The organism is Nostoc paludosum FACHB-159, assembly GCF_014698835.1.
GTDB lineage: Bacteria > Cyanobacteriota > Cyanobacteriia > Cyanobacteriales > Nostocaceae > Nostoc > Nostoc paludosum.
Map to the genome: position 1 here is coordinate 57,672 of NZ_JACJTU010000023.1, position 57,671 is coordinate 115,342.

57 protein-coding genes (1 of these 57 only partly in view) are annotated in these 57,671 nt (G+C 40.8%); 23 read left to right on the top strand and 34 right to left on the bottom strand.

Going from position 1 to position 57,671, the window contains the following annotated elements; translation table 11 throughout:
- Positions 1–26 precede the first annotated feature (26 nt).
- Positions 27–575 (bottom strand): hypothetical protein, encoded by a 549-nt coding sequence (locus H6H03_RS22450; protein WP_190957286.1) that lies wholly within the window; start codon positions 573–575, stop codon positions 27–29.
- Between the two features lie 311 nt (positions 576–886).
- Here H6H03_RS22450 and H6H03_RS22455 point away from each other — a divergent pair, with 311 nt between their 5' ends.
- The 4 genes from H6H03_RS22455 (at position 887) to H6H03_RS22470 (ending at position 2,207) form a co-directional block, all read left to right on the top strand.
- Positions 887–1,249: a papain fold toxin domain-containing protein gene (locus H6H03_RS22455; RefSeq protein ID WP_190957287.1), complete on the top strand. Its 363-nt coding sequence runs from the start codon at positions 887–889 to the stop codon at positions 1,247–1,249.
- 32 nt (positions 1,250–1,281) lie between these two features.
- Positions 1,282–1,644 (top strand): hypothetical protein, encoded by a 363-nt coding sequence (locus H6H03_RS22460; protein WP_190957288.1) that lies wholly within the window; start codon positions 1,282–1,284, stop codon positions 1,642–1,644.
- Positions 1,645–1,763: 119 nt separating this feature from the next.
- Complete coding sequence (locus H6H03_RS22465; RefSeq protein WP_190957289.1) at positions 1,764–2,006, top strand: DUF1902 domain-containing protein; 243 nt, start codon at positions 1,764–1,766, stop codon at positions 2,004–2,006.
- 3 nt (positions 2,007–2,009) lie between these two features.
- Entirely contained in the window at positions 2,010–2,207 is a 198-nt protein-coding gene (locus H6H03_RS22470; RefSeq protein ID WP_096541078.1) for a type II toxin-antitoxin system HicA family toxin, read from the top strand.
- Positions 2,208–2,351: 144 nt separating this feature from the next.
- Here the strand turns inward: H6H03_RS22470 and aspS are convergent, their stop codons facing one another.
- From aspS to H6H03_RS42065, 4 genes are all read right to left on the bottom strand, one after another.
- Positions 2,352–4,139: an aspartate--tRNA ligase gene (gene aspS / locus H6H03_RS22475; RefSeq protein ID WP_190957290.1), complete on the bottom strand. Its 1,788-nt coding sequence runs from the start codon at positions 4,137–4,139 to the stop codon at positions 2,352–2,354.
- Between the two features lie 5 nt (positions 4,140–4,144).
- Positions 4,145–4,291, bottom strand: a complete 147-nt coding sequence (locus H6H03_RS22480) for a hypothetical protein (protein WP_190957291.1) — start codon at positions 4,289–4,291, stop codon at positions 4,145–4,147.
- Positions 4,292–4,446: 155 nt separating this feature from the next.
- Positions 4,447–5,745, bottom strand: a complete 1,299-nt coding sequence (locus H6H03_RS22485) for a dihydrolipoamide acetyltransferase family protein (protein WP_190957292.1) — start codon at positions 5,743–5,745, stop codon at positions 4,447–4,449.
- A gap of 45 nt (positions 5,746–5,790) precedes the next feature.
- Complete coding sequence (locus H6H03_RS42065) at positions 5,791–5,871, bottom strand: hypothetical protein (RefSeq protein WP_390842887.1); 81 nt, start codon at positions 5,869–5,871, stop codon at positions 5,791–5,793.
- On the opposite strand from H6H03_RS42065, the gene H6H03_RS22490 reads away from it, so the two are divergent.
- Positions 5,836–6,048, top strand: a complete 213-nt coding sequence (locus H6H03_RS22490) for a hypothetical protein (protein WP_190957293.1) — start codon at positions 5,836–5,838, stop codon at positions 6,046–6,048. The genes H6H03_RS42065 and H6H03_RS22490 overlap by 36 nt on opposite strands.
- A 292-nt stretch (positions 6,049–6,340) precedes the next feature.
- Positions 6,341–6,814 carry a hypothetical protein gene (locus H6H03_RS22495; protein WP_190957294.1) on the top strand — a complete coding sequence of 158 codons (474 nt, stop codon included), beginning with the start codon at positions 6,341–6,343 and terminating at the stop codon, positions 6,812–6,814.
- 140 nt (positions 6,815–6,954) lie between these two features.
- Here H6H03_RS22495 and H6H03_RS22500 read toward each other — a convergent pair whose 3' ends face one another.
- The 4 genes from H6H03_RS22500 to H6H03_RS22515 all read right to left on the bottom strand — a co-directional run bounded on the left by H6H03_RS22500 (position 6,955) and on the right by H6H03_RS22515 (position 11,163).
- Complete coding sequence (locus H6H03_RS22500; protein WP_096541063.1) at positions 6,955–7,404, bottom strand: YlqD family protein; 450 nt, start codon at positions 7,402–7,404, stop codon at positions 6,955–6,957.
- A 42-nt stretch (positions 7,405–7,446) separates the two neighbouring features.
- A complete protein-coding gene (locus H6H03_RS22505) occupies positions 7,447–9,423 on the bottom strand; it encodes an AMP-dependent synthetase/ligase (RefSeq protein WP_190957295.1) in 1,977 nt (658 codons plus the stop codon).
- Positions 9,424–10,029: 606 nt separating this feature from the next.
- Positions 10,030–10,644 (bottom strand): hypothetical protein, encoded by a 615-nt coding sequence (locus tag H6H03_RS22510; protein WP_190957296.1) that lies wholly within the window; start codon positions 10,642–10,644, stop codon positions 10,030–10,032.
- 150 nt (positions 10,645–10,794) lie between these two features.
- Complete coding sequence (locus tag H6H03_RS22515) at positions 10,795–11,163, bottom strand: hypothetical protein (protein WP_190957297.1); 369 nt, start codon at positions 11,161–11,163, stop codon at positions 10,795–10,797.
- Between the two features lie 651 nt (positions 11,164–11,814).
- Between H6H03_RS22515 and H6H03_RS22520 the strand changes: the two genes are divergently transcribed.
- Positions 11,815–11,964, top strand: coding sequence for a hypothetical protein (locus H6H03_RS22520; protein ID WP_190957298.1), 150 nt, complete (start codon positions 11,815–11,817; stop codon positions 11,962–11,964).
- A 132-nt stretch (positions 11,965–12,096) separates the two neighbouring features.
- Here H6H03_RS22520 and H6H03_RS22525 read toward each other — a convergent pair whose 3' ends face one another.
- Together H6H03_RS22525 and H6H03_RS22530 are read right to left on the bottom strand one after the other, a co-directional pair.
- Positions 12,097–13,287: an MFS transporter gene (locus tag H6H03_RS22525; RefSeq protein WP_190957299.1), complete on the bottom strand. Its 1,191-nt coding sequence runs from the start codon at positions 13,285–13,287 to the stop codon at positions 12,097–12,099.
- Positions 13,288–13,299: 12 nt separating this feature from the next.
- Complete coding sequence (locus H6H03_RS22530; RefSeq protein ID WP_190957300.1) at positions 13,300–13,872, bottom strand: Uma2 family endonuclease; 573 nt, start codon at positions 13,870–13,872, stop codon at positions 13,300–13,302.
- Positions 13,873–14,213: 341 nt separating this feature from the next.
- Here H6H03_RS22530 and H6H03_RS22535 point away from each other — a divergent pair, with 341 nt between their 5' ends.
- Positions 14,214–14,864 carry a Uma2 family endonuclease gene (locus H6H03_RS22535; protein WP_190957301.1) on the top strand — a complete coding sequence of 217 codons (651 nt, stop codon included), beginning with the start codon at positions 14,214–14,216 and terminating at the stop codon, positions 14,862–14,864.
- 205 nt (positions 14,865–15,069) lie between these two features.
- Here the strand turns inward: H6H03_RS22535 and recQ are convergent, their stop codons facing one another.
- Complete coding sequence (gene recQ / locus H6H03_RS22540; protein WP_190957302.1) at positions 15,070–17,229, bottom strand: DNA helicase RecQ; 2,160 nt, start codon at positions 17,227–17,229, stop codon at positions 15,070–15,072.
- A gap of 1,799 nt (positions 17,230–19,028) precedes the next feature.
- A complete protein-coding gene (locus tag H6H03_RS22545) occupies positions 19,029–20,684 on the bottom strand; it encodes an iron uptake porin (protein WP_190957353.1) in 1,656 nt (551 codons plus the stop codon).
- A 271-nt stretch (positions 20,685–20,955) separates the two neighbouring features.
- Between H6H03_RS22545 and H6H03_RS22550 the strand changes: the two genes are divergently transcribed.
- Positions 20,956–23,313 carry a hypothetical protein gene (locus tag H6H03_RS22550; protein WP_190957303.1) on the top strand — a complete coding sequence of 786 codons (2,358 nt, stop codon included), beginning with the start codon at positions 20,956–20,958 and terminating at the stop codon, positions 23,311–23,313.
- A 61-nt stretch (positions 23,314–23,374) separates the two neighbouring features.
- Here H6H03_RS22550 and H6H03_RS22555 read toward each other — a convergent pair whose 3' ends face one another.
- Positions 23,375–23,566 (bottom strand): hypothetical protein, encoded by a 192-nt coding sequence (locus tag H6H03_RS22555; RefSeq protein ID WP_190957304.1) that lies wholly within the window; start codon positions 23,564–23,566, stop codon positions 23,375–23,377.
- A 475-nt stretch (positions 23,567–24,041) separates the two neighbouring features.
- On the opposite strand from H6H03_RS22555, the gene thrC reads away from it, so the two are divergent.
- The gene (gene thrC / locus H6H03_RS22560; protein ID WP_190957305.1) at positions 24,042–25,133 is read left to right on the top strand and encodes a threonine synthase; all 1,092 of its coding nucleotides are present in this window, start codon (positions 24,042–24,044) and stop codon (positions 25,131–25,133) included.
- Between the two features lie 444 nt (positions 25,134–25,577).
- On the opposite strand, the gene H6H03_RS22565 is transcribed toward thrC, so the two are convergent.
- Positions 25,578–25,775, bottom strand: a complete 198-nt coding sequence (locus tag H6H03_RS22565; RefSeq protein WP_190957306.1) for a hypothetical protein — start codon at positions 25,773–25,775, stop codon at positions 25,578–25,580.
- Between the two features lie 281 nt (positions 25,776–26,056).
- Here H6H03_RS22565 and H6H03_RS22570 point away from each other — a divergent pair, with 281 nt between their 5' ends.
- Entirely contained in the window at positions 26,057–26,533 is a 477-nt protein-coding gene (locus H6H03_RS22570) for a hypothetical protein (RefSeq protein WP_190957307.1), read from the top strand.
- 109 nt (positions 26,534–26,642) lie between these two features.
- Here H6H03_RS22570 and H6H03_RS22575 read toward each other — a convergent pair whose 3' ends face one another.
- Positions 26,643–27,122 carry a hypothetical protein gene (locus H6H03_RS22575; RefSeq protein WP_190957308.1) on the bottom strand — a complete coding sequence of 160 codons (480 nt, stop codon included), beginning with the start codon at positions 27,120–27,122 and terminating at the stop codon, positions 26,643–26,645.
- Positions 27,123–27,292: 170 nt separating this feature from the next.
- Between H6H03_RS22575 and H6H03_RS22580 the strand changes: the two genes are divergently transcribed.
- From H6H03_RS22580 to H6H03_RS42075, 4 genes are all read left to right on the top strand, one after another.
- On the top strand, positions 27,293–27,913 hold the full coding sequence (locus tag H6H03_RS22580) for a Uma2 family endonuclease (RefSeq protein WP_190957309.1): 621 nt from the start codon (positions 27,293–27,295) through the stop codon (positions 27,911–27,913).
- A gap of 102 nt (positions 27,914–28,015) precedes the next feature.
- Positions 28,016–29,371: a UDP-N-acetylmuramoyl-tripeptide--D-alanyl-D-alanine ligase gene (locus H6H03_RS22585; protein ID WP_190957310.1), complete on the top strand. Its 1,356-nt coding sequence runs from the start codon at positions 28,016–28,018 to the stop codon at positions 29,369–29,371.
- A 90-nt stretch (positions 29,372–29,461) separates the two neighbouring features.
- On the top strand, positions 29,462–29,806 hold the full coding sequence (locus H6H03_RS42070) for a GNAT family N-acetyltransferase (RefSeq protein ID WP_390842873.1): 345 nt from the start codon (positions 29,462–29,464) through the stop codon (positions 29,804–29,806).
- Between the two features lie 8 nt (positions 29,807–29,814).
- Positions 29,815–30,021: a GNAT family N-acetyltransferase gene (locus tag H6H03_RS42075; RefSeq protein ID WP_390842889.1), complete on the top strand. Its 207-nt coding sequence runs from the start codon at positions 29,815–29,817 to the stop codon at positions 30,019–30,021.
- Positions 30,022–30,097: 76 nt separating this feature from the next.
- Here the strand turns inward: H6H03_RS42075 and H6H03_RS22595 are convergent, their stop codons facing one another.
- On the bottom strand, positions 30,098–30,802 hold the full coding sequence (locus tag H6H03_RS22595) for a CAP domain-containing protein (RefSeq protein ID WP_190957311.1): 705 nt from the start codon (positions 30,800–30,802) through the stop codon (positions 30,098–30,100).
- Between the two features lie 463 nt (positions 30,803–31,265).
- On the opposite strand from H6H03_RS22595, the gene H6H03_RS22600 reads away from it, so the two are divergent.
- The 4 genes from H6H03_RS22600 to H6H03_RS22615 all read left to right on the top strand — a co-directional run bounded on the left by H6H03_RS22600 (position 31,266) and on the right by H6H03_RS22615 (position 35,002).
- Complete coding sequence (locus H6H03_RS22600; protein WP_190957312.1) at positions 31,266–32,138, top strand: lipid kinase; 873 nt, start codon at positions 31,266–31,268, stop codon at positions 32,136–32,138.
- Positions 32,139–32,266: 128 nt separating this feature from the next.
- The gene (locus tag H6H03_RS22605) at positions 32,267–32,872 is read left to right on the top strand and encodes an exopolysaccharide biosynthesis protein (protein WP_190957313.1); all 606 of its coding nucleotides are present in this window, start codon (positions 32,267–32,269) and stop codon (positions 32,870–32,872) included.
- A gap of 639 nt (positions 32,873–33,511) precedes the next feature.
- Positions 33,512–34,111 (top strand): hypothetical protein, encoded by a 600-nt coding sequence (locus H6H03_RS22610; protein ID WP_190957314.1) that lies wholly within the window; start codon positions 33,512–33,514, stop codon positions 34,109–34,111.
- Positions 34,112–34,225: 114 nt separating this feature from the next.
- A complete protein-coding gene (locus H6H03_RS22615; RefSeq protein ID WP_190957315.1) occupies positions 34,226–35,002 on the top strand; it encodes an SDR family NAD(P)-dependent oxidoreductase in 777 nt (258 codons plus the stop codon).
- Between the two features lie 204 nt (positions 35,003–35,206).
- Here H6H03_RS22615 and H6H03_RS22620 read toward each other — a convergent pair whose 3' ends face one another.
- The 9 genes from H6H03_RS22620 to H6H03_RS22660 all read right to left on the bottom strand — a co-directional run bounded on the left by H6H03_RS22620 (position 35,207) and on the right by H6H03_RS22660 (position 43,000).
- Complete coding sequence (locus H6H03_RS22620; protein WP_190957316.1) at positions 35,207–35,986, bottom strand: photosystem II S4 domain protein; 780 nt, start codon at positions 35,984–35,986, stop codon at positions 35,207–35,209.
- A 57-nt stretch (positions 35,987–36,043) separates the two neighbouring features.
- A complete protein-coding gene (locus tag H6H03_RS22625) occupies positions 36,044–36,568 on the bottom strand; it encodes a GNAT family N-acetyltransferase (protein ID WP_190957317.1) in 525 nt (174 codons plus the stop codon).
- 3 nt (positions 36,569–36,571) lie between these two features.
- A complete protein-coding gene (locus H6H03_RS22630) occupies positions 36,572–37,078 on the bottom strand; it encodes a hypothetical protein (RefSeq protein WP_190957318.1) in 507 nt (168 codons plus the stop codon).
- A gap of 131 nt (positions 37,079–37,209) precedes the next feature.
- Positions 37,210–37,587, bottom strand: a complete 378-nt coding sequence (locus H6H03_RS22635) for a hypothetical protein (protein WP_190957319.1) — start codon at positions 37,585–37,587, stop codon at positions 37,210–37,212.
- Between the two features lie 61 nt (positions 37,588–37,648).
- A complete protein-coding gene (locus H6H03_RS22640) occupies positions 37,649–37,852 on the bottom strand; it encodes a hypothetical protein (protein WP_190957320.1) in 204 nt (67 codons plus the stop codon).
- A gap of 160 nt (positions 37,853–38,012) precedes the next feature.
- Positions 38,013–40,253, bottom strand: coding sequence for a TolC family protein (locus H6H03_RS22645; RefSeq protein ID WP_190957321.1), 2,241 nt, complete (start codon positions 40,251–40,253; stop codon positions 38,013–38,015).
- A 104-nt stretch (positions 40,254–40,357) separates the two neighbouring features.
- Entirely contained in the window at positions 40,358–41,920 is a 1,563-nt protein-coding gene (gene kaiC, locus H6H03_RS22650; protein ID WP_190957322.1) for a circadian clock protein KaiC, read from the bottom strand.
- Between the two features lie 78 nt (positions 41,921–41,998).
- Positions 41,999–42,313: a circadian clock protein KaiB gene (kaiB, locus tag H6H03_RS22655; protein ID WP_073642657.1), complete on the bottom strand. Its 315-nt coding sequence runs from the start codon at positions 42,311–42,313 to the stop codon at positions 41,999–42,001.
- A 105-nt stretch (positions 42,314–42,418) separates the two neighbouring features.
- A complete protein-coding gene (locus tag H6H03_RS22660; RefSeq protein ID WP_190957323.1) occupies positions 42,419–43,000 on the bottom strand; it encodes a KaiA family protein in 582 nt (193 codons plus the stop codon).
- A 655-nt stretch (positions 43,001–43,655) separates the two neighbouring features.
- Here H6H03_RS22660 and H6H03_RS22665 point away from each other — a divergent pair.
- Positions 43,656–46,961 (top strand): ATP-binding protein, encoded by a 3,306-nt coding sequence (locus H6H03_RS22665; protein ID WP_190957354.1) that lies wholly within the window; start codon positions 43,656–43,658, stop codon positions 46,959–46,961.
- 94 nt (positions 46,962–47,055) lie between these two features.
- Here the strand turns inward: H6H03_RS22665 and H6H03_RS22670 are convergent, their stop codons facing one another.
- The 3 genes from H6H03_RS22670 to H6H03_RS22680 all read right to left on the bottom strand — a co-directional run bounded on the left by H6H03_RS22670 (position 47,056) and on the right by H6H03_RS22680 (position 50,005).
- Positions 47,056–49,044: an ArnT family glycosyltransferase gene (locus tag H6H03_RS22670; RefSeq protein ID WP_190957324.1), complete on the bottom strand. Its 1,989-nt coding sequence runs from the start codon at positions 49,042–49,044 to the stop codon at positions 47,056–47,058.
- A 96-nt stretch (positions 49,045–49,140) separates the two neighbouring features.
- On the bottom strand, positions 49,141–49,356 hold the full coding sequence (locus H6H03_RS22675; RefSeq protein WP_190957325.1) for a hypothetical protein: 216 nt from the start codon (positions 49,354–49,356) through the stop codon (positions 49,141–49,143).
- A gap of 10 nt (positions 49,357–49,366) precedes the next feature.
- A complete protein-coding gene (locus tag H6H03_RS22680; protein ID WP_190957326.1) occupies positions 49,367–50,005 on the bottom strand; it encodes a hypothetical protein in 639 nt (212 codons plus the stop codon).
- A gap of 567 nt (positions 50,006–50,572) precedes the next feature.
- On the opposite strand from H6H03_RS22680, the gene H6H03_RS22685 reads away from it, so the two are divergent.
- The 3 genes from H6H03_RS22685 (at position 50,573) to H6H03_RS22695 (ending at position 53,272) form a co-directional block, all read left to right on the top strand.
- The gene (locus tag H6H03_RS22685) at positions 50,573–50,905 is read left to right on the top strand and encodes a DUF565 domain-containing protein (RefSeq protein WP_096540962.1); all 333 of its coding nucleotides are present in this window, start codon (positions 50,573–50,575) and stop codon (positions 50,903–50,905) included.
- A 44-nt stretch (positions 50,906–50,949) separates the two neighbouring features.
- Positions 50,950–51,990: a glycerate kinase gene (locus H6H03_RS22690; RefSeq protein WP_190957327.1), complete on the top strand. Its 1,041-nt coding sequence runs from the start codon at positions 50,950–50,952 to the stop codon at positions 51,988–51,990.
- 91 nt (positions 51,991–52,081) lie between these two features.
- Positions 52,082–53,272, top strand: coding sequence for a GUN4 domain-containing protein (locus H6H03_RS22695; protein ID WP_190957328.1), 1,191 nt, complete (start codon positions 52,082–52,084; stop codon positions 53,270–53,272).
- A 105-nt stretch (positions 53,273–53,377) separates the two neighbouring features.
- Here H6H03_RS22695 and H6H03_RS22700 read toward each other — a convergent pair whose 3' ends face one another.
- From H6H03_RS22700 to H6H03_RS22720, 5 genes are all read right to left on the bottom strand, one after another.
- The gene (locus H6H03_RS22700) at positions 53,378–53,521 is read right to left on the bottom strand and encodes a hypothetical protein (protein ID WP_190957329.1); all 144 of its coding nucleotides are present in this window, start codon (positions 53,519–53,521) and stop codon (positions 53,378–53,380) included.
- A gap of 59 nt (positions 53,522–53,580) precedes the next feature.
- Positions 53,581–54,204, bottom strand: a complete 624-nt coding sequence (locus tag H6H03_RS22705) for a Uma2 family endonuclease (RefSeq protein ID WP_190957330.1) — start codon at positions 54,202–54,204, stop codon at positions 53,581–53,583.
- Positions 54,205–54,421: 217 nt separating this feature from the next.
- Positions 54,422–55,057 carry a restriction endonuclease subunit R gene (locus tag H6H03_RS22710; protein ID WP_190957331.1) on the bottom strand — a complete coding sequence of 212 codons (636 nt, stop codon included), beginning with the start codon at positions 55,055–55,057 and terminating at the stop codon, positions 54,422–54,424.
- Between the two features lie 229 nt (positions 55,058–55,286).
- The gene (locus H6H03_RS22715) at positions 55,287–56,810 is read right to left on the bottom strand and encodes a SulP family inorganic anion transporter (RefSeq protein WP_190957332.1); all 1,524 of its coding nucleotides are present in this window, start codon (positions 56,808–56,810) and stop codon (positions 55,287–55,289) included.
- 489 nt (positions 56,811–57,299) lie between these two features.
- A protein-coding gene (locus H6H03_RS22720) for an ABC transporter permease subunit (protein WP_190957333.1) crosses the window boundary here: on the bottom strand, positions 57,300–57,671 show its end. Its footprint extends 1,140 nt past the window's final position; the window shows 372 of its 1,512 coding nt (coding positions 1,141–1,512); the start codon falls outside the window, past its right edge; it ends in the stop codon at positions 57,300–57,302.

Consider the following 57,671-nt stretch of genomic DNA (forward strand, 5'->3'; position numbering starts at 1 on the left):
AAGTTCCCAAAACTTCTCATTATATGTTAATGGAGCGAAATAAATAAGGCATTCAGCTTAACTTCCAAATAAATTTCTGATATTGTTTCCTTAACAGTAGAGGAGATTTGATCAATTCTTTTTTCTAAGGAAATATCAACTTCTCCTAAAACTTCCTTAATATCTGATTTAAACTTCGCACGAGCTTCATCTATTTGATCAAAGGTTAGTTGAAGGTTTTGTTTATATTTTTTATCAATTTTATCTATTAAAGTACTCTTTTTCACACCATCTGCAACATGATTTGTGACTATTAATCCTGTACCTACAGTAGCAGTAGCTATCCTTACTTGACTTACAACAGTACCTGTGAAACCCGAAAGAGCTGGCAACAATCCACCTTTTTCTTTTAGGTCCGGGAATAAGTAAGTAACTATTTCTTTGAAAGTTTCAGCAAAATACTTATGGGCTTCTGAAAGCTTGTCTAAAGCCTTTATACCGTCTTTTGCTCTTTCTCCAATTTCTTTGACTCCAAAAGGATCAAAGATTGGCGAAGTATCAAAGATTGGCGGATTCCAGAAATTAAAGAAACTCATAAATTATTTAATCTAATTTTAAGATTTGACTAAAACTTAATCCTGCTAAAAAAAGGATACTAATAGCTTGATAGAGCAAGCTTTTTAGTAAAAAACCTTACTAATTTCAGATTGTCTCAAATTGTAGCATTCTTATGCTGATATATGAAGTGCTTTTTGCCACTTCTGAATCAATCTTAGCGATCGCTGCCGTAAATGCCCAGTTCAGCAAATGCATACATAGCAAGATTTTTGTGGTTTCCTATCCGTCGAACTCCTAAGAAAACGCAGGTACTATTATTTGTGCATTTATTATATGTCGGGGTAAGTAGGTGAGTCAGTTATCTGATGACGATATTTATCAGGAAGTCGGTAAAATAGTCGCAAAATTTAACCTGTATAAATGTGACGAATGCGCTATAGCTGTCATGCAATGGTTAAAAGAAAATGGTATTGAGGGAAAAATTATTTTTCTGAGGACGAAAAAGCGTAAAGAATATTATATTCTGAGTAAGCGCTTGGAGCGTCGTGGGATAAATGAGTCAATTACACTTAATGGGAAACACTACGGCGTAGAAGTTCGCGGTCGAGTATTCGATAATCTCTCAACAGATGGATTGACGAAAGAAGATTGGGTTAATGATTTTAGCTGTCCAAGTGAACAATTTATAGTTCAAGAATTACCACAGTTATAAAATAGTTTTGTAGCCTGAAATGGGGGTTTGATATGGGCGGACTATATGAAGTTTTACAAAAAATTAAAACTAAGCCGGGGATGTATATTGGTAAGGCTTCGGTAAGTGATTTATTTCATTTTCTTGTTGGATATGAATTTGCTAGAGGAGAGTTGGATATTGAACCCACAGTATGGGAAGATGATTTCCATGAAAATTTTCAGCCTTGGGTACAGAAAAAATATCATGTGTCAACTTCTAACTCTTGGGCAAAAATTATCATGCTCCACTGTGGGAATGAACAAGAAGGTTTTAATACTTTTTATCGGTTGTTAGATGAGTTTCAAAATCGAGACAAAAGTTTAGAACATCAACAGAAGGTAACTGCTAGTTATGAAGTCAGTACTAAAAGTTGATGTCTTCGTAACGCACCTTAATTTGCTGGTGGTGGATTAGCCTAAGGCATAACATACGTTACTTCTAAAAGCTGCTGTAAAATATAACTACCGTTGCAAATTCGACAAAACGCTTGATAATGACACAAATGACGTTTAAAGTCGAAGCATTTTGGGATAAAGATGCTGAGGTTTGGGTTGCAACTAGCTCAGATGTGCCAGGATTAGCAACAGAAGCTTCTAGTATAGAAATTCTCACGGAAAAGCTTCGAGTAATGATTCCAGAACTTATTGTTCTGAATGGAATAATACGCTCTGACTATGTAGGCTCAATTACTTTTGAGTTAATCAGCCATCGACAAGAGTTAATTCAGGTGGCTTGATAAATGGGTGCGTCTTTTACTGCTGAATTGAAAAAGATTCTTACTGAAGCTGGTTGTTACTTTGAAAGACAAGGCAAGGGAGACCATGAAATTTGGTATAGTCCAATTTCAGACCATCGGTTTGTAGTAGATGGTTCTATCAAGTCGCGTCATACTGCTAATGCTGTTTTGAAACAAGCAGGATTACCAAAAGCATTTTGATAAAAAATAAGTATGAGTCGCGTACTGTATCAAGTACTGTAGACTGCGTTATTGCCGTCTTCATAACGCACCTTAATTTACTAGTGGTGCGTTAGCCTGCGGCATAACACACCCTACTGATTTTTTTGCTTTCCTTGTGTTTTGTTAGGATTTAGGCTTATATGTTGAAGCAACGTGCAATTCTTTGAGTTGCTTGACATCGACACCAGAAGGTGCATCTGTTAACAAACAACGGGCTTGTTGCGTTTTCGGAAAAGCAATCACATCCCGAATCGATTCTTCCCCAGTTAGCAACATTACTAAACGGTCTAAACCGTAGGCGATGCCACCATGAGGCGGTGTACCATATTCAAATGCTTCCAACAAAAAGCCAAATTTATTTTGTGCTTCTTCAGGAGACAAACCGATCGCATCAAATACCTGTTGTTGAATTTCTCGCTGATAAATCCGCAGACTTCCACCGCCAACTTCCACGCCGTTGAGTACCAAGTCGTAAGCTTGGGCGCGTGCAGTTTTTAAATCGCTCAAATCATCAGGGTGGGGTGCTGTAAACGGGTGGTGCAGTGCTTCGAGACGTTTTTCGTCGGCGTTCCACTCAAACATGGGGAAATCTGTAATCCACAGCAAGTTAATTTTTTCTGGATCGATTAATCCAAATTCCCTAGCAATAACTTGCCGCAATCTATCCAAAGTTTTATTAACGGTGGCAGCATCGCCAGCCCCGAATAATAACAAATGTCCAGCTTTAGCACCTGTGCGTCGGAGAATTTCCTGTTTTTGTTCTTCGCTGAGGTTGTCTTTAATTGCGCCAATGGTGTCAATTTCGCCATCGTCTCTCACCCGGATATAAGCTAAACCTTTAGCACCGGCTTCGCTGGCTTCTTTAAATAAATCACCACCTGGTTTAATGCGGACATTAGAAATTACATCGTTGCCGTTGGGAATAGGTAGGATTTTGACGATACCCCCATTGATTACAGTGTCTCGAAAGACTTTGAAGCCAGAGTCTTTGACGATATCCGAGACGTTAACTAATTCCAAACCATAACGGGTATCTGGTTTGTCGCTACCGTAGCGTTCCATTCCTTCGGCGTAGGTGAGACGGGGAAAAGGCCGTTGTAATTCAATGCCTTTAACCGTTTTGAAGATATGGCAAACTAACTTTTCGTTGAGTTCGATAATTTCTTCTTGGGACATGAAACTCATTTCCATGTCCAACTGGGTGAATTCTGGTTGTCTGTCGGCGCGTAAATCTTCATCCCGGAAGCAACGGGCAATTTGATAATATCTATCCAAGCCGGATACCATCAGCAATTGTTTAAATAGCTGTGGTGATTGTGGTAGAGCAAACCATTCACCAGGGTTGACGCGGCTGGGTAGGATATAATCCCTAGCGCCTTCGGGAGTAGAACGGGTGAGTATTGGGGTTTCGACTTCGATGAAACCTTCCAAATCTTCCAGGTAACGGCGCATAGCTTTGACAATTTGATGACGCAGTTGCAAATTTTTTGCCATGCGTTCGCGTCGCAAATCTAAATAACGATATTTCAGCCGCAAGTCTTCCCGTACTGTTTCGCTGTCAGCTACCGAAACTTGGAAAGGTAACTGTTTGCGGACAGCGTTGAGTAGTTGAATTTTATCTGCGTAAATCTCTACTTCACCTGTGGGTAGACGGGGATTTAGAGATTCTTGGGGGCGTTGCGTCACCCTACCAGTGATTTGAACAACATATTCATTTCGCAGGGCATTTGCCTGTTCATAGGAATCAGGGGTGCGTTGCGGATCGCTGACAATTTGAACAATACCAGAGCGATCGCGTAAATCTAAAAATATCACGCCCCCATGATCGCGGCGACGGTCTATCCATCCGTAAAAGGTAACAGTTTCTCCAATATGTTCTTTTCGGACTTCGCCGCAATAGTGAGTTCGCATAATTGTTAGTTCTTGTTTCCAGGGCTAGATTGGCAAATAAATGTCAAAGCTTCCCCATTATCTAGCATCAATAGTAATTGTAGTAGTTCCAGTTCCAGAAAAAACGGAATAATCTCAATGTTGCCTACTGCTTGTTGCCTGTTGCCTGCCATATCGCCATAAATTAATGTAGAGACATGGCAACACCACATCTCTACATACTTTGTCCATAACAAATTTCAGCGTAAATCTAGTTTTTTGTTAGCGCTAGTCTCGGCAAAGTACTTTACTGATAGCCCTAACGTTTAAATTTGGCGTTTTTTCAAAACTACAGTGTCAAAGAGTGAGTATTTGTCTCAATCAATTTCGCCAAATCTTGCAAGAATGCCGCAGCATGGGCACCGTAAATAATCCGGTGGTCTGAAGTAATATTTACTTGCATTTGTTGGCGCACGGCAAATAAACCGTCGGGTGTTGCTACCACTTGCGGGCGGGATGCACCGATCGCTAAAATTGAACCTTGTCCTGGTGGTAAAATCGCATCAAATTTATCTACGCCAAACATCCCTAAGTTGGACAAGGTAAAAGTACCGCTGTTATATTCTTGGGGTTGTAGTTGTTTTGTTCTGGCACGCTCTACTAAAGACTTCCAATTACGGGATAGAGAATAAATATCCACCGCGTCTGCATTTTGTAGCACAGGTGTAATTAATCCGCCATCATCCATTGCCACAGCTACAGAAATGTTGATATCAGAATGATAAACAATACCTTGGTCTGAGTAGCTAGCGTTCAAAAGTGGATGTTTTTGTAATGTTACCGCTACAGCTTTCGCCAGTAGCGCTGTCATTGTTACGCCTTTGGATTTAATTTGTTTATAAAGTTTGTCTAACTCATCAGTGGTAATGGTGTAACCAACACGGAACACAGGCACAGATAGACTAGCTACCATGTTCCGTACTACCGCATTTTGGAAGGTAGTTAGAGGCACGATTGAACCAGGAACAGCTGCCACGACTGGTGTGGGTGCGGGTGCTGGTGTCTGTGGTGTAGGAGGCGCTACTGGGGTAATTGGTGTTGGTGGGGCAGCAAGTGGAGCCGGGGCGGGTTGCTTACCTTTATTAACAACTGCTTCCACATCTTCAGCAACAATGCGACCATAGGGGCCACTGCCTTGAAGTGAAGTCAAATCGACTTTGAGTTCTTTGGCTAACTTACGGGCACGAGGTGAAGCTACAAGTCTTCCTTCGCGATGGTTAGAGCCGTTTTGAGACGCCAAAGCAGGAATTCCAACGGAAGCAGCCACGGGAACTGGTTCGGGAGAAGGACTAGGAGCAGGCGCACCGCCAGAATTGGCAAGAGATTTCGCAGTTTCGATTTCAGCTTCGGTTTCGGCAATGAAGGCGATCGCAGATCCTACCGGGGCAGTTTCACCAGCTTGCACTATGATATGGGCAAGAAACCCTTCATAAAAGGTTTCTACATCCATATCTGCCTTATCTGACTCTACAACCACCACTGTTTCGCCTTTTTCCACTTTGTCCCCTGGCGATTTCACCCAGGAGACTATTTTGCCTTCGGTCATGGTGGAACTCAACGCCGGCATAAATACTTCGTGAATGCTCATAGGGTGGTTTGGGAATCAATGGTTTATGGACTTTAACAGCTTTTGTCAGATCGAATTGTATCTTGATAAAAGAATTTTGGATTGGAGATTTTGGATTTTGGGCATGGGGCATGGGGCATTGGGCATGGGGCACTTGTACTGAGCCTACCCCTACGGGGAAGCAAGCTACGCGTAGCGTCTCGTAGAGAAGCCGAAGTATTGGGCATTGGGCATTGGGCATGGGAAAAGAGGAGGCAGAAGGCAGCACTTCGACTACGCTCAGTGACCAGGCAGAAGTTCTTTAATGCAAGAATTTTGAATTGATTTGTCTTCCTCATCTCCCCATACCCAAATTCAGGAACCTTAATCTGATTTAAAGGTCTATACTACAGAGCTATTGTTAAAGGATAGTTAATATCTTGTTTTGGTTGTTGACTTTCAAAAACCATCAAGAGTGTCTCACAAATGAAATGAGATTGCTACAGATAAATATATTTATATTCCTCATACCACTGCTTGAGATAGAGGAGCTTCTTTAAGGTAGAGGATATGGGATGCAGTTCAATCTAGAATTCAAAATTGGTAATTAACCTGTTTGAAATTCCTGTTTACTTTTATGTCGGCAAAGTTAAAATTGTTTTTGATTGTGGTACTTACCGTCTTTGCCACTGCTGCCGCTGGAGTTTTTATGACTGGACGCCAGGAATCTCCACCGATTGTTGATAATGTCGATCGGCAACCACAGCAGGTAAGAGCGATTCACCAATCTCAGGAGGTTGTGGCAGACTCAGAGCGTTCCAGCTATAAAACTATACCTTTAGAAAGTATTAACTCATCTCTCCAAGGTAGCGATCCTGCGACACTCGCTCTGAATGCCTTTGACGACATACCATCAGTGGGAGGAAGGCGAAAGGTAGAGGTGGCTTATCCACAACGAAATCAAGCGTTGGTGACGATTACACAAATCAAGCAGGGTAAAAATTCTGTTGATACAGTTAAATATCGAGTGGAGATGACGACCTTTGGGCGATCGCTTTTTATTAGTTCACCCCCAGTGTGGCAAATTGTTTGGGCTGGGGTGAGGAATTAGTTAGAAGTTAGGAGTAAAGTAGAGACGCGATTATTCTCTTACGAGAAGCCGCTCTTCGAGCGTCTACGCGTCTGTACAGGAGTTAAAAGTCAGGAATTGAGAATTTCAACTCATAACTCATAACTTATAACTTTAGTTCACTAAATGTCGCCGCGAATTTCTTCGACAACGCCATCGCGTAGAACAATTTCGACTTGCATTTTGCTAATCAAGTTATCTCCGGTTTCTACTTTGAAAAAGCCTTCCATTTGGAATTGGTTGACTTCTTGATCCTGTTGGAGAAACTGCACTTGCTGGAGGTTTTGCAGCAACTGATTTTTCTGCTCTAGGAATTCACTTTTCTTTTGATTGACTTGGAGTTGAATATTGTCAATTTGTTGGAGGGTCTGGGGGCCGGGTGGTTGCAGACTCTGTTTTTGAATTGCACTAATCGCTCTTTGTCCTTCAACGTCTAGCTGTTGCAGTTGCTGGTCAAGTTGATTAATCTGTGCTTGTAGCTGCTGTTGTACTTCCTCTTTCCAGAGGGGAGTAACAATCACTTTAACGTTGACGACGCGTTTCAACAGCAAATGAGATTTGGAGACATCCATAAATATTTCACGTTCACTCTTAATAGTTGGCGGATGGAATCATCAGGCAAACATGCCGTCAATAATATCGCGATAGCGTTCCACAACGATGTGTCGTCGAACTTTCAATGTTTGTGTCATCAAGCCGTTTTCGATGGAAAACGGTTCGAGTATGAATCTGAACGGCCCGATGCGGTCATCTGGTCGATAGCCTGGACGATTCTGCACTTCACGATTTAATTCTTGGCGAAATAAATCCTGGATCATTTTACTCTCCAAGTCTATTTTTTGACCTGATGAGGAAATTTCGCGATCGCTTTGTGTATCCAGTGTCAAATTCTGAGTTGCTGCCCATTTTTCTAAGGCTTCGAGATTGGGGACAATTAAGGCTCCCAAGGTGCGCTGGTCTTGGCCTAGAAGCATAATTTGATCGATATATGGCGATCGCAAACACGCATCTTCGATGGGTTGCGGTTCGATGTTTTCGCCGTTAGTCAAGACAATGGTATCCTTAGCTCTGCCAGTTAGCACTAGGTCGTTTTGTGGTGTTAACCAACCCAAATCGCCGCTATCGAACCAACCTTCAGGGTCAATTGCTTTGGCTGTGGCTTCGGGATTTTGGTAATAGCCTTGCATAATCTGAGGCCCCCTTAACAATACCAAGCCTCGTGTTTCTGGTGGCAAAGGCGCTTTTGTCTCAGGATCTACGATTTTAGCTTCTGTTGCCGGGAGTGGTAGCCCCGATGCACCAATTAAATTCCGCCAAGGACGACGCACATGGGTAACTGGAGAAGTTTCTGTCAAGCCATAACCTTGCAAAATCTGGACACCAATAATTTCAAAGAAGTTATCGATGTGTCTGGGAAGGGCACCGCCGCCGCTAATCATCTGCTTAACTTGTCCCCCTGTGGCTTCCCGCACTTTGGCATAAACTAGTTTTTCTCCCAACTTATGCAGGGGTAACAAAGCCGCCGCGAGTATGCTAGCTGCAAATCGTTCTACGGCTGAGGCATGAAGATTATTTAAATCCAATCCCTGAGCAACTCGCCGCGCTTTAATATATTTCTCGCTGATGCCTAATAAAAATTTAATTAGGCGTTGCTTGTTGGCTGGTTGTTCGCGGAATTGTTTTTGCACTCCTTCATAAATCGATTCCCACAAACGGGGTACACCCACCATATAGTTGGGTTTAAATTCTCTCAAATCTCCTTTGACAGAGCGCAAGTTAGTATAAACTTGCGTACAACCTTGAGATAATAGGTAATATTCAACAGTTCGTTCGTAACTGTGCCACGAAGGCAAAATACTAAGAACCATATCGCCCGGATTTGGTTGCAATACTGTGCCAAATGTTGTCACTTGGTGCATCAAGTTAGTATAAGAGAGCATCACACCTTTGGGTTTGCCGGTGGTGCCAGAGGTGTAAATTAAGGTTGCCAGAGCATCACGATTTTGCTTGACTGGCACAAAATTATGATTTGCTCCAATTTCATTTAATTGGGCAAAATTTAGCACTTTTAAAGGTGTTTCCGTCGGTGGTGCTTCATCTGAAAGTAAGATGACGAATTGAATTGGTAGATCGTTGAGGCGCTCTTGCAGTTTTTTAAGTGTCTTCAAATCTTCAATTACCACTGCTGTACTGCCACTGTTGGCGATGATAAACAGCAGTTCTTCTTTTTCAGCTTGGGAGCTACGCACGGCATCAACTCCCCCAGCAGTCATGATACCTTGGTCGGCAATAAACCACCGGGGACTGTTGTCAGCAATTAAGGAAATGCGATCGCCTAATCTGACTCCCAACGCTTGCAACCCAGCAGCAAATAGTTGTATTTTCTCTGCTAATTGAGTATAAGTAATCACTATTTCTGGTTTAGCGTGGGGGTTGTGCAAGGCAACAACATCACCAAATTCCTGAGCTGCCAAAGGCCAAATTTCTGGTAGCGATTGCACATTTGTGTAATCTACCAACTTCTTTAATGCTTGGCGTTCTCGCTCGCTGATATTAGATAAAAAAGAAGACGCGATTTGAGTTTTTGACATAACACCTTAACTAAAGATTTTCAAACGTTCGCTTTTGGAGCTATTTTGTTATTACGCTACAATAACCGTCCTCATTATCCACATTCTCTTTTGTGTATGATAATTCCAGGAATTCCAACTTTATATTTACAAAAATTTATGTTAAGATTGATTTACATAGACTGCAAGCTATAGATGGCGTTTGCAGTTAGAAACAGCGATGTCTACGATGGTCACTGAGCTTCTTGCCCTGAGCGACGCCGAAGGGTGTCGAAGTGCGGGCTACGCCTACGCCTACTTTTCAAGGGGGATGATTACCTGATGAATTTAATAGACGTAACACTGCTAACGTTGCTCAATATTGCTGCCTGCATGGTCTTACCCAAGCTTATAGCTATGTTGACAGTAAATAGAACCAACCTGACTGAATTCTCACCGAAGAATTCAGAATTACAAACAGCGAAAGTTCAACTTACGAGTTTTCCCTATTGTACAGTTTACCCATTGACGGGTAGCCAATATTGTAAATTTAGTCCTGATTTTTGCGATCGGTGTTCGCCGAGTTGATGAACTATTTGACAGGAAAAATTTTTGGGTATTTGAAGAATAATTCTGATTTTTTATGTTTTAATTACTCAGAATTCCTACAAGTACCCTGAGTAATTCTTCTAAGCCTTCTGGAACGCGATAAAGCTTAGTGTCTTCTATGATATGTTTTTCCTGTCTTTGCAATATTCCAAATTTCCAATCATATCCATTTGTTACAGCCCCATATAGTATAGGATTAGGGGAATCTACCCACTGGTCTAGTGCTAGTAATTCTACTGCTAACTGATTAAATCCTCGTTTTAAATCTGATTGTTTGGCCTCAATAACTAAAAGTGAATTTTGGGAAACTAAATAATAGTCAAATGTACCTTTAAGCTGTTCGTTAACATTAACACTATACTCAATATAAAGAATAGATTGCGTTTGGTCACAAACTTCTACAAGAATAGGAGAAATTAACATTTCTCTAATAGCTATTTCTGCAACTGAATCAAAAATAGATATATTACGTTCAAGATAGCGATTTAAAAAGTCTAAATATGTTATTTCTCCTAGATAATTAGGTAGTTCTAATATCTTTTTTTCATAGCTACAATTAAAATCTGCAAGAATATCTTTGGTTGTATAAGGGAGTTCAAAATATTTGCTAAATGTATAGCTTTGCCCTGGTTGAATAATCCGGTTACTAGTCATGCTATACTCCCTGATTTTAGTTATGATTTAACCTTGTTATATGTTCCCTGCTCTAACATTTTAGACTAATTCGTAATTCGTAATTAATAAAGTCAGGTAGGATATGGGTTTCGGGGTTTGAATCTGTTGCCAGATTTTAGAGAATTGGTATTATAGGTTAAGAAATTGGCGAATACACTGAGCAGCAGTTAGCTTTTCTTCTCTGTCTGGAGTTTCCATCCAATTCAACGAAATGATTTTACTGTGTTCCAAGATTAATTCAATCTTCCAGCTATTGCCTCTGCCATAGAATGCTTTTATTTGAATATCTTTAATCTCCTCAATAGAACACTGAATTATAACACTATCAAAAGTTTTTCTTAGTGCTTCATGCTTCACTGTCATTATTCCTGTGGTTTTATCAAAAGTACAGGTTGTTATCCGTAGCGCGTAAAGCATAGCAAGAAACATAATTGTCAATATAAAAGCTACGATCGCTAACCCAGGAAGACTAAAAATAATCAACCAAAAAACCTGCATAAATGTCAAGTTTGGCTTTCATCTTTATCGATTTTAAATTTTAGATAGCGACAGGAATAAGTAAAGGTAGATATTACCTCAACATCTTCTCTACTTGTCTTAAATTACCCAGCTATAGTGGTTCCCAATCAAATCAGGTACAAAAATTTGTATCGCAAAGCTTTGCGTCCCTAGCTTCTAACTCACTAGAACGGTAAATGCCATACCACATATATTAAAAAGATACAAAAGTCTTTTTTGTATTTGATTAATACCAATTTTTTATGAAGTTGCATAGAATTCGATCCCCCCTAGCCCCCCTTATAAAGGGGGGAACCAGAAAAACATATCAAAGTCCCCCTTTTTAAGGGGGATTTAGGGGGATCTAGATATGTGCAACTTCACATTAAATTGGTATAAGATTGTTATATTATTATTACTAGTATTTAACAAATCAAGTGCGATCGCTCTACATGTCACACAAAATTACAGAAGTTTTTCTGCCTGGAGATATATTAAAAAACTGATAGTTACCATTAACAAAAAGATATATATAGTTAGCTTATAACTAATAAAAGAAATTCAAAATAGCATTTTCAGTAATTGTACTGTTTTTGCTTCAAACTAGTAATTATGTTAAATACAACTTTTGCACACAGGGGAGATAACATAATGAGTTTGATAGATGGTTTATTCATGACGCTGCTTAGTACTGTTGCTTGTGTAGCCCTACCTAAGCTGCTATCTGTAATTTTCTCTGCTAAAAACGAAAAGATTGCACTATCACCAGCTACTGTAACTTCAGAACAGTCTAACTTCTGAAATACCCAGCGATTGATGATCTACAGATATCGCCTTGATGAGGAGAAAATTTAGTAATTGGTGCAAGGCGATGTCTGACAATCAATAAGCCATACACATTTTGTTCTGGAAAAGAATAAATTTGATTATTTATTATTGATTTGTTCTTGGTGTAGTTGTTTTAGGTCTGACGATAATCAAAAATGCAAGCAAAGTCAGAACTAACATTTGCCAAGTTACCAAATTCCAGCCCCCCAAATTCCAGCAGAATAGGCCAAGGGTGGTACCTACAGCACCACCGATAAAATAGGTAGTCATGTAAACTGTGTTGATGCGACTATTGGATTGAGCATCAAGGGTGTATATCCTGGCGAGATTGGTAACCTGCATTGCCTGTACGCCTACATCTATTAACAATACAGCAACAGCGATCGCCAGTGCAGAATTAGCAGCAATTTTAGCAATTACTAAACTTGCAATTACCATCGATACAGCAACAGTTAAGGAACGTTGAGAGTTACCTTTATCGGCTAGTTTACCAAAAACTGGTGCCGTCAATGCAGCGGCGATCGCCACAAAACCATATATCCCAATTGTGTCAGATTGGAAATAAAAAGGCGCTCCGCTTAAATGGAAAGTCAGCGTCGTCCAAAATGAGCAAAATACACCAAACAATAAACCACCAATTAAAGATGCTTCTCTTAATAATGAGAAACGTTTTAATTGGTAGAGTGTTGATTTTAATAATTCCAAATAATAACCATCAAAATCATTTTTGACATTAGGTAAATATATTTTTAGTAAAACAGTAACAATTAAAACCATTACTGCTGAAAATCCATATACATAACGCCAAGTAAACCATTCAGCAATATATCCACTAAAAACTCTTGCACCTAAAACTCCAATCAATACCCCAGTAAAAATGTTGCCTACAGTTTGGCCTGTAGTTACTCTATCTATACTTGCTGCTAGGGGAAGAATAACTTGGGCTGAGACTGTCGTAATTCCAATTGCTATGCTCAATATCGAAGCTTGGACGATGTTTTGTGAAAACGTCATAGCTATCAGCAAACAAAACAAACATAGCAGTAAGCAAAGAATTAATTTTTTCTTGTTAATTTTATCGCCCAAGGGGATTAGAAAGAAAAGCCCAACACCGTAACCAACTTGCGAAAGTACAGATATGCTACCCGCTTCGCCTTCACTAACTCGAAAAGAAGATGCAATATCTTTGAGAATTGGCTGATTATAGTAAACATTAGCAACACAGACACCAGCTGCGATCGCCATAATCAGTACCTGGACTTTAGTTAATCCGTTACTTGAGATTTGTGTTTCCATTTAATCTAAAATTTATACAGGAAAAAACTGGTTTACAGTACAACTAAAACCAGGTAATAAAGGAGAAATTATAATATCGCTACTAAATAGAGTTTCTAACAATTTAAGTTGATTTTGTTCGCGTCGATAGACCTCTAATTTACGCGATCGCCAATCAGCAATCCAATATTTTTTTACTCCTCTGGAAGAATAAAGTTTAAGTTTTGCTTCCTTATCTCGTCTTTCGTCTGACTTACTTTCAGACAAAACTTCTACTACTAAATCTGGTGCGCCAGTTAAATGTCCCGCTTCATCCAATGTTAACGCCAAGGTTTCTTTAGTAGCCCAAACTACATCGGGAATCACATTATCTGATTCTGAAAACAAAACGCCGGGATTGATTACAGCTTCTCCTAAACCAGTAGACTCTGACCAAACATCGAGTTGTCGGAAAATTCTGCCACAAGTTTGCTGATGTTTAAAGTGAGATGCCCTGGTCATAAATAGTTCTCCATCAACTATCTCATAACGCGTCCCTTCATTTTCTGGTAATAGTTCCACATCTTGAGTTGTCCAGCGTACTCCAGTATTAAGCATCTGACTCATTGGCTAACTCCTTCGATCTTGCTCTTGTATTTTAAGGTAATTGTTGACTGTTAGCTGTTGGCCGTCGATCGATTAACTTTTCACTTGCGATTTTTGCGCCGCCATTTACTTGCATAAAGTAATTTTTGACTCACGGACTAACTCTTGGAATCTCACTCTTAATATTTTAATTAGAAAATCTTAACAATTTAGCAGTCACAATACCTTATAGCATCTTGCTACAAGAGCCACAATAGTTAAATAGTTAGAAAAACATTTGATGCATAAATAATTAATCAAAAAAATTACTCAACTTGTAACCCTTCTCTTAACAAGTACTTAACGTTCACTAACTAGATAATATGACTCAAGTCCAAGTCGAACCCAAACTATACAGCTTTGATGAATTTATCAGTTGGTATCCCGAAAATTCAGAGGTGCGATACGAATTGCATGATGGAGTAATTATCGAAATGCCCAAGCCAAGGGGAAAACATTCAAATCTCACAGGTTCCCTGATTGAGCAACTATTGATAATTATCAGGCAGAGTGGCTCTGGCGGTATATGGACTATTCCCAGAGAATCAATTATCAAACCCAAACGAGAAAAATCAGGTTATGAGCCGGACATCATTGTTTTAAACAAAGAAGTTCTTGGGGATGAACCACGCTGGGAAAGCGAATCGATTATCCAAAATCCTGATTCGGTCAAATTAATCGTCGAAGTGGTTTCAACTAATTGGCGTGACGATTACTATGATAAACTTCGAGATTATGTTCGCGTAGCGTCTCGAAGAGAAGAAATGGGCATCGAAGAATATTGGATTATCGATTATGCCGCACTGGGGGCGAGAAAGTTCATTGGTAACCCCAAACAACCCACAATTTTTGTTTGTAACTTGGTTGAGGGAGAATATCAAATGACTTCATTTACAGGAAAGACGGCCATTGTTTCTCCGACATTCCCGCAATTCAACTTAACTGCACAGCAAATTTTCGATTTGGCTTCGTAGGAAAGCATTAAAAAAGTCATACCATTTGTAGAGACGCGATTCATCGCGTCTTCTAGTTTTTCGGGTTTGAATGTCTTGCAAATATTTTTTGAATTGATATCATATCAGGTTCGTCTAATTAGTTACGATAAAAACTTTGCAGACTTCTTTGCGCCTTTGCGTCTTTGCGTGAGATTTAATCATAACTATTTTGCCGAACATGATATCACTTGCGATTTTCGCGCCGCCACTTACCCCGCACTAAGCGAATTTCATCATAAGTGTAGCTTTCGCCTAGTTGTTCTCGAATGGGCGTCAAAGAAATATCACCAAGCACTTCTAAAACTTGCCAAATTTTTTGCTGACGTTCTAAAGGCACTAACTGATTTAAATCTACAGGCTGATTTTTCTCGATTAAATCTGCAAGATGGCGAATAATTGTAGTTGGCCTAATATTACGTTTTTGGGCAATTTCAGCAACACTCAAACCTTGTTTATGCAATTGAAAAGTAAAAATTTCGGTGTCAGAAGGCAAGCTATTAAAGGGTAAAAAATTATCCTGTGGTGGATCTAAAAAACCTCTTTCTTGACGGTAAGCACGAATTTCTGCGAGGAACTTTTCGCCATATTGAGCAAGTTTGTGAGTACCTACACCAGAAAGTTTACCAAATTCAGTCATTGTTTTAGGCTGTACCTGTGCCATCAATTTCAAAGTAGAATCTGGAAAGACAATATAAGGTGGAACAGATTGCTGATCGGCAAGTTGTTTGCGTAGCGATCGCAATCTTTGCATTAAAACTTCTGCTTCGGCAGCTTTTTCACTTGTTTGTGTTAAAGCAACATTTTGGGTTACAGTTACAGCCAGGGAAACTGTGCGTTGTCGCCGCATTACTTCCCAACTTAGGGGGTTAAGTTTTAAAACTGAGTAACCATCGCTAGTCTGTTCTATTAGTCCTTGATGTAGAAGCGATCGCGCCAACATCCGCCACTCATCTACAGTTTTATCTTTGCCAATTCCGTAGGTAGAAAGTTGATCGTGTTGATTTAAAATAATCTTTTGGTTTTTGGCACCGCGCAACACATCAATAATATAAGTCATGCCAAATCTTTCTTTGCAACGCGCCACACAAGATAAAAACTTCATGGCTTCAATTGTCCAATCTTCCATTGGTTTGGGATTGCGGCAATTATCGCAGTTACCACAATTCCCAGGAAATCGTTCCCCAAAATAACCAAGCTGAATTGTCCGTCTACAAACTGTACCCTCAGCATAATCAATTACCTGTCGCAGTTGTTGTTTGGCAATCAATTGTTCTTGGGGGTCAGTTTTTTGGTTAATACTCCATTCAATGGTTTTAATATCAGCAAAGCTGAAAAAAAGTGTACAACGTGAGGGTTCGCTATCCCTTCCCGCCCTACCTGATTCTTGATAGTAACTTTCTAAATTACGCGGTAAATCAAAGTGAATTACTAAACGGACATCTGGCTTATTAATTCCCATCCCAAAAGCAATTGTCGCCACCATGACGCGCACATCATCGCGAATAAATCGAGTTTGATTGCTGCTGCGTTCTTCATCAGTTAATCCAGCATGATAAGGCAAAGCTGAAATCTTATCATTTTGCAGTTTAAATGTGAGTTCATCAACTTTTTTGCGCGTCAGACAATAAATAATGGCTGAACCCTCGCTTTCCCGCACGAGTTCTAATAATTCAGCGTATGCAGATTTGGTTTTAGAACGAACTTCATAATAAAGATTTTGGCGATTGAAGCTGGCTATGTGGATACTCGGTTGCTTCAATCCTAATTGTTGAATGATATCACCACGGACGCGATCTGTGGCTGTGGCTGTGAGTGCAACGGCAGGAACATTGGGGTAGCGTTTTCGCAGAGATATCAACTGGCGATATTCTGGACGAAAATCGTGTCCCCATTCAGAGACGCAGTGTGCTTCGTCAATGGCGAAGGTAGAAATACCGATTTGATGATGGACTAAATCGAGAAACGCCAGAAATCTTTCACTTAACAAACGTTCTGGGGCGACGTAAAGTAATTTAACTTTGCCGTTGCGGATAGCTTCTTCCCGCGATCGCACCTGATACTGATTCAAACTACTATTGAGAAACGTAGCACTAATATTATTATTTCGCAGTGCTTCCACTTGGTCTTGCATCAAAGCAATTAATGGCGATACTACTACAGTTAAACCTTTTTTGATTAATGCAGGTAGCTGAAAGCACAACGATTTTCCCCCACCCGTAGGCATCACCACCAATAAATCCCGATTTTGCAGCGCATCTTCGATAATTTGTCGTTGTCCGGGGCGAAATCTATCATAACCGAAGTGATATTTTAGCGCTTGTTCGAGATTGGGATACTGAAGCATAGCGATCGCTTTTTCAGAGGCTTTTGCCTAAATTAAGTAAGTTTTCTTAAAAAAGTAAGATATATTTTTAATAATCTTAGCTCGTTGATTTTGTGTAAGTTGAGAATTTCTAATTTTCAGCGATCGCAAAAACTCAAGCGAAGATTATAAAATTCGGTAGCAAGTGAGGCTGTCAAAAACTTCTCCATCATAGCTTGTACCAATCCTACAAGCTAAAACAGCACTAGAAATAGCGCTTTGGAAAGTCACAGCACAATCTAATACCGTTAATCTTACTCAACCTGACTTTTCACGGGGTCTGGAAACTCTATTTGAGTTAAAGAGTAAGGGTGTGACAAAGCTGGAAGGAATTTGTGAAATTCCAAATTGAAAGCTGAATAAGTGTGTGTTTTCCCTAAACCCTTACGCCTTTTTCATATGCCGTGAAAAGTTAGACGGTATTAATTCACCCCTACCGAAAGGTACGGTTATTCAAATCTGTTGCTCCAAGAATGGTTCTAACCGACGCTTGGAGCTTTTTAAAGATTTTAAGTAAGTAGGCGTTCAGAAGGCAGAAGTACGTTCGCGTAGCGTCTCCGAAGGAGAGCCTTTCTTTGTAAGAAATTAAACCACATTACAAAAGGTTTTTAGTTTTCCTCTTTAGTAGAAGCAGGAAGGGAAACTAGCTGCTTAATTGACTGTCGAATTGTTCTGTTGTGCGATGCCGATTTTCAACACTACTAAAAATCAACACAATCAAATATATTTTGCCCGCCCGATCTCTAAATAATTAACAACAATGTAAAACTATGCCGATTACTACAGACTTTTTAAGTAGCTAGCAATTTGTATTGATAGTCAATTTTATCACATCTGCAAATCCCCGAATATATATAAATTAAGATTCGTTCATGATTGACAGATATTTGGCAATTTGGCAGTTTGCGATTTTGGTATTTTGATATATTGCAGAAATTACCAAGATGTTTTTACTTATTATACAAAGCACGGTATAAAGCCCGTGCTTTTTATTTCTAATTATTTGGCATTTTGGCATTACGTGAAAATAGATTTGTGATATACTAATTTGAATAGCTATAATTCAAATACAAAGAATTTAGTACGTTACGATTCTTTAAACTGATATTATTTGCTAGCTTTTCAACCTATTGAGTTTTATTTGTGCTATTTTTTCTAGGCTCCAAGGTGTGCTGCCACTTTCAAGCTATTCAGGCGGGATAAATCATCCCGTCTTTTATTTTGGCTCCTAATTCTCACCAGCGCTCTTGAGAAGATATTTGTAAAGTATGAAGTTATATATAGATCCCCGTCTAACCTTCCTTAAAAAGAGAAGAGTATGATTCTGAAAGTGTCCTTCTTAAGGAAGATTTAGAGGGTTATCACAGTGTTTTATATACCATCCAAGGCTTTGAAAAAATTTCATCAGCATCTAAATTGTTCTGCCATAAGCCTTTTGCCATAACATAACAATTTTCTATTTCAAGTATTCAGTGATACTAGAGAAGTGCATTATCAGGTTTGAGGATATTTGAATACTTCCTATAGGAAGATGCCCAATAAATATAATCATGAGTAAATTAATTCGGGATGTTGTTATGCACTGGATTTATATTGAGGTTTGGCTCACCACCAAACCTTTTTTATATCTCTTGAAAATAGGGCATTGGGCATCGGGCACTTGTACTGAGCGTACCCCTACGGGGAAGCAAGCTACGCGTAGCGTCTCGTAGAGAAGCCGAGGTATTGGGCATCGGGCATTGGTAAAGATACAGCATAATTCTGGATTTTTGATTCCTAGACTAAAAAGTAAAAGTACTCCGCAAAATGCCGATGGTAACTGAGTCACTATCTGGTGTATGACCAGGTTGCAAAATATGAATAATGCCTGGTGTAATGCTAATGTTATCGTTTAGCTGAAAACGATAAAATGCTTCAATTTGAGTAGTCGTCCCTGGTTGTCCTCCAGCACGTCCCAAACCGGTATTGATAAAATCGGGGACATTATTCCCTAGAGGTAGATTACTACTAGTAATTTTCGGAGGCTGTCCGACATAAATTCCGCCCAAATTACCCTTAGCAAATAAATCAGGGAAATTCAAAAACACCATATAATTTGTTGTTTCAACATTTCCCGGTTGCCCTGGAATATAAGATTTAGTATAACCACCCCATGCACCTGCACTAATGCTCTTGGAAATTTGCCAAGTTACAGTCGCACCGACAGCATTAGTTTGTAGTGGTGCGGATCTTCCGGTGGTGCTATTAACCGCAGTTAAGCATTCATCGCCAACAAAAGTTAGCAAACAACCATCCGAAGAGTAATTATTAACGTAATACAAACTTAAATCTAAACTATCAGTTGGTGTCACCAACAATTGTACGCCCGTAGTGGTGTTTCCATCAAATAAACCGCTACGTTGACCGGGATTTCCTGGTTGATAACTAGTATAAATTGCCTGCAAACTAGCACGTTTAGCAAATTGCCAATCAATAGCAATACCACCGTGACCGTATCCTGTATTTAAAATTGGGTTCCTTTGGGCAAAATAAGACAGTGGTCCTGTTGCAGCGCTTTCTACTCTATTTGGCCCTCTAAAAGCAGCTGGGATACTTACGCCTTCTGTTCCTACCATGACTGCTAATTTATCTGTTACCAACCAATGAAGATTGAGGTCACTGACAATCAAACTATCTGTAGGAAATTCGTAGCCAAGTAAAACATCATTCCGAGAAACGCTATTAGTAAATCTCGGTGTAGTACCACCTTGACCAGCTAACAAACCTGTGAGCAAATAACTACGAGGAGTGATTTGGCTAGTTAAATACAACTGCGCCAAGGAAATAACATTAATGTTTGTTCCACCATCATCTGTGTCTTTTTGTCCATCTCTAGGATTAACATCGCCACGATTTTTAGTCCGTCCTTGAACTCCAACTATTAGTAATCCGCTGAGTTTAGTTGTTGTTGAGAATTGGTTGGCTGCAATTTCGGCAGTTCTGGCTTCTAAACTATCGACACGACCTCGTAAAGTTGCTAATTCAGCTGCAAATTCTTCCTGCAACTTTTGTAATATTGTTAAATCTTCGCGACTAACTAAATCATTGGTGGCCGTAGCAATTAACTCATTGATTCTATCTAAACAAGCATTCACACCAGCCGCAAATTCGTACCTAGTTAAGGCGCGATTACCGCGATAGTTGCTATCTGGATAACCCGCTATGCAACCATAGCGTTCCACCAAAGATTGCAATGCAGCGAAAGCCCAATCACTCGGTTGTACATCGTTGAGTTGAGAAACCGATGTCACTTGCGCCATCGAATCTGCTGGCGAGGAGGATGCTCCCATAATATCGCTATTAACTTCTGAATACTGAGTAGTTTCTGCCTCCGTGGGAATAGCGATCGCTTTTTCTACAACTGTGTTGACTCCCGCAACGAGTAACCATGCGAGCATCCAGATTTTGTTATAACTGCGGCTAATAAGTCTACCTTTCAATTTTTTATACTCTGCTCGCATACTTAAGTGAAGAGTGTATTCGCGAATGTTTGATGCTCACATGAGTAAATTTACGTATTTTGTAGAAAATTAGACATAATCCTTCTGGGCAACTTTACAAAGGGCGAGTATAACTATTAGGGAATAGGGACTGGGGACTAGGGACTGGGAAAATGTCTTCCCAATACCTAATCCCCAATCCCCAATCCCCATTCCCCAATCCCCACCGATGGCAAAACGCTCGCGCAAGTTGACGCCAAAAACTTCTAAAGAAAATAAACAAAATCAACCTCGTGCTGGTGCGAGGAAACGTGTAGTTAAAAAAACGTTTCAAAAACCAAAACCGGGAAGTTGGTTGTCATCAACGCTAGCGATCGCAATTTTATTGAGTAGCGCTGGTTTAATTATTACTTTTGCCTGGATTAGTTTTCTCTTCATATTGAATCCAGACCAAGTAAGCTGGATGAATAAAATTTTACCTACATGGGCACAAATTCCTCTGGGAAAACACGAACGCCCCCAAACTTTTAAAAACATTGAACTGAATTTAACTAACAAAAACTTAATAGTCGGTGAACTTCTACCTTTGTATCAAGATACGAAAAACTCGTTTTTCATGCCAGTTTTTCAGCAGCGTGCTAATTGTGAATCTGATTGTCAAAAACTTGTTGAAATCAGAGTTTATCAGCGTTCACAAGAGTTAGAGTTTAAGTCTGAACCGGAAAATTACTACTATTTAGAAAGTCAATTATCAATAACTGGGCCGGAAGAATCCTTTGTGATTTCTTCCTTGGCTGATGCCACATTAGAACCCCAAGATATCAGTGTTCCCTTACCTCTAACTAAGGTACAACGCTTTGAAGGTCAAACACCATCACCAGGGGTTTGGTTTAATTTACGGGGTGAACGCCAACAGGGAACTAGTACTTTGGCTTACGGTTACATCGTATACTACAATCCAGAACGCAGTAATTTACAACAAATGTTGTCTTGGACAAGTCCCACTGGTCAATTGCCCAAATGGCAACAAGTAACTGGTGATGCGACAAAAGAGTTAGTTATCGATGGAACTCTAGGTTTAGAACCGCGCTTGGAAGTTTACCAAGTCAAGCCTCTGAAGTTATTCCTCAAACCAATTCAATTGGAGGCAATTAACCTTAAATCACCAGTCCTTAAGGACTCTGGATATCAAAATGCCTTGTCAATTGCCCGTACCGGACTTTGGACACCAGCTTTTGAATGGTTGAAATTTATCAAAAAACAGCGTAAAGGATTACCACAGGAGGCGCAAGCCCAAATGGATTTAATTCGCTTGCACTCCCAACTGACTAAATCCCAAGCCGAGAAAAGTTGGGCAAGTCCTGGCGAACAAGTGCTGGCAGATTTAATTGATGGGCGCTGGGGAAAAGCTTTGCAGGTGTTTGAATCGGCACATAACGTCCAAGAGATTGCGACTCTACTCAGAGGCGATGAAAAACGCTTGTGGAATCGCACAGTAGCAGCGTTGCGAGTCAACCCAAATAGACAAGAAGTGCAAGCTTGGTTTGCCTTGATTTTAGCTGTCCAACGGGGGCAAGAAGCTGCTAATTCTTGGTTAGAGACACAACCACAAATTACCAAAGATCGTCTTGCTTATATTCAACGTTTGTTAGCAAAACTCGATGGTGAGGTTACAAAATCGCAGATATCCCACCCCAGTCAAATTGTTGGTACAGTGCAATCAATCGCTGAAGTTACTAGCAGCGAGTGGCTACAACCAAATTCTACAGCAGACTTGAAACTTACAGATAACCAAGTTTGGTATCAAGTGCAAGTGAGTGCATTTTCCGATGGGAAACGCTGGCTAAATTTTCCTTTTGAGGATTTCAACCCACCCAAAACTTCAAGAGCAAAATTTTTCTGGGAAACCTTGGGAATTAATTCTGACTCCCAAATGCAGATAGTGGTGTGGCTACCAAACGGAGAACAACAAATTACTATAGCTACTATTAAAGCGGTGCAACTACGAAATAAAGTTTTGCGCCTACTAGTTGCTGCGCCAAAAATTCCAGAGAATCAAAACAATGTTCTCCAACCGAAACCCTTGGCCCTGACGAATGCAGCGCTGGAATGGGTGCAACCATTTCCCATTACTTTACGAGAACTGCACGCACAAAATCCGTCAGCAGTCAAGGTAATATTATCGAGTGTGTGGGAATCTTTACAAAAGTCTGGAGAAGTTCCGGCTGGTGCTATCCCTAGCTTTGAACAGATGCAAGACAAGTTAGGTGATTGGCCTGTTCAGACTATTGATTTAACAAATAATGGTCAGCCGGAAATAATACTTACCATTTCAGGAGCAACGATCGCATCTTTGAATCAACCTCAACCTGGAACTGGCGAGGAAAACACAAATCAATCTCCTGACCGTACTATCATTTTGTCTGACAGCGATGAAGTTATTTATACAGATTTTCAACAAAATTCCTTTCAAAAATTATCTGCGATCGCCAAGCTTTCAGGCGTGCAATCTTTAGCTTTACTAGTAGAAAACGCTGACAGATATAGCCTAATGCGCTGGTCAGATAAAAATCAGCGCTTTGAATAGCACGCAGTTACCAAAAATTTAGTCTACAGAGGTGCTGGCAATCGCTATCTAAAAAACTGAGTTATTCTTTTTGGTTACTAGCAGCTAGGCGTTGGTGCTTGAGGTTTTCCAATTGCTGCAACAGAGAATCTACCTCTGCTTGTAAGTGCATAAATTTAGCTTGCTGATCGTCTTGATAATAAGCCTTGGTTAACTTGGTAACCAAGCTAGTTTGGGACTCGCGATGGGAAACACTGGATAAACAAGTAGGCATCTTTAATTAAATCCGCTTTGTTAAACTCACACCATTAGCAATATTATAATAAGCCTATTTTAAGGTTTGTTAAATTATTGTGTATTTATCATCATTTAGTTTAATAGGTTTGGGGTTCGATCATAAGAGACGGCGATCGTAGTTGCTCTGTTCCAGATTGGGCATGGGGCACTTATACTGAGCGTACCCCTACGGGGAAGCAAGCTACGCGTAGCGTCTCGTAGAGAAGCCAAGGTATTGGGCAAGGGGCATGGGGTATGACGGTAGGGTGGCACAGACAAAATGACTAATAACTCACTAGTTATGATAAAGTGACATTCTCAATAAAATAAAAATCTCAAGTCAGACGACTTGCAGCACAAAAAATAATATTCTGAATAATATTCTCTTGCAATTCAGGGACTGGGTATTGATAAAATAACCAATCCCAATCCCCAATCCCCAGTCCCCAATCCCTAATTAAGAAACTAATCCCGTGACTTTGAGCCTGTCTGCTGCTAAATCTTATCGCCAACCTTGGCCTGGACTGATAGAAGCCTATCGCGAATATTTGCCTGTCAGCGAAACAACGCCGGTTGTGACTTTGTTGGAGGGAAACACACCACTAATACCAGTGCCGGCGATCGCAGAACGCATTGGCAGACAAGTACGTGTGTTTGTCAAATATGATGGTCTCAATCCCACCGGCAGCTTCAAAGACCGAGGGATGACTATGGCAATTACCAAAGCGAAGGAAGCAGGGGCAAAAGCAGTCATTTGTGCCAGCACCGGCAATACCTCCGCCGCCGCCGCCGCTTATGCTAGGCGTGGCGGGATGAGTGCTTTTGTGCTAATTCCCGACGGCTATGTAGCATTAGGTAAGTTAGCCCAAGCTTTAGTTTATGGGGCAGAAGTATTGGCAATAAAAGGTAATTTTGACCAAGCTTTAGAAATTGTCCGCGAGATGGCCGAAAACTATCCCATCACTTTGGTGAATTCGGTCAATCCCTACCGCTTAGAAGGACAAAAAACAGCAGCTTTTGAAATCGTCGATGTGCTGGGTGATGCCCCAGACTGGCTATGTATCCCCGTGGGTAATGCGGGAAATATCACAGCATACTGGATGGGTTTTTGTCAATATCATCAAGCCGGAAAGTGCGATCGCTTACCCAAGATGATGGGATTCCAAGCCGCAGGCGCAGCACCTTTAGTACACGGTCAGCCAGTGGCAAATCCCGAAACCATAGCCACAGCAATTCGTATTGGTAACCCTGCTAGTTGGGAATTAGCGATCGCCGCCCAATCTGCCAGTCAGGGAAAATTCCAGGCCGTTACCGACGCCGAGATTTTGGACGCTTATCGACTTTTGGCAGGATCGGAAGGTATCTTCTGCGAACCTGCTAGCGCCGCTTCTGTAGCTGGGTTATTACAAGTAAAAGACCAAATTCCCACAGGGGCGACAGTGGTTTGTGTCCTCACAGGCAACGGTTTAAAAGACCCAGATACAGCCATTAAACACAATCAAAGTCAATTTAAACAAGGTATTCCAGCAGAACTCAAAGCAGTAGCCGAAGCAATGGGATTTTAAGTTTTTAGAGATTTTTGGGTGAGTCCTAGTGGTTTTAGGAATTACCAAGAAATAAATTATCCAATTTTGTGGGGTGGGCGTCTCGCCCGCCCAAGGCTTCGGGCGGACAAGATGTCCACCCCACAAGAAAAATTGTATGTTTTTTATTTAGAAGTTCCTTAAGCCCCCGACTTGAGGATAATAGCTTGAAAATAGGGTTAACTGTGCCCTACGATTTTCACTATTCCAACAGATGTAGAGACGTTACAATGCAACGTCTCTACTTACAAACCTACAGAGGATATTTGAAAAATCTAATTGATTACTAGCGCTGGCACAGCTGCGGCTATATAAACAAAGCCCACCGACTTGGGTTAAAAACCAATATTTATTGGTGTTAAATTGCTTGTAAATTTCTACCCAAAGTAAAAATTACAAATTACGAATTATTAGTTACTAACTATTTTAAACCTCTGTATCTTCATTGATAGAATCAGAATTTTCTTGAGAATCTATTTCAGTATCTACTTGAGAATCTGCCTGAAAATCTCCATCGTTATCGATACCAAAAGCCCCCATAACACCTGCAAAAACTACACCAGCAACAACTCGACCAGCTTGACCAGCAAGACCACGAACTACACCATTAAAGAAAGGGTTCATAAGATTACCTCATCAGTAATATTTTGTTGATTGGCTGACAGACTTAGCTACCAATCAACATTGGAATATTCCGGATAAATCAAACTTTTTTGGGAACAAAATATCTTTTATAGAGTCAAAACCCGCTCCAGTTAAGATATATATGATTAAAATTTTTTCAGAGAATTTTAGGTATCTAAAAACTCTGACATTTTGTAAGTAATCTCATCCGTAAAATTCCAACTGCACTATGTAGTTCCGGTTAGTAATGAGTTTTTTACTAGATAATCGGAGATTTAGTGATGGCGATTATTCGTGATGTAGTTCTGATAAATGTAGTTAGCTTTATTTTGGGATTTTTGCTAGCATTTGCAATGCCTAACTTATCTTTTGAAGAAATGATGCCAACAATTGCTCTGTTTAATATCGTTATTCTCACTTTAAGCTTTTTGATTAGTGGTTGTGTTGCTAAAGTAAATCGATTTCGACATTTGAGTATTGTGGCAATTCTAATTTGGTTAGGAAGTATTGTTAATATTTATATTGTTCCTGGGGGAAGTTTATTAACGTGGTTAATATCTAGTATTTTCATAGGCATAACTATGCTAATTGGAGGTAGTTTATCGTTTTTAGTTGTACCAAATACGGCAGCTATCAACGCTAGTGATAAAAATGGATATAAGTCAGCTAAATCCTTTCAAACTTGGTTCTTTGGATTAGCAGCTTCAGTTGCTACATCTGTATTAAAGGATTTGATTATGAGTACAATCACAAATTAAACTTAATTATTCATCTCTGCTCCCCTGCCCCTTTCAAGGGCAGGTTTTTTACATTCCGAAATATTTCCCCGTGTCCCTCGAAACCCCAAATTGAAAAAACCTACCCCTATCAGCCCCCCTGCCCCGTACCGGCTGCTCGCTCCCGTGTTAAGCTATCGATCGCATCACCCAAGGCAGTAGTAAGACTTTTGCGAGTTTGAGCGTGGTTGTCCTGTTCAGCCTTCAAGGCTTGCAAAAGGCGATCGCGTTCTTTGATTGCAGCGCTCAGTAAGACTTGCAATTCCTCCACAGATTGTAATTGTGCTATTTCTTCTTGGATCGCTGTGACTGGTGTAGCAGGTAGTGTCCCTGTCTCAATACCTTGGAGTTTATGTAAATCTGCCTTGAGAGACGCGATCGCTTGTTGGGACAACTGGGCATCTGTGCGTCGTTGTTCTGCTTCTGTGTTGTAAAGCTGACGCCATTTTTGGGCACTTTCCCAAGCCGCATCCCGCTCTTGTTGAAGTTCCAACATCTGCTGTTTGAGTGTCTGAATTTCTGCCAGCCACTGTTGTGTTAAAGCTGTTCCTTGACTAGTATTTTCAGTCATTTTTATCCTCACACGCAATCTTAAAGTAGCCAGCAATTTTAATGCAGTTTGCAAGTATTACAAAAATCAATTTCAAAACCGTGTAGCCCAGGAATTTTTGGGGCTAACGGTAGTTAAGATAATTAAGAGCAGCCAAACTTAGTATAGTTTTGAAACTCAAAACAATCTCTATGGTTTTAGCCACTGTTAATACAGGTAGCCTGAACTTTGAAACATTCGTTGCTGGTTATTTAGATGATATACGCTACGAATTAATTGACGGAGAACTAATAGACTTGGAACCGACTGGACTTCATGAGCAGGTAACAGGGTTAATTAATCTTAAGCTTAACGTCGCAATCGATCTGCTGAATTTGCCTTCGTTTGTTCCCATGAAATGCCTAATTAAACCATTAGGCCAAAATTCAGCTTTTAGACCCGATGTTGTAATTCTTGATCGGACGGCTTTGGCGAATGAGCCATTGTGGAAAGCTGAACCAGTAATTACGCTAGGTAAATCTATTAAAATAGTAGTGGAAGTAGTCAGTACAAATTGGCAAAATGACTATGCCCGGAAAGTAGAAGACTACGAAGCCTTAGGTATTCCAGAGTATTGGATTGCAGATTATCTAGGGCTGGGAGGTAAACGCTACATCGGCTTATCCAAACAACCTGTGGTGACAATTTATCAGTTAGTGGATGGAACTTATCAAGAACAGCAGTTTAGGGGAAGAGAACGCCTAATCTCCCAAACATTTCCAAACTTGAATTTGACCGCAGAACAAATATTTGCCGCAGGTAGGTTGAGTTAATTACTGGAGAGTAGGGGTATTGAACTGAAAATTGCTGTAACCAGAAGCACTATCAACCGGATTGTGTCATAATTCGATTTTATAATTTTGAACTCTGTATTTATGCCTTGTTCTGCCACCCTTACTCAACTGGCCGAAGTGCTTTCGGCTCGTCCTTTAAACTTATATGAAGCTGGTTTAACACAAGTAAGTAGCGGTATACAAACAGATACTCGTATCCTCAAGCCGGGTGAAGTGTTTTTAGCTTTACGAGGCGATAAGTTTGATGGACACGAATTTGTGCCAACAGCGATCGCTAAGGGTGCCATAGCTGCAATTGTAGATTTGGAATACGAAAACCCTGGATTTCCCGTATTGCAGGTATCAGATACCCTCAAGGCATATCAGAAAATTGGCAGATGGTGGCGCGATCGCTTTGATATTCCTGTAATTGGTGTTACAGGCTCCGTAGGTAAAACTACGACTAAAGAATTAATTGCCGCAGTTTTAGAAACAAAAGGAGCAGTTCACAAAACTTATGGCAATTACAATAACGAAATTGGTGTGCCGAAAACTCTCTTAGAACTGGGTACAGAAAATGACTACGCCGTCATTGAAATGGCCATGCGGGGTAGGGGACAAATTGCTGAACTGGCACAAATAGCACGTCCCACCATTGGAGTGATTACCAATGTAGGGACGGCACATATTGAGTTACTAGGTTCCGAAGAAGCCATTGCCGAGGCAAAATGTGAGTTATTAGCCGAAATGCCTACTGATAGTGTGGCAGTTCTGAATTACGACAATCCCCTATTAATGACCACGGCGGCGAAAGTTTGGACAGGAGAAGTCATAACTTACGGTTTTTCTGGTGGCGATGTCTCAGGAGTGTTGATTGATAACGAAACTGTGGAAGTCGCAGGAATGCAACTGCCTTTACCGTTACCTGGCCGTCACAATGCGACTAATTTCTTAGCGGCTTTAGCGGTGGCAAAGGTTTTGGGAATTGATTGGGCGAGTTTGAAAGCAGGCGTGCAAGTGGATATGCCCACAGGGCGATCGCAGCGGTTTAATTTGCCCAATGACGTGGTAATTTTAGATGAGACATATAATGCTGCACCAGAAGCGATGTTAGCAGCATTGCAATTATTGGCAGACACACCAGGAAAACGGAAAATCGCCGTGTTGGGTGCAATGAAAGAATTAGGAGAGCGATCCGAACAGTTGCACCAGCGAGTAGGAGAGACAGTGCGAAAGTTGAATTTAGACGGCTTGTTGGTGTTGGTTGATGGAGAAGATGCCGAAGCGATCGCTAAAAGTGCTGACGGTATTGCATCGGAGTGCTTTGCAACTCATAGCGAATTGGTGGCGAGGTTGAAGACATTTGTACAACCAGGCGATCTTTTACTGTTCAAAGCCGCTCACTCAGTGGGGCTAGATCGGGTTGTCAATCAGTTACGTGCAGAATATCCCAAATGATAAGTAGAAGGCAGGAGATAGAAGGCAGGAGGCAGGAGCGAAAAGCCAGTTTTTGTCGGGGTTTTAAACTTTTGTCTTTTACATTTAATTATGTCTACCTATTTACCACTACAAACCGAACGTCTGATATTGCGAGACTTTGTGGAATCAGATTGGCCAGCGGTTCATCAATACGCTAGCGATCGCGAAGTTGTACGTTATTTGACTTTTGGCCCTAATAGTGAGGAAGATACCAGGAATTTTTTGCAAAGAGAAATTTTATTGCAAAAACAAGAACCCCGTCAGCATTTTGCCTTGGCAGTAACTTTAAAAACTCAAAAGCAATTAATTGGTATTTGTCGAATTTCTACTTTAGATACTGTTAATAAAACAGGGTCTATTGGCTACTGTTTTACTAAGGAATTTGGGGACAAGGATATGCAACTGAAGCCGTAAGAGAAATTATATCCTTTGGCTTTCAAGAATTAGGCTTACATCGCATATTTGCAACTTGTCATCCAGCCAACATTGCCTCGGTACGGGTGATGCAAAAAAATGGAATGCAACAGGAAGGATATTTGCGAGAACACCATTGGATTAAAGGAGAATGGAGAGACTCTTGGCTGTACGCTATTCTTGAGCATGAATGGAGACAAGCCAGCCCATTTTAAATTTAGACGTTGCCCAATTGCGGTATAAATCTATGTGTAGAGACGTTGCATTGCAACGTCTCTACTCTTATTCAAATTATTTTTCCCGATAGCCTCCAGCGTAGTTAATCACGCAAATTGTTCTATATGATTTGTGAGTTCCAAAAGCAACACCAGAGACTTTAAAATTGCCGTTAAAAATGTTTGTTCGATGACCGCGATCGGGCACACCATCATCAATAATTAATTGCATGACGATATCTTGGGCTGTGTTTGGCCCATAACTGATATTTTCGCCTGCGGTTGTCAGCCATCTACCATAGCGGTTGATGCGAGTAAAGGGGTTGCTACCATCGCTACCATCATGACCTGTGGCACCTTTTGGCCCTTGGTCTTTAACGTGGTCTTTGGCTGCTAAAGACATACCTTTCGATGCACTCAAAGCACCTACAGGACGTGCTGATTTGAGAAATGCGATCGCTTCATCGACTGCTTTTCCCCCTTCTTGAGTTACCAAATAAGTATTACCAGAAATTTTGACTCGGTTACCTTGAAAGCGCTTGCGATAGTTTTGCAAAATCGGTATATATGCTTGGGGATTTGTTCTTACTTTATTTGTTTCAACAATTACCTGTTGTTCTAGTGGGGAAAGGTAACTCGCTTTTGCTAACAAAGTTGGGCTACTTTCTTTAGTTACTACTGGTTGAGAGTTGGCTACAGTCGGACTAGATTGCAGCAATTGATCTGAACAACCAAATATTAGGGTAAGTGGAAAAATTACCCAAAACTTAATTCGATGCATTGATGACCTCACGATTTTTATAGCAATTAATTTAGTCAATTAGAAGGAATACCAATTTTCAAACCACACAAAACTCTATCAAAGCTTTTACACCTTCCCTAAAATCACGGTAGATTCAGGCACTAGTCATATAGATAACACTGTTATTATCTTTGTTCCTGAGATACTACAAAAGTTTTACAACGATTTTTCCATCTTTAAGGCGTTATGGAAGGATTTCACAGCCTGTATTTAGAGTTGCGATCGTCACTCTATACACTGATTAGAAAAATATCAATACCTGAGAAAGTTAAATTAGGCAAAATAGAACTGAAAAAATAGCAACTCTAACAATATAATTAGGTGTCGATAAAATAAATTTTGAATAACTGCGATCGCACCTGAAAAACTTTGTAATAGTTAAATTTAAGCTGAGTAAACAGATGCGGATACTTGGAAATATTAACTACAAAAGGTACTAGCCATGAGTTGCCGCGCACTGCTATTAGTAAATCCTCATGCTCGCCAAGGGCAAAAGGGTTTGTCTGAAGCGATTAATTATTTAAAGACACTTGGCTTTATTTTAATTGAAGAGTCTACAGAACATCCGAAACAACTTTATGAAGTCATACTTCGCTATCAACATCAAGTTGATTTAGTAATAGTTGGTGGTGGTGATGGCACTCTTAATGCCGCGGTAGATGCTTTAGTTGAAACTCAATTACCCTTAGGAATTTTGCCTCTGGGAACTGCCAACGATTTGGCAAGAACTTTAAAAATTCCCAACTCTCTCAACGAAGCTTGTAATATTATTGCCCAAGGAAATTTACACCGCATTGATTTGGGTTGGGTCAATGGTAAGCACTTTTTTAATGTTGCCAGTCTCGGATTGAGTGTAAAAATTACCCAACTACTTACCAAAGAAGTGAAACGCCGTTGGGGAGTATTTGCTTACGCCGCCACTGCATTGCAAGTGATTTGGTCAGCTAGACCTTTTAGTGCTGAAATTGTCATCAATGGTGAATCCGTTCGTGTGAAAACAGTGCAAATTGCCGTAGGTAACGGTCGTTATTACGGTGGTGGTATGGCAGTAGCAGATGACGCTGCAATAGACGACCAAAGACTAGATCTTTATAGCTTGGAAATTCAACATTGGTGGCAGATTATACTATTATTACCTGCCATGCGACAAGGGCGGCATATACATTGGGAAAGTGTACGCTCTCTTCAAGGTCAGGAAATACGGTTATATACTCGCAAACCACGTCCTATTAATACAGATGGCGAAATCACTACTTACACACCTGCCCATTTCCGAGTTATACCTAAAGCTGTAGCTGTTTTAGTACCCGCATAAGTCAATATTTAAGAGTTAGGAGTTAAAAGTTAGGAGTTATGAGTTAGGAGTTAGGAGTTATTCTCCTTGTCTCCCTTGTCTCCCTCATCTCCTCTACTCTCCATTTTCTTTGATAAAAATCGCGCCAAATGCATCTGAGATTTTCTCAAGATATAAAATCCTTGTTAGAACGCCTAGCTGAACAACCCCTGACTCTAGGTGATATTCTGGCTGAAACCTCAGAACGAGGGTTTAGCCTAGTCATTGCATTATTAGTTTTGCCATTTTTATTTCCCATGCCACCGGGCTTAACTGGCCCTTTTGGTGGTGCTTGTTTGCTGTTGTCAGTGCAAATGCTTTTAGGAAGGCGATCGCCTTGGCTACCAAAAAGAATTGCTAACTACAAATTTCCTCGTCGCTTTGCCGAGTTACTTTTACAAAATTTGGGTCGCCTGACTAAAGTTTTACAGAAAATCACCCGTCCCCGATTAAGAAAAATAGCTAATAATCCCTTGACCTGGCGAATCAATGGCTTTTGTATCACTTGGTTAACAATATTATTGATATCACCAATTCCCTTTACAAACCCCATTCCCACTGTAGGTATTTTACTTTTGACTGTTGCTACAATCGAATCTGATGGTTTATTAATTTGTATCGGCTACGGAATTACAGGTTTGATTACTTTACTATTTGGATTTATTGGATATGCTTTGTGGCTAGCTCCGGGTTTACTACCATCTATATTTAAATAATAAAAGCCCCAACCCAAAGGCTGAGGGCTAAGACTTATGTGATTTATTAGAGTGCATCTACCATTTATTAATCCGTTTTGACTCTTACTCTATCCGGTAAAATTTGATTTATTAAGCATTTTTTTCCCAAAAAAAAATATCAGGAATAAATAAAGCCCCTAACTAAAAGCTAGGGGCGATAAATTTATTAAGGTGCATCTACCATTTATTAATCCGCTTTGACTATTGCTATATCCGGGTAAATTTCACTTATTATAAAAATTTTACTTTTACTGAATAAAAATTATTAACCATAAATAAAGCCCCCAGCTAAAGGCTGAGGGCTGTGATTTAATTAAGGTGCATCTACTATTTATATATCCGCTTTAGTCGCTACTCGATCAGGAAGAATTGAAAAAAGAATAGATAGTTGTGAGATTGATTTTATTATCTATAAAGTGAGTACTAACTTCAACCAAAAATACCTACGGTATTTGACTAAGTAAGTATTATCCATCTTCATAAGAATTTTACAAAAAGCCTTATTTTCCCCTAGATATACGAAGTTTCTGTTAATATCTCTAATGTGATATCCGCAATAGTACGAATATAGTTTAGTAGTTGGGTATATAACTATGAAAATTAGACACACCCAACTCAATGAAGCGATGTCTACGACGGGCTATGCCTACGCATATTATCCAAGGTGTCATGATAGTTCTATTTTCCCTTGGCAGCCTTGGTATTGTCGGAGGAAGCTTTTTCCTCAGAAAAGCTTTTAGCAATACTAGCGAACCTGAAATAATAACCGATACAACACGCTACAAAGAAATTCGTAATCAATTATGGTCTGACCCTGACCAGCTAAAACATTTTCCGAATCAGATTCCCACAGATGCTAAAGATATTCGCATTGCTTACTCTCCTGGATTTTTACAAGGAGGTAGTTTTTTTCAAATTAGATTGAAACAGCCCCCAGAAAAAATAAAAAAACTACTCTCACAATACAGAAATAATGCAAAACATAAATATAGAGGGGGCAACACAAACGACCATATAAATCAACCTAACGGTGTGCCGACAACCTTTTTCTACACCAATGATTCTTCTGGCGAAACTTTTCCAGATGCATATGAAATATTAGTATTAGATGCAACAGACAGAGGTAAATCCGGTTTCAAATGGAATCATGGTGATAGCTATGGTGTTGCGATTAATAGCTCTGCCTCAGAAATTATCTATTGGGCTGAACAATGGTAGTTATTACTGGATGCTAGTTTTACTCTTTTAGGTATATAACTTTCGGTAGTTAAAAATTTATATCAATTATGGCTAATATTTAAAAAATGCTGAAAAATTATCTGATTATTTAGAATGTCAACTGCTTTAATTACTGGTGCCTCTAGTGGTATTGGTAAAGCTTTCGCCCAGGAATTAGCTGCACGCAAGACAAATCTTGTACTCGTTGCTCGTTCTGAAGATAAATTAAACCAATTAGCTAAAGAATTAAAAGAAAAGTATAAAGTTCAAGTAGACGTTATACCTAAAGACCTTACAGAGCATAATGCTGCGGCTGGTGTATTTGATGCTACAAAAACAAAGGGATTAACGATTGATTTATTAATCAACAATGCTGGTTTTGGTTCTTATGGAGATTTTGCCGAATCAGATGGAGAAAGACAAGTTAAAATCGTACAATTAAACATTTTGGCATTGGTAGATTTAACCCATAGATTTTTACCAATCATGCGGCAACGTCGTTCTGGAAGTATTATTAACGTATCCTCAATTACAGGATTTCAACCGATACCGTATCTTTCTGTTTATGCTGCTAGTAAAGCTTTTATTCTTAGCTTTAGTGAAGCACTCTGGGCAGAAAATCGTCAATATGGTGTTCGTATTTTAGTTACCTGTCCAGGCCCAATAGAAACAAATTTTTTTGCAGAAGCTAATTTTCCTCCAGCTTTAGCAGGAAGCACAGAAAAAGTATACTCCTGTGAAGAAGTAGTTCGCGAATCTCTGAAAGCTTTAGAAGAGTGGCAGCCTACAGTTATTATTGGTGATGTTACCACTCAAATTAGAAGTATATTAGCTCGATTAGTACCGCGAAAAGTGCTACTGAATATTTTGGCAAAAAGGTTTAAAGTCTAATATTATTTTGAACGTCCTTTGTATAGTAGGCAACAGGCAAAATAATTGAAAGTCTTTTGGTGTCAAAGTTTTATCATCAGTTTATGTCCTAAACCATGCTTAAACTGCTATAAAATCCCCTAATTTGAATCATGTGGATTCCCCTATTGCCTATTGCCTTTTTCCCTACTATTGCCTTCTTACCTATTGCCTTTTAACTAAAAATCACATATACCGAGTTAGTTGAACGCGGTAACGGTCTTTTTTAGTAACAGCAATTTCTCCAACTTCTAAACGTCCTTTAGAGCGAATGGCGATTAAATCACCTGATTTGACTTGAGAACTAGCTTGAGTTACTTCCTTCCAATTGACGCGGACATCACCAGAGTCGATTAAATCAACCATTTTACTGCGGGACATACCAAAACCAGCAGAGGCGATCGCATCTAATCGCAAAGATGCTTCTACAGTAGTTAATTCTTTTTTCTTCGGTTCTCGAACCTTTAATTCACTAATCTCAATCCGTTGAGTTTTCACCGGAACCGATCGCACCTGTTTGAGATTCATTTCCAAAAATTCTACCAACTCTGGTGCGACGATCGCCTGGGCCCCTCTTTCTCCCAAAACAATAATATCTCCTGTCTTTTCGCGGACAATTCCTGTCCCTAGCATTGCGCCTAAAAAGTCGCGGTGAGTGGCGGTATCAAATAAGAAATTACCAGCAATTTCTACTGCAACAAGGCTGACTTGAGATGAATCTAAGGGTAGTTCCGAACGAGCGATCGCTATTCTTTGGCGTTCAGCTTGCGGATATCCACCCCACACAACTAATTGCACCTCTGTTAATCGGCTAAATACTCGTTGAATTTCCGCCAATTCTGGAGGAGACAAAAAATCCGTCACAACCACTTCCCAAGTTTTAATAGCTTGCTCTGCTTGGTCAATTACACGAGCTACACTATCTCGATTTTCAACACCCTTTAAAAGTTCTTCTCGTGGCAACATTCTGAAAAATTATGAATTAGTCATTAGTCATTAGTCTAAATTCTGAATTCTGAATTCTTATCTCGATTCTAACTTTAATTCCCATTTTATAAGGTTTTCATTTCTCTCGACTTGTTGCATTCCTAATTTTTCGAGAATGCGAATTGAGGCAACATGATCGTTTGGAGAATGAGAAACAATGCTTTTAAGTTGGGGCTGAGTAAAGGCAAAATTTACTAATGCTTCTACTGCTTCAAAAGCAAATCCTTGCTGACGATAGGCTGATATAACTTCATAACCCATTTCTGTTGTTCCTTGTTCATTAGGTTTGCCAAGAAATCCCAAATCCCCAATTAGGGTATTGTCAGCGATGTGAATTATCAGCCACACACCCCAGCCCAACTGGGAAGGATCGTCTATAAGCATCTGAGTATACATTGGGAAAATATCTAGCACCTCACCTGTATACCATTCATCAGGAACGCGTACCCCTAAGAGCTTTTCCACTTCAGATTTGTTTTTTGCCACAACGGCTTGTGCCACCTCCAAGCAACAAGGAAGCAACTCAAGCCGCTGTGTCGTAATATGTAAACTATGATTCATTTGCTACACGCCATTTGTGTCTGCATAACCCTGAATATTTTCTGGCTCAAATTGACGTAATATCTTGGTCGCCTGACGGGTTAAGGTTTCAGAACCTTGAACTGCAATTAAGTATTTACCCGCATCTAAACGGTTACGGTAGGGTAAAGCATCACCACTACCTACGAGTAAACCGACTCCGCCACCGACAAACACACCACCCATAGCACCACTAGCAGCACCCAGTAGTCCTCCAACGATGTGATTGCCAACTTCACCCGCCCAGGCAAAAGTTTGCAAACCAGTAATCAGGCTGAAGGTGAAACCTGCAAAAAAGCCGAATGGTATCAGCCAGGTTGCCATGAGCCGTGCTTGCTTTTTGGCTTGGTCTTTGGGGTCAATTAAGCCAAACTCGTCAGCAGTTTTATACCCCTTCCCCAGGATAGTACTGTTTATGCCTTCTTTTTCTAAAGCTAAGTAAGCAGCTTCAGCTTGAATGCGGTCTGGTAATACGGCAACAAGGTAATTCATTGATTTTACAATACTTAATTTAATAAAAGTTTTGCCTTAATTAACAGCGTATCAGTCCTGTGGGCAGGAGTCAGAATTCAGAATTCAGAATTCAGGAGTCACGAGTCAAAATTTAGAAGTCGGAATGGGCTTTACTTTAAAGAATCCAGTGGCTCACAAAAATTGTTCACACCTTGCTTGAGGACATAAATTAAAACCGGCGTTGCCAAAATCTTGGGAAACGTCGGTGTTGTTTTGAGATGTTCCATCATCTTGGGAAGTGAACTATTGAGCAAATCTTCGCGATATTCTTGTTGGCAAATCACCGCACGCCACTTTCTAGCCAAAGCATCTAACCATTCGGAATTTGCTCTTTCTGGTTGTTGTCCTGCGCGGATAGCTAGCGTCATCGCTGCATCCTCTAAATCTCCGTCACAGTCTTCAATCAAGTCCAGCGCTTCCATATCGCTGGGATCATCTGCCAATTGAGAGCGAAACTGTGCAATTTCTTTCGATGTTACTTTAGTCATGAGTCTTTGACAAGGCGAGCGATGCTACGGCGGTAAACTACGAACACTCAGTTATGTTAGTTCAATTTTGACACTTCACGTGAAAATCGGGCATGGGGCATTGGGCACTTGTACTGAGCTTGTCCTGAGCGTAGTCGTTGGCGCAGCCTCTCGTAGAGAAGGGCGAAGCCGTTGGCGCAGCCTCTCGTAGAGAAGTATTGGGTATTGGGCATTGGGCATGGGGATTGAGTTTCTGAACTTCATTAAATGAGTGCTTGAACTCCATTAATGAGCATTTGAAGAAAATGAACAAGTCCCCAATGCCCCATCCCGAATTTTTATCAAAAAGCCTCATTTTCCAGTTTAGTCACTGAAAAAATGAGGCTTTTGGAGGCTGTCTATGAGAAAGGCTACTCAATTCTATGATGCGGTTGAGTTTTGGGTAACTACCGTAGTCCTCTGAGGGTAACAGACCTTTGCAGTTGAGCTAAAGCACGGTTGTAATCTAAGATTGCTGTGACTCGATTACCTTCAGCTCTTGTTAAGTCGTTTTCAGAGTTAATTACATCAGTTTGAGTACCTACACCAGCTTGGAATCGCAAACGTGCTAAACGTAGAGCTTCCCTGGCTTGTTCTAAAGCGGTATTAGCAGTTTGAACATTTTCCAAATTAGATTGCTGGGTAGAAAAGGCTTGTTCTACTTGAAAGCGAATTTGGTTACGCTGCTCAGCAAATTGAGTTTCAGCGATCGCAATATTAGCTCTCTGCTGAGCTGCTCTGGCTCTTGCTGCTCCCCCATCAAACAAATTTAGGGTTGCTCGAACACCAAATGAGTAACCATCTGTAACACTAACGCTATCATCAAACTGATCTAGCAAGTCATAGCTGGCTACCAAACTAATTTGAGGGCCGAGTTCTGCAAGGGCTTGCCGACGCTGTTGCTCGTTAATATTACGTTGTGCTAACTGCTGTTGGAGTTCCGGGCGATTTTGAAAAGCTCGCACGATACTTTCTTCTAACGTTAGATCCCAAAGACCAGCTAATTGTACGGGATCGGCGGCGCTGATATTTATCCCTTGGGGCAAACTGATCCGAGTAGCCAACTGACGACGGGAAATTGCTTGCTGGGATCTAGCGTTAGTTAAATCTTGCTGGGCGTTGGCTAAATTCACCTGAGAACGAAGCACATCAAATCGCGTACCAACACCAGCTCGCTCTAAAGCTTCTGCATCCCGCAAACTAGCCTCTGAGTTCTGCACAGCGGACTGGGCAATACGTACTTGTTCGTCCGCTTGTTGTAAATTGTAGTAGTCAGTCGTCACATTCAAGCGAATTTCTTCGGACTGAGTTTCTACAGCCAACTCATTGAACCGTAGCTGTTCCCTAGCGGCATTTCTACGAGCTTTATTTAACCCAGAGGTATATAGGTCATAGGAAAGTTGTGCTTGCCCAGAAAAATTTGTGCTTGGTTCATCTGTAGAGCTTAAACTGTTTGGCCCGCTTAATTCATCTCGAAGCTGGTTACTAGAAGATTGACTGCGAGTCAGATCCGCACTAATCCCAAGAGTCGGCAACAAACTAGCTTCCGCCTCTTTTAAGGCATATCGGCTACGTTCTAGCTCCAATAACGCCACTTGTAAATCCCGATTGTTACGCCGTGCTAATTCTAGAGCCTGTGCCAAACTAATCGGCTGATTTTCCTGGAGTCTCACTTCCTCTGTTTTTGTAGGAAATTGCAAGGGATTTGCATTTTGAATCAGCTTCTCAGGAATTTCTACAGCACCACCTGGTACAGGAGTTACGCTTCCTGGCACAGTAGGAGTTGGTGTCGAACCACCTGGTACAGGAGTTACACTTCCTGGCACAGTGGGAGTTGGTGTCGAACCACCTGGCGCAGGAGTTATGCTTCCTGGCACAGTGGGAGTCGGCGTTGAATCTGTGGGAGTTGTGGTATTACTTTGAGCTACACGTTTTTCAACAGAATTTTCTTGTAGGCAGGTGTTTGAGGTCACCAGCAAAGGAGCCAAACCAGTTTTAGTTTTTCTCAACTCCTGCTGCGGACACCTTTCGGCTGACAACAGTTTTGCTGCTCCTACACCTGTGGGTGAAGTTTGTAAAAATGTCTGCAAATGAGTAACGGTATTTATCTTTTGAACCACTGGCTGCTGTGAAGCAGACAAGGACAAAATTTCTTTTTGGGCAGACGCGGGTTTAGAAGTGTAGTCAGGAACTACTATCTTCTTTAATTTCTGCCAATAGGGACTTGAATTGCTCTGTGTTTGGTTGCTTTCGGCAGAACGCTTCATATCTGGTTGTTGGGAATAACCAGAGGTAGGCGTTAAATTCAAAAGTTTACCTTTATCTTTTTGAGCTACTTGTTTTATTGGCACATTAGTATTTCCAGCCATCAAAACTGGAATACTCTTATTACTTAAAGGCTTCACACTAAACTTAGTAAAACCAGGAGCAGGTAATAGGGTTGGAATAGTAACATTTGCTGTTTTAGGCAATTGCGTATTCATGAAATCTTCAACCAAGGTTTGACCATAGGTAGAGGTCGAAACACTTGAAGAAGATGCCAGCTGTACCCCACTTACTTTGACAGTATCAGCCCACGCAGGCTGAGTTGTTAAGACCGCTGCTGTCACACCAGGCAAGAAGCTATGGAATAATTGCTGTCCTTTCACCGCATCCCCTCACACGAAAATCAATCTAGCGGCAGAAAACCTTTCTTCACCACAGAATATAGCACGATACTAAATTTAGGAATGAATATACTACGATACTAAATTTAGGATTCGGAACTCTGTTTATCTTCAAAACGTTTAACAATGCGAGAAAGTTCCGCCTTTTCATCGATACTAACGCGAGTAGGAGCACCACTAACAATCCGTTCGTAGTTCCGGAATGAGTCTTTAATTTCTGGCCCATCGGCAGTGATATTATACTCACGAATGCCCTTATCGTGCCAAGACCCTCTCATTTTAAATACGTTAATTGCCCGCGACATTTCCCCACGAATTTCTACGTACTGTAACATCAAAATTGTATCGGTAATCGTGGAAATATGAGAGTCTGTAATTGAATGCGATCCCATAAATTGGTCGGTTGTGTTAGTAAAGAAACCGGTGATTTCTTCTTGTTTGGCATAACCGGTAACACCAATTACAAACTGTCGAAATGCATTATTACTCACTCCTCTAGCTAGTGCTGAGAGTGAATCAATTGCTATACGAGCTGGTTTAAAAATCGCAATTTCCGATTTAATAATTTGTAAGTGGTCTTCTAAGCCAGTTGATTCCGGATAAGTACAAATTATTTTCAGTAAACCTTGATGCTCTAGTTCCTCAAAATCAATTCCCCAAGAGGAAGCGTTGCGAGATAATTGGGCGCGTGATTCTTCATAAGCAAATAAAATTGCCTGTTCTCCATTGAGACAGCCATCTTGAATAAACTTACTTACTAATAGGGTTTTGCCTGTACCTGTGGCTCCTGTGGCTAAGATGATTGAATCTTTGAAGAAACCACCACCGCACATTTCATCTAAGGTTTTGACGCCAGAAGAGACTCTGACATTAGAAGAACGTTGAGTCAAGCGCATTGCCCCTAGTGGAAAGATGTTGACTCCTTCGTTGGTAATTGTGAAGGGATACTCGCCTTTCATATGAGTTGTACCGCGCAATTTGAGAATTTCAATTGTGCGACGGCGGCGTTCTCCTTCTAAAACGTTGCGAACAATTACAACATTATCGGAAACAAATTCTTCGACTCCAAAAGAGGCAACGGGGCCATATTCTTCGCTGCGTTCAGTGGTGATTACAGTGGTGACGCTGAGTTGTTTGAGACGCGCTACTAGACGAAAAATTTCCCGGCGCACCACTCCCATTGCTTCATACTGCTGAAATACTGCTGTGATTGAGTCTATGGAAACTCGTTTAGCTTTATATTTGCGAATGGCATATTGCAAGCGTTCAATCAATGCAGAAAGGTCAAAGTTACCAACGATATCTTGCCCTTCTGGGTCGGGAGATGCATCGAGAATAAATAACTTGCCTTCTTCTATTAGGCGTGGCAAGTTCCAGCCAAATATATGAGCGTTTTTAATAATATCACTGGGCGATTCTTCAAAGGTAACAAATACTCCTGGTTCGTCAAAGTAGGTAATACCGTTATAAAGAAACTGAAGAGATAATAAAGTTTTTCCAGTACCGGAGGTGCCGCTAATCAAGGTAGTTCTACCAATGGGTAATCCACCATGACTAATATCGTCAAACCCCTCAATCATCGTGCGAATTTTTTCTACACCCACAATTAACGGTGGTTTCTTTGGTTCTATTTGCTCGTTTTGACTCATTGCTTGATAACAAATGGGTATAAAACCCGGTTTTTGCTTACTAACAGTTTGGATACAATTTTCTGATGATTAAATGTTTTATTCTGTAAAATCTTCTTCACTTAATTCTTCATAAAGTAAATCTAATCCAATTAATACTCTTTCTCTATCTGAAAGATCGCCGATAATTTTGCGAACCGGTGGAGGCAAAATTTTAGATAATGTTGGCGTCGCCAATATCTTATCTTCTTCGGCTAGTTGTGGGCTTTTCAGTACATCGATTACTTTTAAAGCATAAACACCTTCAAACTCCTGTTCTAAAATATTTTTGAGTGTTTTTAATGCCCGCACTGAATTAGGTGTGTTCCCGGCTACATAAAGCTTGAGAACATAGGTCTTTCTGGCTTTATTCATAGGAGTTACAGGCTAACGATCGCAAGAAAAATACAAGATACCAATACGCATTGGGAGTAACTAACAGCCGTAGTTTGTGCCGATTTGAACATCGAGAAATTTAATTTATTTAGAAATCGAAGATCTATAGACTTCGCACAAGTGAGCCAGGATATCTATCAACGTCAGCCGATAATCCAGTAACGTTTCATCGCTCCTGCCTTCTAATTTTAGCTGTTTGGAAAATTCATCTATTACTTCCATGTGAATTTCGATAATTTGGGGCACAGGAATATTAGCATAAAATATAGTGTTGATAAATTTGTCAATTTTTTCTTTGAGAGTTTTATCTGTGGTAAAGTAATCAATAAGAATTTGACTGTAATCTGATTTTAGATTGTTTAATAATTCTTGACGTTCTTTTACAGTCATTTGCTCAAAAGCATGTTGCCTTTTTTGCGAGTGACTAGCAAATACATAAAAATGCTTACCATTATCTGCTTCACTAGGATGGCGCTGCAACCAATGTAGTGAATAATTTATTGTTCCAGAGGTAGTTACACCAACAGGTAGATAGCAAAATTGCCCAATAATACCGAAAATAAAGTTATGTATCCAAGGAATTACACCATTTTGGTTGGTGAAATTTGCTTGATTATTTAAATATTTATTAACATTGCTTTGCAAAATGAATATAGGTAATAACATTTATTGTCTATCTATCTCCTCGATCGACTTGACCAAGAAGCGTGGGCTAATTAAGTATGGCAAACGCTTCTAAGGTAATACTGGGTGTGCAGTAAGGTTGTGGTTTCACCCCAAAAAACGCTCTGTGTCAACAGATAGTTCTAGCGACTCAACAACCTGGTGCAGCGACTAAGTTGTAGGGCTGAGTAGGTCTTAGATGAGGTATGTATCGGCAATTTATTATTTGTTTGTATGTGCATATCTATGTATACAGATAGATAGACTTTTTTATTTTTCTCCTTGATAAGATACTTAAACGAACTTAAAGGAATGTCGCATTCTAAATCATTATAATTCCTCAAGGTTCTAAAGCGAATCTTTGGAGCCATAATTGTTTTAGCCGTGGCTATCGATGAGGAGTTTAAATACCAGTAAGACACTGGTGAGGCTATTTGCTAGAAATGAGGAGCGGCAAGAAAAGTTGCCTCTGTTTTAAAGGTCGGATGCCAGCAAGTGTCCGTGAGTGCAAGTCCCATTGTTTTATGGCGTTGAAATCGTAACCAAAATTGCTTATATGAGTCTTCTTAGAGGATATGGCTTCAGGCGCAAAGAACATCGGCAGTTGGCGGATGGGAATGCCGGAGGTTTCCGCAGGAAGAATGACCCCCAAAGCCTTATGTCAATGCTAGATTATCCGCTTTATAACTTTCAAGCAACCGTACCTAGCTGCCCCCAAACAAGTACTCTGGCGGTGGTGTTGGAGATTTTTGAGAAAGAGCAGTGCGATCGCTTGGTAGTAGTTAATCAACAGCAATACCCCATCGGATTGCTGTACTCTGTCCGTTTAATCCAAAAATTCTTAGGCCATAGTGACGATAAAAATTTAAATTTACAGCAATCAATTTCCATTTGGGGGCAAGCTCTCATTGACCCAATACAGACAATACCAGTTTCTGAGCGTGTTGAGCAATTGAGTTGGCGTTTGTGCCAACAACAAGCCCAAAAAGAGCAGAATTTGGATTGGGCGTTGGTTGACTCGGATAATAAATATTTGGGACTAGTGGATACCTCACGGCTGTTGCGATCGCTAGCTAGAGAAAAAATCCCTGGCTCACTCAGTTCTGGCGAACATCCCCATAAATATGATGCCCTGCCCGCTCACTCCCCGGCCCAGATGCCAAATCAACCCCAGTCATTGGCACAGAAGCCACTGTTGAAGTTGTTGGAAACATTGCCTTGGCCTTTAATGTTGGAAACGGGTACTGGCGAGGTAGTAGCCAAAAATCCAGCTTGGTGGCAGCAATTAGGAGTTTTAAAAGACCCAGAAGGAGTCAGACAACAGGTTGAGGCAATACTAGCCCCCGTCCGAACCAAGAAACCAGAATACGTCAAGCAACGAGGGATCAAAGTTCATCCCAATGGTGGGGAAGAACAATCAACCCCACGGGTGTTGGTTAGAAGCGAACCAATGCCCCAATCATGCTTGCCTGCTCTTAACAACCTCAAGGAACAAGAGACAACCACAGAAACGACAACCAGTCGCTGCTTTTTGGATAGTCAGCCAGGTACTTGTACTTGCATTGTCGAAGTGCAAAATGGTCAGGAACGAATCTGGCAATTTGCCAAAATTCCATTAGAGAGTCCAGAGTTGAAGGTGATGAGTGCTGAATCCGAGATGGCACTCAACACTGATTTGTGGTTGGTTTTAGCCACTGATGTCACCGAACAGCAGCAGCTTTGCAAAGAACTCGCAGCCAAAAATGCCGATTTAATTCAACTCAATCGCTTGAAAGATGAGTTTTTAGCTTGTATTAGCCACGAACTGAAAACTCCCCTAACTGCTGTTTTGGGATTATCCAGATTGCTAGTAGATCAGCAGTTGGGAGAACTCAACGAACGTCAAGCGCGTTATGCAGGACTGATTCATCAAAGCGGACGCCATCTGATGAGTGTGGTCAATGACATTTTAGATTTGACCAGGATGGAGACGGGACAAATGGAGCTGACACTAGCCCCAGTTAAAATTCGGGCAGTGTGCGATCGCGCTTTATCTGAGGCCAAAGCCATTCACACTCAAACCAGTAAAGCCACAGTTACACCTACGAGTCCAAATGCCCGTTCATCTGCTCCCCAATTCAGCCTTTCCATTGAATCAGGTCTAGATCAAATTGTTGCCGATGAATTACGCCTGCGCCAGATGCTGATTCATCTACTTTCCAACGCCTTTAAATTCACTGAAGTATCAGGGGAAATTGGGCTGCGGGTGAGTCGTTGGGAAGGATGGATTGCTTTTACAGTTTGGGATACAGGCATTGGTATTCCCGAACATCAGCAACATTTAATATTTCAAAAATTCCAACAACTAGAAAATCCCCTGACTCGCCAGTTTGAAGGCACAGGTTTGGGGTTGGTATTAACTCGCGCCTTGGCTCGTCTCCACGGAGGAGATGTCAGCTTTTTATCTCGTGAAGGTAAAGGTAGCCAGTTCACACTGCTGCTACCGCCGAGTCCGCCCAAGGCAGGTTTTTCAGAGCCAGATCTGGAAAACACAGAAGACACACAAAAACCACACCAACACACACCAGAAGTTCTCACAGCAGCCCGTCAGCATGTTAGTACGTCCCCACAATATCATGCCGCTAGTTCCCAACGGTTGGTTTTAGTAGTCGAAGCAGTAGCTCGATATATTGAAGATTTGACCGAACAACTCAAAAGTTTAGGATATCGCGTAGTGATTGCGCGATCGGGGACAGAAGCAGTAGAAAAAGCTCGGCGATTGCAACCAATAGCAATATTTCTTAATCCCTTGCTACCCTTGCTCTCAGGCTGGGATGTGCTGACGTTACTGAAATCTGACACCGCAACTCGTCATATATCCGTAATTTTGACAGCAACGGCAGCAGAAAAAGAACAAGCATTTGCCAACCGAGCCGATGGCTTTTTAAGCTTGCCAGTAGAACATCAGGTATTGGCACCACTCCTAGAAAAATTATGTACTTCGCAAGGAGCTTTGCAGTTGGGGTCAGATAATAACGCCATCCCAACTAAGACGCCACTGCGAATTCTCAGGTTAGTAAATCCTGAGTTTGAATCGGCTAATCCTCACTCCTCATTGCGAGAACATCGGGTCATTGAAGTTGATGATTTAGATCAGGCAGAACTCTTGGCGCGGGTGTGGCAATTTGATGTAATTTTGCTTGATGTAGAAGGTACCACAGCCCAAACCTATTTACAACAACTAATTCAACACCCACGTTTGGCGGCCATACCGTTGGTTACTTGTGATGTCGCAACTACTCTCAAAGCCTCACAAATACCAGGTTTATCTGTATTTCCTTACTTAACACCATTAGGAAAAGACAGCAGCACTCCCACCGAGAAAACAGATGCCTTAGTATCAGTACTGCAAATTGCTTCTGGTTTTTGCTGCCCTCCCAACATTTTAGTAGTGGATTTGGCTATGTTGCGTGACTTCCCACAAGTAAGACGCAAGCAAGCCAAAGGTTATCGTACACAAAGGAACTCCTCCATTACTCGTGAAACACCTGAACGGGGGTCTGAGTGGTTCCAAGCTTTAATACAATACCTACAAACAGCAGGCTTCAAAGCGGCGATGAGTCCGTGTTGGGCGGAAGTTTTACAACAAATTCGTCATCAAAGTGTTGACTTGTTATTAATTTGCTTAGGAGAATCAGCTATCCATAAAGATGTACTCAAAGCATTGAAAACATTAGGAGATTCGCCTTTAAAGTTACCACCAATTTTAGTACTCAACCAACCATTGAATCGCCCGGAAAGCGTTTCTCGGACTGGGGTTGCTGATAACGAAATTGATAAACAAAAGAAGAATGGATTGGAATCAGTAGAAACTATTGTCAATGCGATCGCTACTCGGATATTACCGCGATCGATCTCAATGGAAGATTTGCTAAACCAAATTAATCAAACTTTAGCTATCAACAGTCAAAATGAAAAATGTTAATGGAGAATAGGGCATGGGGCATGGGGAATAGGGAGTGAGAAAGAAGAATTAATAACCAATGCTCAATACCCAATGCCCAATGCCCAATGCCCAATTATGATATGTCTATTTTTTCCTTCTTCTTTTTTAAGAAAGGAATGCGAATCAAATTATAAGCACCCTTGGTAGATAAATTTTTGTAATCATCTGGCTGTAAGTCCATTTGCAGAAATTTTTTCTGTTCAGCCAACAGCAGTAGCGAAGGTGGTTTTAGACCCTTAGCTGCCTGGTTTTGAAGATGTTCTAGAGTCTCTTGGGGAAATCTGAAATAATTTACGTGAGTTTGACTATAAAATACTACACTCGGCTTTTTAAAGCCAAGCATGACCAATTCCTCATTTGGTTGTCTGACTTCCTGTATAGTTGCAGACAGCTCTCTTAAAGGTAATTGACGTTCGCGATCGATAAAAAATGAAGCAGGCGTCAAGACAAAAATTAAAAACGCTACAAATCCAAGTGCATTTACACTAATTATATAATTCCAGCGACGACTCAGTAGTAATCCCGCAACCAAAACAGCACAAACAAGCCAAATTACGCCACCAATGACAGGTAAACCAGATTGCTTAATTAGTTCGTGGAAGTTGGTTATGGCTGGATCGCTACCTAATATATTGGTAATGTTAAACATTACAGTTGCCAGAACTGATAAAAACCCTACATTAACCCAGCCACTCCAGAGGAGGAAGGACGAGGGGAAGGGGTGACGCGGCGACGCGGGGAGTAATTTCTCCGTGTCCTCTTTCCCCGTGTCTTCTTTCCACGTACTTACAAAAAGGTCGCTCCACAACAGTGCTACTAGGATGGCTGCTGCTGGCATTAAAGGTAATACGTAGCTAGGGAGTTTGGTAACAGCAATGCTAAAAAAGCCAAACACGCCAACAAACCAGAAACCGGCAAATAAACTCAATTGCTGAAAACGTTCTTGAGAGAGCCAGTGCGATCGCTGCCAAAATTTCAGTTTGAATAATGCTACAGGTAAATACACTGAATATGGTGCAAAACCCAGTAACACTATTATAAAGTAAAAATACCAAGGTGCTGAGTGACCATTAACTACTTCTGTGAAGCGTTCTAGGTTGTGATAACCAAAAAAGGCATTAATATAATTCCAGCCATTACGCCAAATCACTAGTGCATACCAGGGTACTGATAACCCAAGAATTATCAGTATACCTAAGAGCAAGCGCATTTCCTGAAATACCTCTCGCAGCTTGCCCACATAAAGCAAAAACGCGATAACAATCAGCCCTGGTAAGACGATTCCCACCGGGCCTTTAGTTAAAATCCCACCAGCAATTAACACATAACAAGCTAAATACCAGTTATTGGGGACTGGGGACTGGCGATTGGCGATTGGGGATTGGGCATTGGTTATCTCCCTTGTCTCCCCATCTCCCCATACTTCTCTACGAGAGGCTGCGCCAACGGCTCCGCTCAGTACAAGTCTCCCCATCTCCTCAGTCCCCCCCTTCGCGTACCCCAGGAAGAAACACAACAAAGCTGATGCCATGCAGCCAGTAAGCAACATATCAGAGACGCCAGTTCTTGCCCAAATTATGGTTTCGCCATTGAGCGCCATCAGGGCTGCTGCCAAAAAGGATATTAAGTAGCGGCGAGTAGGACGTGAAACTTGCTCGAATTCGTCTTGTTTAGCCAAATACCACTGTACAGTGTAAAAAGCTAAACAAATTAAGCCAAATGCAGCGATCGCAGAAGGAAGGCGTACAGCCCATTCATTCACTCCAATAATTGCATAGGCGATCGCTTGACACCAGTAAATTAAAGCAGGTTTATCGAAACGAGTGTCACCATTAAAAAATGGGGTGATCCAATCACCTGTAATGAACATCTGGCGAGAAGCTTCTGCAAACAACGGCTCTGTCTCATCAATCAAGCCAATATTGCCCAAATTCCACACAAAAGCTATCCAGCCAATCATCATCAACCACAAAATCGACGCCGTTATCCCAAGCGTTGAATTTTTTCCCATTTTGTTGAACCACTGATCGACAGTGCTTTTAACACTCAATTTCATTTTCATTAGTCAATAGTCAACAATTACTAATCAATAGTCGTTGGTTATTTATATTTTGTTCTTTTTGAAAAAAACAAATGCTGAATAAGTAATTGAGCAAGATTAATTATACGTGCTTAAGGGGGGGATGAGGGAGATGGGGAATGGGGAGATGGGGAAGTGTGGGGAGTGTGGGGAGTGCGGGAAGTGTGGGGAGATGGGGGGAGTGTGGGGAGTGTGGGGAGTGTGGGGAGAAAGACAATTTATGCCCCCGTCTCTTCCCAGCCCTCCCACACCTCCCACACCTCCCACCCCTCCCACACTTCCTGCTTGCCCCATGCCCAGCCAATTATGGACTCACTACTAGTTGCCATTCTTTGCTTTGGGAATTCCACTTGGGTAGTTGAGTTTCTCCAACAACATAGGGGCCCCAGTAACGGCGGGAGCCATCTTGTGCAAAGGCAACTAAAATATCTCCCTTTTCTACCTTCAAATTATTCTGAGGTAAAGATAAAATCAGTCCCTTGTCGCTACCTTCTTGAGGAGCAAAATCCCAATGTGCCGGGACATCATAGTTAATTTGTTTGCTGCCAGAGCCTTTTGCTACAGACTGCCGCGCCAGTAAGGCTAGTCGCACAGGCTGATTAGTTTGATTGCTCATCCGCAAAGCTCCCTGATCCTTGGGTTTGGTAGCTGATTTATCGCGATTTGCCAAGACAGGATAAGTATTCTCTTTAGTGCTATTTTGCACTTGATTGCTTAGGTTCGTTGCTACAGTCGGTAGGTTACTAGGTACAATATTCTTCTCAGCTGAAATCGCTGTAGATGAAGCTGTACCCCACTCAGAATTATCAGGTGGCAGTTGCGAAGATGTATCTGGATTTGTGGACTCAAACGATACACTTACTCCCAAACATCCCACCAAAGCAACTAGCAGTCCCAAGCAGCAAGCTGTAACACTGAGGTTACGATACACAGAAGATTTCATATTGATTAATAGTTATTAGAAATAAATATTTTGTCTAGGCTTAACCAAATAGTAGCCCTTTCTCATAAAAGGCGATCGCACAAAGTAACCTGATATAAATTTTCCTCAAATTATAGTGAGGAATGTATGATAAATATCATTTTAAGTAACAAACATTTCTAGGAAATAATTCCTTTGATGTTTTACTAGCAAGGAGTGTAGAGATATATTGCTCGGTTTTTGTACGTAAGCTTCCATAAAAAAATAAAAATTAGATACTTAATCAGGAAATACATTTGTATCAAGCAATAAAAGTTTCGTGAAACCGCCAGCGGTCTCAACAAAGCGTTCATTGCCAAACCAGAGTAAATCTAGGTGGTATGTTTCATCTTGTACGCGTAAAAATAGCCTTTTAAGAGGCTATGTACTTGCCTCAAGATGATAAAATATACAAAAAATTTGAATAGACACTGGAAGCCGACCAGATATTTATAATATTAACAAACAAGCTGATGCTAAAACCAATTTTCTTGGTTTCAATATTGATATATTTCAAGGTACGTTGACTTTTTCCCAAAAGTCCCTTTAATGCAAAACACACGTCTTAATAACTTGTTCGATGCCATTGCTAGACAGTTGGGGCAATGGTTTCTAAATCCTTGGCGGCGAATGTCGTTGCTGATAATTAGTTTTTTGTTCGGTTTTTTTCTGGGAAACGCAGCTTCTACCACAGCCGGTCAACGGGCAGAATTAGATATTGTGGTAGCTGGTTTTTTAGTAGTGTTGACGGAAATTACTAGCAGAATATTTTACCGTCAGCCCTTTTTTACCAGGCGATCGCTTTTGGTAGACTCATTAAATCTCCTGAAAGTTGGCTTTACCTACAGCTTATTTCTTGAGGCGTTTAAGTTGGGATCGTGAAGAGACGCAGGGGGGCAGGGGAGCAGAGGGGCAGGGGGGAAATTATGAGTTTGTGGCTGGGTGAAATTTTGGTTTCAGAAGTCAGTGAAAGCTGGCAGCAAGAAGCAAGAGAAGCAGCGTTGGCGGATGGGTTGAGGGCAAAGGCTTTTGGGATTACGGTGGAAAATGTTGATGAGGTAATTGAAAAGCGATCGCATTTACTAAAATCTGTTTTGCCGGCTTTTAATAAGTTCTGCCAAACTATCCTGCAAAGAGAACCCAAGGAAATGTTACAAGTTTTGTGGGACTTGTGGTTGCCTTTGGGAATCAAACTCGCATCGCAGCGCCAAGAGTTGGGACGCCCTTTGATTCAGGGGATTTTGGGAGGACAAGGGACTGGGAAAACCACAATGTGCAAAGTTCTGGGCTTGATTCTCCATCAGTTGGGATACCGGACTGTGAGTTTGTCTTTGGATGACTTATATAAAACTTACAGCGATCGCTTGCTCTTAACACAACAAGATCCCCGCTTGATTTGGCGCGGCCCCCCAGGAACCCACGATATCGACTTAGGTTTAAATGTACTAGATAAAATCCGCGATTTCCAAAGTCCGGTTATGATTCCCCGCTTTGATAAATCTGCGTATGGGGGTGCTGGCGATCGCACTAATCCAGAAATCGTTACAAATATAGATATAGTACTATTTGAAGGCTGGTTTGTGGGTGCGCGACCAATCAACCCAGATTTATTTGATACTGCACCGCCGCCAATTATTACAAACGAAGATAAAGCATTTGCCCGCGATATGAATCTTCGCCTCCACGATTATCTACCACTGTGGGAGCGATTAGACAGTTTAATTGTGTTGTATCCCATTGATTATCGCTGTTCTTTGGAGTGGCGAAAACAGGCAGAACAACAGATGATTGCTGCGGGTAAATCGGGAATGAGCAATGCAGAGATAGAGAAATTTGTCAATTATTTTTGGCGATCGCTTCACCCGGAATTATTCATCAAGCCGTTAGTAAAAGATGCGACAGTGGTTGATTTAGTTATTGAGATAAATGGCGATCGGAGTATTAGGAAAGTAATTCGTAATTCGTAATTAGGCGGACATGATATTGGTTCTCAAGCAAATTAGCTAAAAACACTATAATTTGCTTAAAGCGTGATTTATCCTACTCCTGAAACCAAAAATGCCAGAGGAATCGTTACGGCTTTTCTTTTCTTATTCTCACAAAGACGAAGCTCTACGGGATGAACTAGCTAAACACCTGACCATATTAGAATGGCAGGGCGTGATTTCAAGCTGGCACGATCGCAAGATACTACCTGGAGAGGAGTGGGATCATCAAATTAATGATAATCTAAACACTGCCGATATCATTCTGTTGCTCATCAGTTCAGATTTCCTTTTTTCTAAATATTGTTGGGATGTCGAAGTTAAGAAGGCAATAGAACGTCACAATGCAAGAGAGGCTTGTGTTATCCCAGTTATTCTGCGAAGTGTTGATTGGAGTGGCGCACCATTTGGAAAACTTCAAGCTTTGCCTAAGAATGCTGAACCTGTAGTGTCAAGGAATTGGCACAATCAAGATGAAGCCTTTACAGATGTAGCTAGAGGAATTCGCGCGGCTGCTGAGAAGCTAAAGAAGGAAAGAGACGAACAGCAAAAACAGGAAGCAGAAAGGCTGCGACTACGGAAACAAGAAGAGGAAAATAGAAAGTTACAACAGGAACAAGAAAGGCTGCGGCTACTGGAACAACAACAAGCAGATAGGCTAAAAAGACAGGAAGCAGAAAGACTACGAAGACAACAAGAACAAGAACAAGCAAATAAGCTACAAAGACAACGAGAACAAGAAAAAGCCAATAAGCTGCGACAACAACAGCAATCTACTGGTAAGGATCTCCTCTCTGAGAAAGGTGTAGACTATACGCGGTTGCGCGATTTACTTAAAGCAGAGAATTGGAAAGAAGCGGATAAAGAAACTCTGGCTGTTATGCTTAAAGCCACTGGCAGAGAACAAGAAGGCTGGCTAGATTATAAATCTATTGATAACTTTCCTTGCGCTGACTTACGCACCATTGACCAACTGTGGGTAAAATACAGTGATGGGCACTTTGGGTTTAGTGTGCAAAAGCGAATCTGGGAAAGCGTTGGAAAAGACTACGAAAAGTTTGCCCATCGCATCGGATGGCGAAAAGGAATGTTTTTTAATAAAAACTGGCTATCTTACTCAGACCTGACCTTCACAAGAAATTCTCCGCAAGGACATTTACCTGCCGCCACGGGGATGGATGTAGGGGTCGGGTGGCTTTTTGGGGTCGTGGGTCGGGGGGGTGTGGAGTGGTTGGGTGGAGGGTTTGATGGGGATGGGGGCTGAGGATGGGGCTGAGGTGACGCGAGACTTGCAAACTGTAACATATAAGGCTTACAGTAAATTGTGAAGATTCACAAACAAGTCATTTAGCACGAAGTATTGCGGTTTCTAGGTTTCCGTTACCTGGCACTGTTGTGCTTGTAGCACAATGCTAGCTTTTTGGGTGTCATAGCAATTAGCAAAGATAAATTTGCTCGCTACTTTTTCTATTTCATGGTTAGTTGCTTCCCATTCATCCCAAGGTAGTCTCATACTAATTCGTAATTCGTAATTCGTAATTAGAGAAGTTGTAAAAAGCTCTCTCGATAATTTTAACTAGTTGGGAAACCTCCAGCTTGAAAAATTTGTTCGGCTGTTAAATTCAATTCTGGGAAATTAGGCGAAACGATGCGATTAGTACCTCTAAATTGAGTAACTTGGTATTCACCATCGATTAATTCATAAATAGATATAGTAGGCTGTTTGGGGTTGCCAGTGAATTTTTTTGCGCCTAAACCGAGATAATCTACAACCCAATATTCAGGAATTCCAATAACCTCATATTTACCTTGTTTTGTGTAGTAGTCATCATCCCAATTGGTACTAACTACCTCAACTACCAAGGGAATTGATGCCGCATAACATACAGTTGATTCTTTTTTCCATAATGGCTCATTCACTAAATTCAGACGATTTAATATCAACACATCTGGCGAGTAGGCAGACATGGAATTAGAAGGTTTTATCAGAGCAGTTTTAGGAATTATATAAGGTAAATTTAATCGGTCAAATTCTACTGTTAGTTTTCTGGCTATAAAACCAACTACATCTTCATGGTCTCCAACTGGTTGTGCCATTTCAACAATTATGCCATCATGTAATTCATATCTTCCGCCTTCAGGTCGCCACGCTGCAAATTCATCGAATGTTACTAGTTTAGGTATAGCTTGACTCATAAATTATTACCTTGGCTTGTATGTTGCCTTAGAGGATGTTTGAAAAGTCATGATTGATGTATCAAATATTTTTTACCCCTCCCTAACCCTCCCCTTATAAAGGGGAGGGAACCGGATTTTTCTTGTTTCCCCCCTTTATAAGGGGGGACTAAGGGGGGTAAAAACGCAATTAAAATCACACCCAATCACTTTTCAAACAACCTCTCAATACTTGCTTTTAAAGCTGACAAATTGCTTTTAAAATTTGTAATAACTGACTAGAACGCTCTGTTTCCATTAAATTTAATTCTGGTAACAAATAATAAATCGGGGGATTTCCTTGTTCGATATAGACAAACTGATAACTTCTACCATTAGTCGTTAATCCCCAAGCTGATTTTTGATTCTCTAAATTTTTATAAGAGTATGTAAGTAGCTGAGGTAAACCTGTTGATATATCAATCTGACTATTTTTAGATTCAATTAACAATACCCAAAAATATCTTTGAAGTTTTGTATGTTTAGCTTTACTAACAGCTAAAATATCAAATCTACCTTTAATTTTAATATCTTCATCCTCAACTTCAATATCAGCAACATTTTCCTCTAAAAGAATCTCAATCGGATAGCGATAAAAACCAGCTAATCTTAGCAAAGGTGCAACTGCAAGAAACTTTACCTGACCTTCAGAAACTTTGCCTGCTGTCAGGTAGCGTCGAAAGTCATTTCTAATTTGCAGAAGTTCCTGCTGTTCTGCTTCGGTGAGAGTTTCCAGAGATAAGTAGTTAGAAAATGAATCAGCGTATTGTTCTTGAAAGCCAAACAGACGCTGAACTTCTTCTAAGGATAAATTACGAGCATTGAGAATTGTCATATATTTTTGGTTGATTCAGGTGGAATTCAATCCAAGGCGTTGCTGATTCAGAATATGAATTTAAATCACGCAGAGTCGCAGAGAGTAAGAGTGGATTTTTGAATTTCATATTCAGCAACGCCATAAAATCTATATTAACTCCTGGCTAATTACACAAGGCTTCTTGCAAAAGTCTTTCTTTGTGTTCTCTCCTCTGCGCCTCTGCGTGAGAAAAAATCTAGCTTCAGTCTTACAGAGTAAATGGCTTGCGATTACGTTCTATCAGACGATCCCATTGCATAGTTAAAGTGCTTCCCATTTTTTGCTGTTGTTTTGCCCACACCGATAGTAAGTCTAGGCAAGAGTGATCTATATAAGCCAAGTCTTGCATATAAACATGCAATTCCCTTCCGGGAGGCACAAGTTCTAAAATGTTCGCCAATTTTGGTAACCTCACAAATGTTGCTGCGCCTTGTAAATGAATGTCTATTCGCTGATTATTTTCGTGCTTGATAATTTCGATATTCAGCACAGACATTTTGTGAATTAGTAAAACGGCTGTTAACAGAATCCCAATTAAAACACCTGTGATTAAGTCAGTAACAACAATCCCTATTAAAGTAGCGGAAAATATTACCAGAGGAAAACGTCCATACTTCTTTAATTGGCGAATATGTTCGACTTCGATTAGTTTATATCCAGTAACAACTAGGATTGCTGCCAAACTAGAAATGGGAATTATTTTAAGCAACGTTGGAACTGCAATTACTAAAATTAACAGCCATACACCATGAAGTATGGTTGATAATCTCGTTTTAGCACCGGCTTCTACGTTTACAGAACTGCGGGCTATCACTCCTGTCATGGGCAAAGCACCCAAGAATCCACATATAATGTTGCCAATTCCTTGGGCTGTTAATTCGCGATCGAAATTGGTTCTGGGCCCGGTATGCAGTCGATCTACTGCTACGGCTGAAAGCAAACTTTCTGTACTAGCGATGAATGCAATCACGATCGCATCAATCAAAACTGGTGCCTGAATTAAGCGTGGTAAGCTGGCAGGTGTTGGTAACTGAATTGCTTGTAGCAGATTTCCAGGTACATCAACATACTGAATCGGGAATCGATATACTGTGGCGATCGCAGTACCAATTACAACCCCGACAAGCGCACCAGGTATCAACTTCAAACTCCTGGGTTTAAATTTCTCCCACAGCAGAAGGCTGATAATAGTTGTTGCACCTATGAGTGCTGCAAGGTGATGAACGCTACTATCTATAGGAAACAAAGCTTTGTAGATGGCGTTGGGAATAGTTAGTAAATTCTCAATCCCATGTATGCGCGGTTTGTCGTCTAGCATGACATGAAATTGGGAAGCGAAGATTAATACCCCAATACCTGCAAGCATTCCATAAATTACAGCCGGTGACATGGCGCGAAACAACTGGCCAAGTTTAAATATACCTGCGAGTAATTGAATTAAACCGGCTAACAGCAGAATCGGCCCAACCATTTCAATGCCATATTGTTGGACTACTTCTGCGACAACCACCGCTAGTCCAGCAGCCGGGCCACTAACTAGCATTGGAGAACCAGAAACCGCACCAACAATAATTCCGCCCACTATTCCTGTAATTATGCCGCGGGATGGCGGAAGTCCCGAAGCGATCGCAATACCCATACAAAGAGGGAGGGCGACAAGAAATACCACAAATGATGCTGGTACTTCGGTAGTAAATGAGGATTTGTCTACGATCGTTTTCAAATTTCTCATTTGCTTATCCTCCAATGAAAAGTTTTCAATTTTTGACGTGGCAAAATGAACCATGACAATGCAGCACAAACTGGGTTTGCATTGAATAGTTCAAACATATTTACTGGGTTTTAATTACATCATGGCTACAGTGGTATATTCAGCCCTCAAGTAGTAAACGCGCAATCATCAAGATAAATTTATTTGTATCTATGACTATCATTTACATTTCTTAATGATTACAAACCCATGATAACAGTAGAGTTAGCTGATGGATAATACATAACTTTTTCTATTGGATTGGTAGCAAAAGGTAAAGTAAATTTGCACGATCGCTTGAATTTCGAGGAAAATAAGGTATAATTCACAGCCCTCAGTTGCGATCGCTAACGTTATTTATTAATCGCTAAAGTGAAGTACAGAAAAAATGTTTTTAAACGCAAAGGAACGCAAAGTCAAACGCAGAGGTACACAGAGGTTTATCCAATTTGATTAGTGATGCACTCTATCCTATTTCTTCTGGCGTTTGACGGGATTCATCCAAGCTTCCAAGAGGCTAAATGCTTGGGAAGAAATTAATGTCAAACATAAATAAACTACCGCTACACCTGCATAAATTTCAAAGGCGCGATAGTTATCAGCAACAATTAGCTGTCCTTTGCGGAATAATTCTTCAAAACCAATCACTGCAACTAAACTTGTATCTTTCAACAAACTGATAAATTCATTACCCAAGGGTGGAATCATCCGCCGGAATGCTTGGGGGAAAATCACATATCTCATAGTTTGCACGGGACTCAAACCTAATGATTGTGCTGCTTCACCTTGTCCTGCTTCAATAGATTGAATCCCAGCACGGACAACTTCTGCAATATAAGCGGC

Coding starts and splice junctions, on each gene's coding strand:
- H6H03_RS42065 (WP_390842887.1), bottom strand. CDS start 5,871: ATGCCCAATGCCCCATGCCCCATGCCCAAAATCCAAAATCTCCAATCC.
- H6H03_RS22500 (WP_096541063.1), bottom strand. CDS start 7,404: ATGGATGTCTCCAAATCTCATTTGCTGTTGAAACGCGTCGTCAACGTT.
- H6H03_RS22550 (WP_190957303.1), top strand. CDS start 20,956: ATGGCAAAACGCTCGCGCAAGTTGACGCCAAAAACTTCTAAAGAAAAT.
- H6H03_RS22605 (WP_190957313.1), top strand. CDS start 32,267: ATGCATCTGAGATTTTCTCAAGATATAAAATCCTTGTTAGAACGCCTA.
- H6H03_RS22525 (WP_190957299.1), bottom strand. CDS start 13,287: ATGGAAACACAAATCTCAAGTAACGGATTAACTAAAGTCCAGGTACTG.
- H6H03_RS22620 (WP_190957316.1), bottom strand. CDS start 35,986: ATGTTGCCACGAGAAGAACTTTTAAAGGGTGTTGAAAATCGAGATAGT.
- H6H03_RS22680 (WP_190957326.1), bottom strand. CDS start 50,005: ATGAAATCTTCTGTGTATCGTAACCTCAGTGTTACAGCTTGCTGCTTG.
- H6H03_RS22610 (WP_190957314.1), top strand. CDS start 33,512: ATGAAGCGATGTCTACGACGGGCTATGCCTACGCATATTATCCAAGGT.
- aspS (WP_190957290.1), bottom strand. CDS start 4,139: ATGCGAACTCACTATTGCGGCGAAGTCCGAAAAGAACATATTGGAGAA.
- kaiC (WP_190957322.1), bottom strand. CDS start 41,920: ATGAGTCAAAACGAGCAAATAGAACCAAAGAAACCACCGTTAATTGTG.
- H6H03_RS22660 (WP_190957323.1), bottom strand. CDS start 43,000: ATGTTATTACCTATATTCATTTTGCAAAGCAATGTTAATAAATATTTA.
- H6H03_RS22685 (WP_096540962.1), top strand. CDS start 50,573: ATGCAAAACACACGTCTTAATAACTTGTTCGATGCCATTGCTAGACAG.
- H6H03_RS22510 (WP_190957296.1), bottom strand. CDS start 10,644: ATGACTAGTAACCGGATTATTCAACCAGGGCAAAGCTATACATTTAGC.
- H6H03_RS22555 (WP_190957304.1), bottom strand. CDS start 23,566: ATGCCTACTTGTTTATCCAGTGTTTCCCATCGCGAGTCCCAAACTAGC.
- H6H03_RS22505 (WP_190957295.1), bottom strand. CDS start 9,423: ATGTCAAAAACTCAAATCGCGTCTTCTTTTTTATCTAATATCAGCGAG.
- H6H03_RS22615 (WP_190957315.1), top strand. CDS start 34,226: ATGTCAACTGCTTTAATTACTGGTGCCTCTAGTGGTATTGGTAAAGCT.
- H6H03_RS22670 (WP_190957324.1), bottom strand. CDS start 49,044: ATGAAAATGAAATTGAGTGTTAAAAGCACTGTCGATCAGTGGTTCAAC.
- H6H03_RS22675 (WP_190957325.1), bottom strand. CDS start 49,356: ATGGGGCAAGCAGGAAGTGTGGGAGGGGTGGGAGGTGTGGGAGGTGTG.
- recQ (WP_190957302.1), bottom strand. CDS start 17,229: ATGCTTCAGTATCCCAATCTCGAACAAGCGCTAAAATATCACTTCGGT.
- kaiB (WP_073642657.1), bottom strand. CDS start 42,313: ATGAATAAAGCCAGAAAGACCTATGTTCTCAAGCTTTATGTAGCCGGG.
- H6H03_RS22715 (WP_190957332.1), bottom strand. CDS start 56,810: ATGAGAAATTTGAAAACGATCGTAGACAAATCCTCATTTACTACCGAA.
- H6H03_RS22470 (WP_096541078.1), top strand. CDS start 2,010: ATGGGTGCGTCTTTTACTGCTGAATTGAAAAAGATTCTTACTGAAGCT.
- H6H03_RS22535 (WP_190957301.1), top strand. CDS start 14,214: ATGACTCAAGTCCAAGTCGAACCCAAACTATACAGCTTTGATGAATTT.
- H6H03_RS22600 (WP_190957312.1), top strand. CDS start 31,266: ATGAGTTGCCGCGCACTGCTATTAGTAAATCCTCATGCTCGCCAAGGG.
- H6H03_RS22495 (WP_190957294.1), top strand. CDS start 6,341: ATGTCGGCAAAGTTAAAATTGTTTTTGATTGTGGTACTTACCGTCTTT.
- H6H03_RS22485 (WP_190957292.1), bottom strand. CDS start 5,745: ATGAGCATTCACGAAGTATTTATGCCGGCGTTGAGTTCCACCATGACC.
- H6H03_RS22695 (WP_190957328.1), top strand. CDS start 52,082: ATGCCAGAGGAATCGTTACGGCTTTTCTTTTCTTATTCTCACAAAGAC.
- H6H03_RS22580 (WP_190957309.1), top strand. CDS start 27,293: ATGGTTTTAGCCACTGTTAATACAGGTAGCCTGAACTTTGAAACATTC.
- H6H03_RS22625 (WP_190957317.1), bottom strand. CDS start 36,568: ATGAATCATAGTTTACATATTACGACACAGCGGCTTGAGTTGCTTCCT.
- H6H03_RS22530 (WP_190957300.1), bottom strand. CDS start 13,872: ATGAGTCAGATGCTTAATACTGGAGTACGCTGGACAACTCAAGATGTG.
- H6H03_RS22465 (WP_190957289.1), top strand. CDS start 1,764: ATGACACAAATGACGTTTAAAGTCGAAGCATTTTGGGATAAAGATGCT.
- H6H03_RS22665 (WP_190957354.1), top strand. CDS start 43,656: ATGTCAATGCTAGATTATCCGCTTTATAACTTTCAAGCAACCGTACCT.
- H6H03_RS22640 (WP_190957320.1), bottom strand. CDS start 37,852: ATGGAGTTCAAGCACTCATTTAATGAAGTTCAGAAACTCAATCCCCAT.
- H6H03_RS22630 (WP_190957318.1), bottom strand. CDS start 37,078: ATGAATTACCTTGTTGCCGTATTACCAGACCGCATTCAAGCTGAAGCT.
- H6H03_RS22520 (WP_190957298.1), top strand. CDS start 11,815: ATGAGTTTGATAGATGGTTTATTCATGACGCTGCTTAGTACTGTTGCT.
- H6H03_RS22575 (WP_190957308.1), bottom strand. CDS start 27,122: ATGACTGAAAATACTAGTCAAGGAACAGCTTTAACACAACAGTGGCTG.
- H6H03_RS22595 (WP_190957311.1), bottom strand. CDS start 30,802: ATGCATCGAATTAAGTTTTGGGTAATTTTTCCACTTACCCTAATATTT.
- H6H03_RS22710 (WP_190957331.1), bottom strand. CDS start 55,057: ATGACAATTCTCAATGCTCGTAATTTATCCTTAGAAGAAGTTCAGCGT.
- H6H03_RS22700 (WP_190957329.1), bottom strand. CDS start 53,521: ATGAGACTACCTTGGGATGAATGGGAAGCAACTAACCATGAAATAGAA.
- H6H03_RS22460 (WP_190957288.1), top strand. CDS start 1,282: ATGGGCGGACTATATGAAGTTTTACAAAAAATTAAAACTAAGCCGGGG.
- H6H03_RS22635 (WP_190957319.1), bottom strand. CDS start 37,587: ATGACTAAAGTAACATCGAAAGAAATTGCACAGTTTCGCTCTCAATTG.
- H6H03_RS22585 (WP_190957310.1), top strand. CDS start 28,016: ATGCCTTGTTCTGCCACCCTTACTCAACTGGCCGAAGTGCTTTCGGCT.
- H6H03_RS22690 (WP_190957327.1), top strand. CDS start 50,950: ATGAGTTTGTGGCTGGGTGAAATTTTGGTTTCAGAAGTCAGTGAAAGC.
- H6H03_RS22450 (WP_190957286.1), bottom strand. CDS start 575: ATGAGTTTCTTTAATTTCTGGAATCCGCCAATCTTTGATACTTCGCCA.
- H6H03_RS22705 (WP_190957330.1), bottom strand. CDS start 54,204: ATGAGTCAAGCTATACCTAAACTAGTAACATTCGATGAATTTGCAGCG.
- H6H03_RS22545 (WP_190957353.1), bottom strand. CDS start 20,684: ATGCTCGCATGGTTACTCGTTGCGGGAGTCAACACAGTTGTAGAAAAA.
- H6H03_RS42070 (WP_390842873.1), top strand. CDS start 29,462: ATGTCTACCTATTTACCACTACAAACCGAACGTCTGATATTGCGAGAC.
- H6H03_RS22480 (WP_190957291.1), bottom strand. CDS start 4,291: ATGGCAGGCAACAGGCAACAAGCAGTAGGCAACATTGAGATTATTCCG.
- H6H03_RS22515 (WP_190957297.1), bottom strand. CDS start 11,163: ATGCAGGTTTTTTGGTTGATTATTTTTAGTCTTCCTGGGTTAGCGATC.
- H6H03_RS22570 (WP_190957307.1), top strand. CDS start 26,057: ATGGCGATTATTCGTGATGTAGTTCTGATAAATGTAGTTAGCTTTATT.
- H6H03_RS22565 (WP_190957306.1), bottom strand. CDS start 25,775: ATGAACCCTTTCTTTAATGGTGTAGTTCGTGGTCTTGCTGGTCAAGCT.